Below are 57,671 nucleotides of genomic sequence, written 5' to 3'. Positions count from 1 at the left end.
TGTTCTTCGGTCCACCGTCAAACTCGACGTTCTCACTGGTCACCACATGGAGCGGCGACACGTAGCCGGACCATGGAGCTTTCGCAAAGGCGCGGTTCAATTCGTCGACGAGCTGCCAGCCCTGGAGGTTGAGCGGCTCGGCGACCGTGACGGCCTGGAATTGCTTGGCGCGGATACGCTGATAGGCGCTCTCCGAACCGTCGCCGGCTGCGACGTTCACCGGTTTTCCGTCGCCGGCAATGCCGGCCGAGGCGAGCGAAGGTCCCATGAAGTCGTAATAGAGGTCGTTGATCGCCAGCGAATGCGTCCACTTCGCGCCATACTTCTGCAGAAGCGATGTGGTCAGCTGCGGCATGCGCTGAGAGGTTTCGGCGATCGGCGTGTCGACATATTCGAGCACGGTGCCACCGAGATCCTCGATCTCCTTCTTCATGCGATCGGCCTTGGCAATCGCGATCGCATAGGTGGAATCGGTAAAGATGATGACGCCCGGCTTGCCGCCGGCATCGGCAAAGGCCCAGTCCGCCGCCGACTTCGACACTTCCATCGCATCGGTGGTCACGTTTGCGAAGACACCGACGTCGGGAACCGGACCGACCGCCGAGGCAGCGTGCCAGGAAACCATCGGAATGCCGGCAGCCTTGGCTGCTTCCATCGCGGGCTTCTGCTCGACCGCGTCAAAGCCGTTGATGATGATGCCATCTGGCTTCAGCGCCATGGCCTGGCCGAACGCCGCGGTGCGCCCGCCGATCGAACCGGCGCCGTCAAGCGCCTTCACCGTCCAGCCGAGCGCGCCTGCAGCCTCCTGAACGCCATTGACCACGCCGAGGATGCCGCCGTTCTTCATATCGGCGGCCAGAATGACGATGTTCTTTCCGGCAGCGCCCTTGGGGCCGCTCGTCGGGCCATCCCAGGCGCTCACCTTCGAAGCATATTTTTCGACCACGGCCTTGGCGTCAGCCATTGAATCGGCCAATGCCGGCATGCTCAGCATAACGGCGACGGTTGCGACCGTTGCCTGCAATAATGTTCTGCGCTTCATGTTCACTCCTCCATTTTGTTTGTTATGAAATGCCGGGATGAGCCGGCATCCTCATTTGGATGCGGGTGTGATCCTCCTCACAGCTCCGCGCTTGCGCTGGGCGTAACCTGCTATGCCGATGGCAATCAGCAGGGTCACGCCGTTGAACAGCGGTTCGACGAAGAACGACCCGCCGAATTGCTGAATTCCTGATATTCCGACCGCCAGGATGATGACGCCGATCAAGGTGCCCCAGACGTTCACCCGTCCCGGCTTGATCGTCGTCGATCCGAGGAACGCGCCGACAAGCGCCGGCAGGAGATATTCGAGGCCGACGCTCGCCTGGCCGATGCGCAGCTTCGAGGCGAGCAGGACCCCGGTCAGAGCCGCGAGCAGCCCCGAGGTGACGAATGCGCCGATCACGAATTTGCGGACTGGAATGCCATTGAGGGCTGCCGCCTTCGGATTGGCGCCGATGGCGTAGAGGTAACGGCCGATCGGCAGGTATTCGAGCACGATCCACATGCAGATCGCGATCAGCAGCACGTAGAAGCCGGTGATCGGAAGGCCGAACAGCATGGTGCCGTTCAGCGCATAGAATCCCTCCGGCAGGACGCCGACCACCTGTCGCCCGCCGGTGTGCCAGAGCGCAAGCGCATAGAGGACCGTTCCGGTGCCGAGCGTCGCAATGAAACTGTCGATTTTCGCGACCTCGACCAGCAGGCCGTTGATGAAGCCCGTCAGAACACCGAGCGCGAGCACGATGACGACCGCAACCGGCCAGGGCAGGCCGTAGGCCGTCTGCAGGCTGATGGCGAGAATGTGCCAAAGTACGATTCCATAGCCGACGGTCAGATCGATGCGGCCCGATGCCATCGGGATCATCGCAGCCAGCGACAGAAGCGCGATGATGGCCTTGTCGGACACGATCGAGCGGACATTCAACAGGGTCGGGAAAGTATCGGGCAGAAGGATCGAGAAGATCACGATCAGACCGACGGTCAGGATCACCAACCCGTAGACCGGGATCAGGCGTCCGATTTTCTGTCCCGTGGACAGACCGGCCATTTCGCTCTTGGTCGGCTCCAGCGCCGTGGATTCAATGGATTGCATGGCTGTTCTCCCGATGGCTCAAGCGGCTTCCGATGCGGATGCGGCCGTGATGACCGCCTCCGTCGTCAGAGCGCTTCCAGTCAGTTCGCTGACGATTTTGCCGCGCGAGAAAACCAGCGCGCGGTGGCAGATATGGGCGATTTCCTCGAAGTCCGTCGACACCACCACAACCGCGAGACCGGCCTCGAGCGCCTGGGTGATCAGACGGTAGATCTCCGCACGCGCTCCGATATCGACGCCGGCGGTCGGATCTTCTGCGACCAGCAGCTTGCGGCCGGTCGCCAGCCAGCGGCCGACGACGACTTTCTGCTGATTGCCGCCCGACAAGGCCTCCACCGGCAGATCCGGGTCGTTTGGCCGCAGGCCGACGGAATGACCGATCTTATGGGCAAGATCGGCTTCGCCGCGCGGCGACAGGAAGGACAAAAGCCCACGTCCGACGGCTCCCGGATTGAGGTAGGTATTTTCCCGAATGGACAGCGACAGCGCCACGGATTCCTCCGTCCGGTCACGGGCGATCAATCCGATGCCCGACGCCATGGCCCGCCGCGGGCTGGAAAGGTCGGGGGCCTCGTCATGCAGCAGAACCGAGCCGTGGAAGGGCTCGCAACCGAACAGCGCGCGGCCGATCCGTTCCTGACCGGCGCCGCGCAATCCAGCCAGGCCCAGAAGCTCGCCCTCGCGGATATGGAACGATATCGGGCTCGTGCCGGCGCAAACGAGATCACGAACCTTGACGATCGCCTTGCCGGGCGTAATCGCCGTCTTGGAAAAGAGGCTGTCGCCGCTGCGACCGATAATCATCGTCACCAGCTCATCGGGGGTGGTCTCGCTGACGGGTTTCTGTCCCACCATGCATCCGTCGCGCAGAACGGCGACCCGATCAGCAATCCGGAAAATCTCGTCCAGCCTGTGGGAGACGTAGATCATCCCGACGCCGCGATCCTTCAACGGACGGATTGCATTGAACAGCCGATCGACTTCATCGGCGGGAAGGCTCGCCGTCGGCTCGTCGAGCACCAGCACGTCGGCTTCGACGGCAAGTGCACGGGCGATGGCGACAAGCGACTTTTCGGTGCGCGACAATGCCGACACCCGCGTCGTGGGGTCAAAGTCGCAACCGACCAGTTTCAAGGCTTCGTTGGCGCGCGCCTGCGTCCTGTTCCAATCGATGAGGCCGCGACGCATCGAGAAGCCCTGCGACAGGCCCATGTTCTCGCCGACCGTCATCCACTCGATCAAACCGAGATCCTGGTGGATGAAGGCAACCGGCTGCCGCTCGTTCGGCTTCGGGGGACGATGATGGTAGCTCTGGCCGCGAAACAGGATGTCGCCGGTATCGGGCTTGTAGATGCCCGCAAGCGTCTTGATGAGCGTCGATTTGCCGGCGCCGTTTTCCCCCAGCAGCGCCAGAATTTCCCCCTCGCGCAGATCGATCGAGACGTCCCGCAGCGCCTGCGTGCCGCCGAAGCTCTTGGTGATCGACTGGAACTCCAGCAGTCTCTTGGCTTCCACTGTGGCTCCTCCCAAAGCTGCGGTTGTTATTGATCGTATGTTATCGATAACATTTGTGGATGGTCAAGTGGAAAGATGACGATCTCGAATTTCTCGGCGAGATTAATGTCAGCCGGCCTGAAATCCGTCGAGAAGACGCATCATCTCGGCAGAGTCCTTCGGCCCGAGGCCGGCGGCGCAGAGCAGGCGGTGAATCTCGACCACGGAGCCGGTCATCGGCAATGGCGTCTTAGTCTTCAGCGCGAAGGCCTGAAGCGAATCCAGGTCCTTCAACATGTTGTCGATTCTGCCTGTCGGCGAGAAATCCCGGGTAGCGAATTTTGCCATGAATTCCTGCATTATCCGGTTATCAGCCCTGCCGCCGGCAAGGGCAGCCGGAATGGCGGCCGGATCGACGCCGCCGGCTTCGGCGAGCTTGACCGCCTCCGCGACGGCCTGAAACAGCACGGCGCAAAACAGCTGATTGATCAGCTTCGTCGTCTGCCCCGCGCCGGATGCACCCATCAGCGTGTAATTGGCGGCAAGATGCCGCATCACCACGCGCGCCCGTTCGAAATCCCCAGCGCTGCCGCCCGCCATGATCGTCAGGCGTCCGCTGAGCGCACCTGGCACGCCACCGGAGAGCGGGCAATCCACCCATGCCATGCCGGTTTCCCGACGCAGCCGTATCGCCATGTCGGCCGTGTCGGCCGGGTCGATCGACGACATGTCGATCAGCACCTTGTCGGCATTTGCAGCCGCGGCAACACCTTTGTCGCCGAAGACGACAGCGCGGACGATATTTGCGTGATTGAGGCTCAGCACACAAAACGCCGACCGTGAGACCGCTTCCTCCACGGAGCCGGCCGCGCGCGCGCCCTTGGCCTCCAAAGCCGCAACTTTTTCGGTATCCAGGTCGAAGACCGATACCTTATGCCCGGTTTCGATCAATCGCGTGACGATCGCCGTTCCCATGATGCCGGCACCGATGACGGCGACATCTGCTCTGTAGTCATCCTGCATGTTAATCTCCTCCCTTGACGGCCATGCCGCTCAGTTCCTGGCAAGCCAGCGCCACAATATCATCCAACGCATTATCGATCGCCACCGTCACCACACCAGCTTCACCGGTCGGCGGCTCCAGTGTTTGCAGCTGGCTGTCGAGCAGCGACGCCGGCATGAAATGGCCCTGGCGAGCCTGCATCCGCGACAGCAACAGGTCGCGGGATGCTTCGAGGAAAACAAAGGCCAGGCGCCCGCCCGCTGCCTGTCTTAGCCTGTCGCGATAGCTTCTCTTCAGCGCCGAACAGGAAATCACCAATCCTTGCGACGTTTCTTGCGCGGCCCTTATTTCCTGACCAATCCGGTCGAGCCAGGGCAGGCGGTCGTCGTCAGTAAGCGGTATGCCCTGTGCCATCTTCTCGACATTTCCTGCGGGGTGGAGTTGGTCGCCCTCCAGAAACAGCATGCCGTTTCGAGCGGCGATATGCTCTCCAACCGAGGATTTGCCGCAGCCGCTGACGCCCATGACGACAATGGCCAGAGGCGATGTCTTTTGCTCGAAGCCCATGGTCTCGTCTCTATCAGAGGCTGGTCGTGATGCCGCCATCGACATAAAGCGTGTGCCCGTTGATAAACGACGAGCCGCGGCCCGACAGGAAAACGGCGGCGCCCACCAATTCCTCGACATTGCCCCAGCGTCCGGCCGGCGTCCGCTTCTCGAGCCAGGACGAGAACTCGGGATTGTCGACAAGCGCCTGGTTGAGCGGCGTCTTGAAATAGCCCGGCGCAATCGCGTTGATCTGCAGGCCGTACTTGGCCCAGTCGGCGCACATGCCGCGGGTCAGATTGCGCACCGCGCCCTTGGTCGCCGTGTAGGGAGCAATGCCGGGACGGGCGAGCTCGCTTTGCACGGAGGCGATGTTGATGATCTTGCCCTGTCCGCGGGCGATCATGGGTTTGGCCGCTGCCTGGCCGACGTAGAACACGCTCGAAATATTGGTGGTCAGCAGCAGCTCCCATTTGTCCGCCGGAAAATCTTCCAGCGGCGTGCGAAACTGCATGCCGGCATTGTTGATCAGGATGTCGAGCGGTCCGATATCAGCTTCGATCGCGTCGATGCCTTCTTTAGCGGCATCTTTGCTGGTCACGTCGAAGATCGCCGCATGGGCAGACAGGCCTTGATCCTTGAGGCTCTCGACCGCGCGTTTGACGCTTTCGGGCGTGCGGCCATTGATGATCACCTCGGCGCCATGCTGCGCCAGGCCTTCGGCCAGGGCATAGCCGATCCCCTGGCTCGAGCCGGTGATCAGGGCGCGCCGTCCGGTAAGATCAAACAAGTTCTTCATGCAAATCACTCCTCCGGTCTCTCCGCGGGCAACGGCTTGCGCTGCCGCTGACGGTGAAACTCACTTGACATCCCTTTTCCGAATTATATGTTATCGATAACATAATCAACTGTCAAAATGCGGGATGGAAACGGAATGCCTGAGGTAGAAATCTTGATGGCCGGAGCCTATCCGGAATGGGACATGGTGGATCTGGAGGCGACCTACCGAATCCATCGCCTATGGGAAGCGACCGACCGGCAGGAGCTGATCTCCAGGGTCGGCAAGGATATCCGCGCCATAGCGACCCGTGGCGAACTCGGAGCGTCCGCAGAGCTGATGGCGCAATTGCCGAAACTGGAAATCGTCTCCTGTTACGGCGTCGGCACCGACGCAATCGACTTGTCCTATGCCCGCGCCAACGGCGTTCGCGTCACGAATACCCCCGATGTGCTCACCGAAGATGTCGCCGATATCGCCATCGGACTGCTGCTTGCCACGGCAAGGCAGATCCCGCAGGCCGATGTTCTTGTGCGCTCCGGCCAGTGGGGCAGTGTCGCCATGCCGCTTGTGACGCGCGTCTCGGGCAAGAAGGTGGGGATCGTCGGCATGGGCCGGATCGGCAAGGCAATCGCCAAGAGGGCTGCCGCGTTCGGCTGCGACATCTCCTATTTCGCTCGCAATGACCACACGGATGTTGCCTACACCTACGAGCCCGACCTGATCGCGCTTGCGGATTGGGCCGACTTTCTGATCGTCATCGTCCCCGGCGGGGAGGCGACCATGAAGATCATCAATGCTGAGGTGCTTAAGGCGCTCGGCCCGAATGGCATCTTGATCAACGTCTCCCGCGGGACCACCGTCGACGAAGAAGCGCTGATCGCAGCCCTTCGAGACCGCACCATCCAGGCGGCCGGCCTTGATGTCTTCCTGAACGAACCCAAGATCGATGCCCGTTTCCTGACGTTGCAAAACGTCGTGTTGCAGCCCCATCACGGCTCTGGCACTGTCGAGACCCGAAAGGCCATGGGCCAATTGGTCAGAGACAATCTCGCTGCGCATTTTGCAGGTCGCCCGCTTCCAACTCCCGTCGTGTGAGGGTCCCGATATGAAAGCCATCGTCATTCATGCCGCCAAGGATCTGAGGATCGAAGATCGCGAGCCGGAGGTTGCGGGCGCCGGGCAGGTGGAGATTGCCATCGAAGCCGGCGGCATCTGCGGTTCGGACCTGCATTATTACAATCACGGCGGTTTCGGCACCGTTCGCCTGCGCGAACCGATGATCCTCGGCCATGAGATCGCCGGCACGGTCAAGGCGCTGGGTTCCGGCGTCGCCGATCTTGCCGTCGGAGACCGTGTTGCTGTTTCCCCGAGCCGGCCGTGCAACCATTGCCAATATTGCCTGAAAGGACAGCAAAACCACTGCCTCAACATGCGGTTTTACGGCAGCGCCATGCCGATGCCGCATATTCAGGGTGGCTTTCGCCAGCGGCTGGTGGCGGAGCGTTGGCAATGCCATAAGGTCGCAGACGGCATTTCCATTCACGAGGCCGCCTTTGCCGAACCCTTTGCGGTGACGCTGCATGCCGCAAACCGCGCCGGCTCGCTGCTCGGCAAACGGGTGCTGGTCACCGGTTGCGGCCCCATTGGGATGTTGGCGATCGTCGCGGCGCGCGTTCTCGGCGCCCGCGAAATCGTCGCGACCGACGTGACCGACAGCGTCCTGGCCATTGCCCGCACCAGCGGCGCCGATCGAACGATCAACGTTGCCACCCATGCTGCCGACCTTGCGGCTTACAGCGCTGACAAGGGATACTTCGATGTCATGTTCGAGGCGTCAGGCAATGAGCGGGCGGTGCGGGCGGGCCTGGAGACGCTTAAGCCCCGCGCCATTCTCGTGCAGCTCGGCCTTGGCGGCGATGTTTCCATTCCGCAGAACATGATCGTGGCGAAGGAAATCGAGATGCGCGGGACATTCCGTTTTCACGAAGAATTTGCGCTCGCCGTCGAACTGATCAACGCGCGTCGCGTCGATCTGAAGCCGCTGCTGACAGGTGTTTTCGGGATCGAAGAAGCCGTTGCCGCCTTCGAATTGGCAGGCGACCGCAGCAAGTCCATGAAAGTGCAGATCGCCTTCTGACCGAGTGCATCATCCCTGCAGCCATTCAAAGTGCTACAGCGCCGCGCATCTGAAAAGACGCGCGGCGCTGTAATCTCAAGCGGTTGGCGCGCCGTTGCGGTCCGTGCTTTCGCGCAAGACGACCTTGTAGCCCGTCAATGTGATCTCATCGCCGGTCGCCTCGCCTGTATGGAGGGTATCCAGCAGGCGGGCGGCGGCCTGGCGACCGATGCCATAACAATCCACATTGATGGTGGTAATGCGCGGATGACAGATGGACGAGATCTCGTAATCGCCGAAACCGGCAACGGCGATGTCCCGCGGAACCTTCATTCCCCGGCGCGTGCATTCCATGATGGCGCCGAAAGCGGAAAGGTCGGAAACGCAGAGAACCACTTCCGTGTCCGGCCAGCGCTCCAGCAGGCTGACGATTGCCTGGCCACCCTGTTCCATGGTGATGGGCGGCACGCCGAAGGAAATCATCCGTCCCGGTCCGAGGCCCAATTCTTCGACAGTCTTCTGGAAACCGCTTCGTCGCTGGCTGCCGCGCGTATCGCGCGCCGTCGTTCCACCGATATAACCGAATTTCCGATACCCTTGACCGGCAAGTGTCCGCACCAGCAGGGACATCGCCTCACTGTTGGAAAAGCCGACGACCTGATTGATCGGATCTTCCGGAAGTTCCCAGGTCTCGACAACGGGAATGCCGGCTTTTACGAGCATCCGCCGCGCGCGCGCCGTGTGCGAACCACCCGTCAGGATGATGCCTTCGGGGCGGCGGCGCAGCATCGCCTCGATCAGCTCTTCCTCTTTCTCCGCCGAATAGTCGGTATAGCCGAGAAGGAGTTGAAGGCCGGTATTCTGCAGCGCATCGGTCATGCCGCGTGCGGTGTCGGAGAAATTCGAATTATTGATCGAGGGCACCAGGGCGGCGATGAAGCCGCTCCGCCTTGACGAAAGGCTGCCGGCAGACAGATCGAGCACATAGCCGAGGGCGTCGACGGCTTCCATGATGCGCTTCCGGGTTTCCTCGGAAACGCTCGCATCCTGGCGAAAGGCACGTGAAACGGTCATGGCAGAGACGCCGACATATTTGGCGACCTCCGCCATCGTCAGCTTTTGCGCGTCTCCCGGCTTGAGACGCTTGTCTTTCGGCTCATCCTCGTTTTTCACTGGTCTCCGCTTTCACAAAGCTTCCGAGTTGGGCAATTCAAGACACGATAAAGTTATCGCTATCATCGTACAATCGTTATTATTGCACCAATGCACCATTCCAAAGTCCAAGAACCAAGATTCCTGGGGTATTTTCGCAAGGGTCGGCAAATCGCCATCTGTACGAAGCCCTCAAAACGCGACAAAATGATATCGATAACAATTTGAAGGAAACGGAGGAGCATCATGTTCGGGCAAATTGACGGTACGGGGTTCGAGGTCCTCGACCCGCGTTTTGAAAACTGCTTCGTCGGTCACGCCCGGATCGAACGGCTTTGGACGGGCGGCCGCTGGCTGGAGGGACCGGCCTGGTTTGCCGCCGGGCGCTATCTGGTTTTTTCGGATATCCCCAACAACCGCATGATGCGCTACGACGATACCAGCGGGCATACATCGGTCTTCCGCTCGCCCAGCAACAATTCGAATGGCAACACGGTCGACGATCAGGGCCGGCTGATCACCTGCGAACATCTGACGCGCCGTGTCACGCGCACGGACTTCAACGGCAAGATCACCGTTCTGGCCGATCAAATTGCAGGTAAACGGCTCAATTCTCCAAACGACGTCACCGTCAAGTCCGATGGGACCATCTGGTTCACCGACCCAAGCTACGGCATCCTCCACGACTACGAGGGCGACTACGGCGAGGCGGAAATCGGCGGATGCCACGTCTACCGGCATGATCCGGCAACAGGTACGACCGATCAGGTGACCTCCGATTTCGTCAAGCCGAATGGACTGGCTTTCTCCCCGGATGAGATGCTGCTCTACGTCGTCGACACCGGGGCAACGCATCTGCCCGGCGGTCCGCGCCACATCAGAAAGCTCGCGGTCTCGAATGAGGGAAGGTTGAGCGATCTCGGCGTTTTCGCAGAATGTACCTCAGGCCTGTTCGATGGTTTTCGCGTCGACCGGAAAGGCCGGATATGGACGAGCGCCGGCGACGGTGTGCATGCCTATGATCCGGATGGCACTTTGATCGGCAAGATCCAAATTCCCGAGGGCGTCTCCAACGTCACTTTCGGCGGCGAGAAACTGAACCGTCTCTTCATCACTGCAAGCACGTCTCTCTACGCTGTTTATCTCACCGCCAACGGATCGAGACCGGGATGATCACTCAGCAGAGGCCGCCCTTTTGGGACGGCCTCTCGTTTGGTGCGGTTTTGTGCCTCTTGCCTCATCGTTGACTGAGGCCGTCCGCCAGCCTGATGAGACCGAGGAAATCCGACCTGTAGCCGAAGGTGTCAGTCCCCCGCGATGCCGCCGCGAGATCGGCGATCGCCTGATAGGAATAGGTGTCGACGGCCGCGACATGGCTCAGTTTCTGGCCGAAGGCTGCGACGGCCACCGAGAAACGGACATCCTGCGGCGCGGCATCGACGGCGACGACCGCGTTGTTGTCGTCGACAGCCGTGGTGATGAGGGCGCTCTTGTCCTGACCCGGCCGCTTGTAGCGCATCTTGATGTAGGCAAGTTCGCCGTGATGGGCGCTCTCGGCGGTCGCGGCCGGCGCCTTATCGGCGGCACCATAGCGCAGATCGTCATTCATCACCGCCGGGCTTCCCTTCGGCGTAATCTCGTAAATCGCGGTGACGCTGTGGCCGGAACCGATATCGCCGGCATCGACGCGGTCATTGTTGAAATCCTCGCGGTTCAACGCCCGCGTCTCGTAACCGATCAGCCGGTATTCGGCGATCCGTTCCGGGTTGAATTCGACCTGGAACTTGACGTCGCTCGCGATCGGAAACAGCGTCGATCCGGCCTCTTCGACCAGCGTCTTCTGTGCCTCCGCCAAGGTGTCGATATAGGCAGCACTGCCATTGCCGTTCTGGGCCAGCGTCTGCATCAGGGAATCGTTGAGATTGCCCCGCCCGAAGCCGAGGACGGTGAGGAAGATGCCGTCCTTGCGCCTCTCTTCGATGATGCGCTTCAAGTCCTCGTCGCTCGACGGGCCGACATTGAAGTCGCCGTCCGTCGCCAGCATCACCCGGTTGACGCCGTCCTTGACGAAGCCCTGCTTGGCAAGGTCATAGGCTGCCTCGATGCCTTCGGCGCCGCCGGTCGAGCCTCCGGGCTCCAGTCCGTCGATTGCCGACAGGATCTTCGATTTCTCCGCCACACGTGTCGGCGCCAGAACCGTGCCGGCATTGCCGGCATAAGTGACGATCGAGACGGTATCGTCGGGTTTCAGCCTGTTGATCAGCAGCCTGAAGGCGCTTTTGAGAAGCGGCAGCTTGTCCGGCTCGTCCATCGAGCCCGACACGTCGATCAGGAAAACCAGATTGGCATGCGGCGTGGTCGCCGACGCGATGTCATAACCCTTGATCGCCACATGCATCAATTCCGTGTCGTGGTTCCACGGGGTCGGCATGACAGTCGCGGTCGCCTTGAAAGGCTGGTCGGCATTGTCAGGGCCCGGCCAGTCATAGGGGAAATAGTTGATCATCTCCTCGACGCGGACCGATTGCGGACCGGGCATCGCCCCGCCGGTCAACGACCGGCGGACGAAGGAATAGGACGCGCTGTCGACATCGGCAGAGAAGGTGGAAACCGGATCCGTCGCAACGCTCTTGATCGGATTGGCGGCCGCATTGGCAAACCGCTCACGATTGGGATCGAGCTGAATCTGGACGCGCCCCTCCGCAGGCGGCGCAGGCGAGGGGGCAATGGCGGCCATCGGTTCGGCCAACTGCTGCTGGGGAACGATGCCGGGAGCGGCCGGCGCCGAGCGCTTGGCCGCCCCGAGTGCCGTTGCAGAACCCTCCGGCTTGTTCGTGAGGGTGGCGACGTCGTTGGCAGCGAATTCGGATGTCTGCGACGAATCGGGTTTCGCGAGTGCCGATGCCTCCTTGTCCCGCGGGGCTTGCGCGACAGCGACAGATTGCTCAGCCGGGCTGTTGTTCCCGGCCGGTGCTTGTGGCGCGACCGTGACCGGCTTCTGACCGGTGGTTGCAGCCGGTTGCTTCGACGCGTCACTTTTCGAAAGGTTGCCGGCGATCTCTGTCTGATCGACGATCGGCAATCCGTTGCGGGTCAGCTCGATCGCGAGATAACCGGCGGCGGGAATGACCAGCAGCGTCGCAAGGGCTGAACCGGCGAGGAATTTCTTGTTCATGGCAGGGCTCCATATCCAGTTGATGATGGAGCTTTGACGCCAGCCTTTCGCATTTCCTTGGGGCACCGCTACATTGTTTTCCGCGGTGTCGAAGGCCTGCATCGCCGCAGCAAGCGCACGCGTGCGCGCCTCCGGGGTCGCTGCCAGCGGCGTCACGCGGGAGAGCTTTTCGAGTTCCTTGTCCACGGTCATACCTCTTCCTTCCCGAGCACGGCCTTCAGCCTCTTACGCGCCTCATGGACCTGCCAGGAAACGGTCGCCTCCGAGCAGCCCATGACATCGGCAGCAGCCGAATGGCTGAGACCTTCGCCGTAAACGAGCAGCACGGCGTCGCACTGCCTTTCCGGCAAGGCGCGCACGGCGGCCCATAATTCGCTCGATAACTCGTCGTCATTTCCATCAGGCGCATCGGGCTGCGGCTCGGCGGCGTAGGCGCGGAATGTCTGCTCCTCTCGTGCAAGTTTGCGTCTATGGTCGCGGGCGGCGTTGAGCGTCAGAGTATAGAGCCACGTCCTGAAGCGGCTGGCGCCGCGAAAGCTGCGGATCGCCGCACCGAGCTTGACGCAGACCTCCTGGGCGATGTCGTCGGCATCAGTGGAACTGCCCGACCAACGCCATGCCGTCGCATGGACGAATTCATAATGGCGCGAGACCAGTTGCCCAAAGGCCTCCCGGTCGCCGCCCTGCGCTCGTTCTATGAGCTCCGCGTCCAAATTCCGCACCTACCCCATGCTACCAAGCAAGACGCTATTTCGAGATTGAGACGTTTCTCGGATGGCTTTCCTTGGGTCGATGGCGAAAAATTATCGGAAATTTTGAGTGTCACGACATTTTTGGGTCGCGGCCAGACAGATCGTCCCCGTCACAAAGGCGCATGATGAGGACAGAGTCGGCCGGGGACGTGATCTACATCGTCCCAAATCGCGAAAGGACCTCCATGTCCGCTCAACCGTCTGTTCCTACCGAGAAGGGCATCCTGCAGTTTCTGGCGATTTGCGATGCCTTCTACCCAGCGGACGCCGTTGAAGCGTCGATCGAGCAGCAGCGAGATTGGTACGACGCTCTTTGCGCGCGCTTTGACCGCCCGCTGCCCCCGGAGATGATCTTTGCGGACGGCATGCTCCAGCGCATACCGATCCGGCGCTACCGTCCGCGGAAAATCAGCACGAGGTCCGTTCTACTCTATCTTCATGGCGGCGGCTTCGTTGTCGGTTCGCTCGAGAGCCATCACGCCATCTGCGCCGAGATTGCCGATTTTGCCGGTGCGGAACTCGTTTCGGTCGATTATCGGCTGGCCCCTGAATATCGCTGGCCGGCGCAGACGGATGACGGCTTTGCCGTGTTGAAGCATCTGCTTTCCGCCAATAGCAAGGTCGTGCTGATCGGCGACAGTGCTGGCGGCAATCTGGCGGCGGGCCTTGCGTTGCGCGCGCGCGACGAGGACCTGTCCGGCGTCGTCGGACAAGTCCTGATCTACCCGGCGCTCGGCGGGGATCTTACTGCCGGCTCCTATGTCGAAATGGCCGCGGCGCCGGGTCTGACAACGGCGGATGTCGCTTATTACCGCGAGATCCTGCAAGCACCGGCAGGCAATAAGATCGCCGAACCGCTGCAGGCAGCTTCGCTTGCCGGGCTGCCGCCGACCTTCATCACGGTTGCGCATTTCGATCCGCTCCGGGACGACGGCCGGCACTATGCCGCCCGGCTCACCGCGGAGGGCGTCGAAGTCTGGTTCCGGGAGGAACCGCAGATGGTGCATGCGTGGCTCCGCGCCCGGCACATGAGCGATGGTGCCCGCGACGGCTTCCACGCCGTCTGCGAGGCCATAAGGCGTTTCGCAGCGGCTTAGCTACCGATCACATCAGGTCGCGCGCGATCCGCTTTTCCGCAAAGACCTTTTCGAAGACCTGAACATCGTCCTCGAAGGCGGTGACGACAGCGCTGATGATCCAGTCGGTCCGGGTGCAGGCAATCCGCGCGGTCGCCACCGTCCGCACGGACCAGCCGGGGCGGCGCATATCGCAGGTCCAAGTCGACGTGCCCTTCATCGACAGCGGATTATCGGGCGAGATCAACCAGACCTCCTTCCGCAATTGCCGGGTCGAGAGACCTGTCTCAGGGTGTTCGGTCAGCCCGGTATCCTCGTGGATGTGATACTCCGTCCGGGCAGCCGAGAGATCGCGGACGACCTGCCGCTTCGTTACGGCGGCCGCATGCTCGATGTATTTCGGCAGCGGATCGGGATTGGCCGGTTCCCTGATTTCGATCCGCTGGTGCTCGCCGAGCATCGGCAGCCCCAGGCCGAGTGCCGCGATATCGATGTCGATGCCGTCGTCATCAGGCGGCGGTAGGATCATCGGCCAATAGGCGGTGGACAACGAAAGGCGGATGCGATGCCCCTTGCGGAAGCGGTAACCGCAGGCATCGAGCACGAGCCGGACCGGCACCGTCTTGCCTGACATCAGCGGCTTGGGATCGGCATTGCCGTCGCGGTGGGTAAGATTGACGACGCCGAAGGCGACACGTGTTGCCGTGCCATCCGGATGGATATCGATGAGCCGGGCGCAGAGATTTCCGCCCGCCGCCCGAGAGCGCAGCGCAAGCGTCAGCACGGGCCGGCCGAGATAGTCGTAATCGCCAGCAAGCGGCATCGTATCGAAGACCAGCGAGCCGGCATCGTCCGAGCGCTGATCGATCGCCATTTCGGCGTCGGGCTTCAGCGTAAAATACTCGCCGGATGCCGTCCCGGTATCGAGCGGAGATCTCACATAGACGGGATGTTCGGGCGCGTGCGGGATCGGCATGCCTTCCGTCAGCTTGCCGAATTGCTCGACGTAGAAGCACTGCATCTGCGGCGTCGACCAGACGTCCTTGGCGACCCAGAAGCCCGGATCGCTGTCGCGTCGCGGGGCAGGGCGGACGGCGTCGAGAATATAGGCGCGGGCCTGCGGCAGCCTGTCGATCCCATTGTCCTCGCCCCGCAGCCATCTGTTCCACCAGGCAATTGCCTCGCCATGAAAATCGGTGCGCGGTTTCGGCCAGGCGAAATGCGGATATTTGTGAACCCAGGGGCCGATCAGCGCCTTCGCCTTGTCGCCCAGGCCTTCGACCGCCATTAGCGGCGTATTGCGGTAGCCGTCAGCCCAGCCGGCGATGACAAGCGTCGGGATTTCCACGCTCGAAAAATCCTCCGAGATCGAGCCATGACGCCAGAAATCATCGCGCCGCTGATGGGCCAGCCACTCCTCCATGAAGAAGGGTTCACCTGCCAGGCGTTCCAGCCACATCTGCTTCCAGCGCTCCCCGACGAGCGCGGGATCAGGCGGGCGCGACTGGTAGCCGAGCATCGTTGCCGCCCATGAGAGCTGGGCGGAGAGATGGCAGCCGTTCTTGTAGTGGATGTCGTCATTGTAGCGGTCGACGGTCGAGGCGATCGAGATGACAGCCTTCAGCGCCGGCGGGCGCAATGCTGCGACCTGCAGGCTGTTGAAGCCGCCCCAGGAGATGCCCATCATGCCGACCGAGCCGTTCGACCATGGCTGCGCGGCAATCCAGGCGATCAGCTCGCAGGCATTGGCAAGCTCGCATTCGGTATATTCGCCGTCGATGACGCCGTCGGATTCGCCCGAACCTCTGATATCGATACGCACGCCGGCAATGCCTGCGGCCGCGAAGACCGGGTAGGTCGACTCATCCCTGAGGCTGGTTCCATCCCGCTTGCGATAGGGCAGGAATTCGAAGACGGCGGGAACGGGATCTTTTTCCGTGTCATTCGGCATCCAAATGCGCGCGGCAAGCCGCGTCCCATCCTTCAGCGTAATCCATTCATTCTCGATGGTGGTGAAGCCGCGCGAGGTCATGCTGATTCCTGCTGCACATTTCATGAGACGAGGGTTCGGCCCTCGTCAAGTCAGTTACCGGCGCTCTCCATGCGGCGCGTGGCAAGCACCCGTTCCAGCCAGCCGATTTCCATTTCCGGCACGGATTTCAACAGCAGATCGGTGTAGTCATCAAAGGGCGGCGACAGCGCCTTCGATTTTGGACCGAACCGCACCAGCTTGCCGCGATGCATCACCGCCACGCTGTCGGCAATCGCCCGGACGATCGCGATGTCGTGGGTGATGAAGACGTAGGAGAGCTGTTCTTCTTCCTGCAAGCGGAGAAGCAGCTTGAGGATCCCCTCCGCCACCAGCGGATCGAGCGCCGAGGTCGGCTCGTCGCAGAGGATGAGTTCGGGCTTGGCGGCAAGCGCCCTTGCGATCGCCACACGCTGCTTCTGGCCGCCGGATAGTTCGGCCGGGTAGCGATCGACGAAGCCCTTGCCCATTTCGATCTGGTCGAGCAACTCCTTCACCCGGGCGGTCTTCTCGGCACCTTTGAGGCCATAATAGAAGGTCAGCGGGCGGCCGATGATGTCGCGGACCGTCTGGCGCGGGTTCATCGCAGTATCGGCCATCTGGTAGATCAGCTGGATGCGCCTCAGATCGTCGTTCGGCCGGCTCTTCAGACCCGGCATCAGTGGCTTGCCATTAAAGACGATGCGCCCGCTGCTCGGCGGCAGCAGGCCGGTAATGACGCGCGCCAGCGTCGATTTGCCCGAACCGGATTCACCGACGACCGCAAGCGTCTGCCCCCTCGGCACATGCAACGTGACATCGTGCAGCACCTTGAAGCCGTTGGAATATTCGGCACTGACATTGTCGACCTTGAGAAGTGCTGCAGACTGGTCGGCGGCTTCCTCGCGATAGGCCTGCCTGACATTGACGAGGGCGCGCGTATAGTCCTCCCGCGGCGCCTCGATGATCTGCTGAACGCTGCCATATTCGACCTGCTTGCCATAACGCAGGACCATGATGTCGTCCGAGATCTGGGCGACGACGGCAAGGTCATGGGTGATGTAAAGGGCGGCCGTATGCGTTTCCTCGATAGCATGCTTGATCGCCGCCAGCACGTCGATCTGCGTGGTGACGTCAAGCGCCGTGGTGGGCTCGTCGAAAACGATGAGATCGGGGTTGGAGCAGAGCGCCATCGCCGTCATCGCCCGCTGCAGCTGGCCGCCGGAGACCTGGTGGGGAAAGCGCTCGCCGAAGGTTTCGGGATTGGGCAGGCCGAGAACCCCGAACAGATAAAGCGCTCGCTCACGCGCCTTGTCCTTGCTCATCAGTCCATGTTTGACCGACGCTTCGATCACCTGATCGCCGAGCCGATGCGCCGGATTGAAGGCGGCGGCGGCCGATTGCGCGACATAGCAAACCCGTGCGCCGCGAATTTTACGGATGCCGTTCTTGCCGAGCGCCAGGATATCGGCGCCGTCGAGCCGCACCTCACCGCCGGTGATTTCGGCGCCGCCCCGGCCATAGGCAAGTGCGGAAAGGCCGATTGTCGACTTGCCGGCGCCCGATTCGCCGATGAGGCCGAGGACCTTACCCTTCTGCAGGTCGAAGGAAACGCCGTCGACGATCGTGACCCGCTTGGGCGGTTCGCCCGGCGGATAGCTGGTTGCTTCGATCTTCAGATTGCGAACGGAAAGAAGCTCAGGCATCGCCGCGCCCTCCCTTGAGGCTGGATGTGCGTTTCAGGAGCCAATCGACGACGAGGTTGACGCAGACAGCCAGCACGGCAATCGCCGTGCCGGGCACCAGCGCTGCCGAAATGCCGAAGATGATGCCGTCCTTGTTGTCCTTGACCATGCCACCCCAATCGGCCGCCGGCGGCTGAATGCCGAGGCCGAGGAAGGAGAGCGTCGAGAGGAACAGGATCGAGAAGGCGAAGCGCAGCCCGAACTCTGCCAGCAGTGGCGACAGCGTGTTCGGCAGGATCTCGCGGAAGATGATCCAGAGCTTGCCTTCGCCGCGCAACGTCGCCGCCTCGACGAATTCCATCACGGCGACATCAAGCGCCACCGCACGGCCGAGACGATAGACGCGAGTAGAGTCGAGGATCGCCATGACAAGGATCAGCACGACGATGTTTTGCGGCAGCACCGCAAGAACGACGAGCGCGAAGATCAGCGTCGGGATCGACATCATCAGATCATTGAATCGTGACAGGACGGTATCGATGAGGCCGCGCGAGACGGCGGCGGTGAAGCTCAGGATAATGCCGAGCGAGAAGGAGATGATGGTGGCGGCGGATGCGACCGTCAGCGTCGTGCGCGCGCCGTAGATCAGGCGCGAGAAAATATCGCGACCAAGATTGTCGAGACCGAAGATATATTGACTATCGGGCAGCTGCCAGACGTCGCCGACGACCTGCGTCTCGCCATAGGGGGCGAGCCAGGGGGCGAAGATTGCGAAGATGAAGGCGATGGCGATACCGGCCATGCCGATCCAGGCGGTGATGGGGATGTCTCTCAATCTCATCGCGGATGCCTCAGCCTGGGATTGGCAATAATCGCGAGGATATCGGCCGTCATATTGAGGAAGATGTAGACAGCCGCGAAGATCAGGCCGCAGGCCTGCACGACGGGCATGTCGCGCACGGTGACCGCATCGACCATATATTGCCCCATGCCGGGATAGACGAAGACCACTTCGACAACGACGACGCCGACCACGAGATAGGCAAGGTTCAGCGCGATGACATTGATGATCGGCGCGAGCGCATTGGGGGCGGCATGCTTGACGATCGCGCGGAAGGCGCTGAGGCCCTTCAGCTCCGCCGTCTCCATGTAAGCGGAGGACATGACGGAGAGGATTGCCGCCCGCGTCATGCGCATCATGTGCGCGAGCACAACGAGCACGAGGGTCGCCGTCGGCAGCGCGATCGCCTTCAGCCGCTCGACGAAACCCATGCTGTCATAGACGGTCGCTGGAAAGGTCGCCATGCCGAGCTTCACCGCGAAGAACAGGATCAGCAGGTAGCCGATAAAGAATTCCGGCAGTGAGATCGCCGCAAGCGAGATCACGTTGATGATCTTGTCCGGCAGGCGGTTGCGGAAATGCACCGACAGCATGCCGAGGCCGACGGCGAGCGGCACGGATATCCCCGCTGCGAAACCCGCCAGGAACAGCGAGTTGCCGAGGCGCTTGCCGATCTGTTCGCTCACCGAATTCTTGCTGGCCCAGGAAGTGCCGAAGTCACCCTGGACGGCGTTGCCGAGCCACTCGACGTAGCGCGTCGTGATCGGGCGGTTCAGCCCGAGATCCTCTCGAATATTGGCGACGGCCTGCGGGGTCGCCGACTGGCCGAGATAGGTGGTGGCAAAATCGCCAGGCAGGGCTTCCAGGCCGCCGAAGATCAGGATCGAGACGGCAAAAAGCAGGACCAGGCTGAGCACGAAGCGCTCGAGGATAAGGGCAAGCAGCGGAAAACGCTGCCGGAACCGGAGGCCGGGCAAGATGCTTGGGGCAGGATTGGTCATGGCGAGGACCTCGCGCTAAAACGTCGGGAGGACCGCGGGGTTCATCCCACGGTCCCGGCTTCGTTAGAGATCGGAGGGGCATGCGCCCCTTGCCATCAGGCGTCCAGCCAGACGCGGGTCGCGACGTAGCCGTTCGACATGTCGTTGCCGATGTCGTGGACATAACCCTTCACCTGCTTGGTGGAGGCGTTCACGAAATCGTTGAACATCGGCAGGATCACCCCGCCCTCGTCGCGGACCGTCATCGCCATGGTGCGATACATGTCCTTGCGCTTGGCTTCATCAAGCTCGGAGCGGGCCTGTAGCAGCAGCTTGTCGAAGTCAGGACGCTTGAAACGGGTGTCGTTCCAGTCCGCCGTCGAGAGATAGGCGGTGGAATACATCTGGTCCTGCGTCGGGCGGCCACCCCAGTAGGAGGTCGAGAAGGGCTGGACATTCCAGACGTTGGTCCAGTAGCCGTCGCCCGGTTCGCGCTTGACCTCGATCTCGATGCCGGCCTTCTTGCAGCTTTCCTGATAGAGGACGGCCGCGTCGACGGCGCCGGGGAAGGCGACTTCGGAGGTGCGCAGAAGGACCGAGCCGCTATGGCCCGACTTCTTATAGTGGAACGCCGCCTTGTCGGGATCGTAGGCGCGCTGCTCGATGCCTTCGGGGAACAGCGCATAGGTGCTGTTGATCGGGAAGTCGTTGCCGACCTTGCCGTAACCGCCGAGGATCTTCTGCACCATGGTCTCGCGGTCCATGGCGTATTTGAGGGCCAGGCGCAGGTCGTTGTTGTCGAATGGCGCCTTGTCGCAATGCATGATGAAGACGTAGTGACCGCGGCCGGCGGTCGAGAGGATCTCGACGTTCGGGGCGCGTTTCAGCAGATTGACGGTCTTCGGGTCAACGCGGTTGATGTAGTGCACCTGGCCGGACGAAAGTGCGGCGATGCGGGCAGTCGCATCATTCATGCCGATGATTTCGATCGAATCGACATAACCTCGGTCGGTGCGCCAGTCGTCCTTGTTCCTTTCAAAGGTGGCGCGGACGCCGGGCTCGAAGCTCGTCATCTTGTAGGGGCCGGTGCCGATCGACGCCAGCGGATCATCAACGCCGCCGTTCGGCTGGATGACCAGATGGTAGTCCGACAGCAGCAGCGGCATGTCGGCATTGCCTTCGCTGAGCGTCAAGACGAGATTGCTGCCGTCGGCCTTGATCTCCTTGATCGAACCGAGAACACCGAGCGCGCCGGATTCCGACTTCGCGTCGGTATGACGCTTCAGCGTCGCAACAACGTCGTCGATCGTCAGTTCCTTGCCATTGTGGAACTTGACGCCCTTGCGGATCTTGAAGGTCCATGTCGCCGCGTCCTTTGACGGCTCCCAGGATTCGGCGAGCGCCGGCACGGCAGCACCCGTCAGCGGATCGGATTCGACCAGCATGTCCCCCCAGCAGCGGCCGATGCAGAACATCACCTGCGACAGGAATTTTGCCGGATCGTTGGAATCGGTGGCGGCACCACCTTCGAGGCCGAGCTTCAGATGGCCGCCGCGTTTCGGTTCGGCGGCTTGCGCACTTTCGGTGAAGAGCTTGTCGGCAGCGGCAAGCGTGATGCCCGCCGCCATGGCGCGTCCCATGAATTCGCGGCGGCTGAGCCCGCCGGCGGTGACGCGGCTTGTGAGATATTTCGTGTAGTCGGTCATTCCCCTGTTCCTTCTTTGTGGTGCGTTGACAGAACTTCCGGGCATGGTCCGCAGGCGGTTTCCTCTCCCCCTCCGGTGCCCGCATCATGCGGGAAAACAGTGCGGTTGCTGCCGCCTGGTTATTTTCCTTTCCAAATGGGGCTTCGCTTCTCGGCGAAGGCCCGCGCGCCTTCCAATTGGTCTTCGCTCGAATAGAGCCTGTCGACCGTCGCAAACTGCCGCTTGGTGACCTTGTTCATGGCAGTCTGGAACGTCGAACCCTCCGCTTCGCGCACGATTTCCTTGATCGCCGCATAGACGAGCGGCGGGCCGCTCTCGAGCAACCGGGCAAGCTCCCATGCTCTCTCCATCAGCCGCTCGGCCGGCAGAACCTCGTTGACGAAGCCCCAGCGATGCGCCTCGTGAACATCGAGCCAGCGCCCGGTGAAAAGCATGTCCATGGCGATGTGGTAGGGAATGCGTTTCGGCAGCTTGATGGAAGCCGCATCGGCAACCGTGCCGGAACGGATTTCCGGCAAGGCGAAGGTCGCATGCTCGGCGGCGAGGATCAGGTCGGTCGACAGCGCGATCTCCAGACCGCCGCCGCAACAGATGCCGTTGACCGCACAAATGACGGGCTTGTTGAGGTCGCGCAATTCCTGCAGCCCGCCGAAGCCGCCGACGCCGTAATCTCCGTCGACCGCATCGCCTGATGCCGCCGCCTTGAGGTCCCAGCCGGCACAGAAAAACTTCTCGCCGGCGCCCGACACGATGGCGACCCGCAGCGCCGGGTCGTCGCGGAAATCGCGGAAGATCAACCCCAGGGCACGGCTGGTCGCAAGATCGATGGCATTCGCCTTCGGCCGGTCGATGACGACTTCGAGCACTCCGCCGTCCTGTCGTGTGCGAATGGGATCGCTCAACCTGTGCTACTCCTCCGCCGTATCAGAGCATCGACCATGGCCACGCCACGCCCTTCGGGAAGAACCATCAATGGATTAATGTCCAGTTCCTCCAGCCGTGCCGCGTTCTTTACGACATAATCTGCCGTTGCTGAGACAGCGCCGACAGCGGCCTCGAGATCGCCTTTTGGCCGCCCTCGATAGCCATAGATCAATTTTGTAAGTTTGAGGCGCGAAATTGCCGCGTGAATGTCGGTTTTCGTCGCCGGAAGGGGCAGGATGATGGAATCGTCAAGCAATTCAACGAAGATTCCGCCCGCTCCAAGCGTAAGCGACAATCCGAAGACAGGGTCGCGGACGGCGCCGACAATGAGCTCGGCGACCGGCGGATCGATCATTTTCTCGACGAGATAGCCGGCATTCGGCGGCATGGCCGCCGCCGCATTCGACACGGCTTCAATATCCTCCAGGTTGAGTACGACGGCCCCAGCCTCGGTTTTGTGCGCAATGCCGAGCGCTTTCAGCACGACCGGAAAGCCGAGCCGCTCAGCCTGCTCGGCCGCCTGACCGGGAGAGGACGCCAACAGCCCCTTTGGAATCGGAAGGCCGAAGGCAGCAAGCTCAGCCTTCGCATCGGCCTCCGTCAGCGTCTCGATCTCGCCATTGATAGAGGACACATCGAGCAGCGGCAGGGGAGGCGGGCGATCCCACGCCTGGCCGATGCCGGCGGCAACTTCCACTGCCGTGATGGCTTCTTCGATACCGCAGAAGGCAATGATGCCATTTGCCATCAGCCGATCGGCGACAGGCTCCGGCATGTTTTCCGGAAGGGTTGCCAGAAGGCCGGCCAGCGCACCGGTTGCGGCGGCAGCCACAATGACCGCGTCTGCCGTCATCGCCCATTCGGACGCATCGCAGCGGTCGCCGCGGGGGAAGTCGAGGACGACGAGATTGAGGGCATAGCCGGCCTCGAACATGGCGCTGAAGGCTTCAGTCTGGCGTGCAAGATCACCCCAGACGAAGGTGTGGTAATCGAGCGGATTGGACAGCGTCACCATCTCGCCGAGGACCCGCCGCAGACGAGGCAATTGTTGTGGCTGCAGCGCGGGGAATTCCACGTTGCGACCGACGGCGGCATCCGCCATCAGCGAGGCTTCGCCACCGGAACAGCTCATCGACGAGATCGAATGGCTTGCGAGCGGTCCGGCGACATGCAGCAGTTTCAGGGTTTCGAGCAGCGCCGGCAAGGTCTGGACACGGCCAAGGCCGAGGCGGGCGAGCACGGCGTCTGCGACGGCATCGCTGCCGGCGAGTGAGGCGGTATGCGAAACCGCCGCGCGTTTTGCCTGCTCGGATCTGCCGACCTTCAGCACGACGACGGGCTTCCTCGACCGCCGGGCAAGGGCGGCCAGGCGTTCGAGTGCAGAGAGATCGCCGAAACCTTCGACATGAAGGCCGACCGCCGTGACGCGCGGGTCGTCGATCAGTGCGCAGGCGACATCGGCAAGCGATGTCTGCGCCTGGTTGCCGGCGGTGACCACATAGGCGATCGGCACGCCGCGGGTCTGCATGGTCAGGTTGATAGCGATATTGGAGGACTGCGTAAGGATCGCGACGCCACGTTCGATACGCTGCATGCCATGCTGATCGGGCCAGAGCAGCGCGCCATCGAGACCGTTGATCAGCCCGTAGCAGTTCGGCCCGAGGATCGGCATGTCGCCGGCTGCGTCGAGCAAGGCCTGCTGCAGCTCGGCGCCGTCGCTGAGTTCCGTCGTCGCCTCGCTGAAACCCGACGCATAACAAACCGCCCCGCCGGCACCGGCCTCAGAAAGGCTACGGACGATCTCGACGGTCAGCGTCCTGTTGACGCCGACGAAGGCAGCGTCCGGCGCCGAAGGCAGATCGGATACGGAGCGGTAGCAGGACCGCCCGAGCACCTCGTCGAGCTTGGGATGGACGGGCCAGATCTCGCCGGCAAAGCCCATGCGGTCGCACTGCTCGATCACCCTGCGCGCCTCACGGCCACCGAAGACGGCGATCGTTTGCGGTCTGAGCAGGCGGTCGAGCGGGCGGGGCATCATCGGCTCACGCTCCCAAAGGTCGAAGCAGGTCGCGGCTGATGATATGCCGCTGGATTTCGGAAGTGCCGTCCCAGATGCGTTCGACGCGCGCATCACGCCAGAAGCGGGCGAGCGGCAGGTCGTCCATCAATCCCATGCCGCCGAAGATCTGGATCGCCTCATCGGTGACGCGAGCCAGCATTTCGGAGGAGTAGAGTTTGGCCGAGGCGATCTGCCGGTCTGCGGAAAGGCCGGCATCGAGCCGCCAGGCGGCGGCGAGCGTCAGCCAATCGGCCGCGTCGATCTCGGTGATCATGTCGGCGAGCTTGAACGACACGCCCTGATTGGCACCGATCGGCCTGCCGAACTGTTTGCGCTCGGCGGCATAGGGCAGCGCCATATCGAAGACGCGCCGTGCCCGGCCGACGCAGGTGGCGGCCACCGTCAGCCGCGTGCCGTAGAGCCATTGATTGGCGATATCGAAGCCGCGATGCACCTCGCCCAGCACTTGGGCTTCGGGAATCCGGCAATCTTCGAAGCTGAGCGTTGAGTTGTGGTAGCCGCGATGCGAAACGGAATCATAGCCTTTGAGGATCTCGAAGCCCGGCGTGCCACGATCCACCAGGAAGGCTGTGATCTTCTTCTTGATGCCTTTCGGCGTTTCTTCCTCGCCCGTCGCGGCAAAGACGATGACGAAATCGGCGACATCGGCATGGGAGATGAAATGTTTCGTACCGTTGAGGACGAAATCGCTGCCGTCGCGGCGGGCGGCGCATTTCATGCCGCGCATGTCAGACCCGGCGCCCGGTTCAGTGATGGCAAGCGCGTCGATCTTCTCGCCGCGCACCGCAGGCAGGAGATAGCGCTCACGCTGCTCGCCCTCGCAGGCCATCAGGATGCCGGAGGGGCGGCCGAAGAAAACCGTCAGCCCGAGGGAACCGCGCCCGAGCTCCCGCTCGACCAGGGTGAAGGTGACATGGTCGAGGCCGGCGCCACCGACTTCTTCCGGGAAATTGCAGGCGTAGAAGCCGAGATCGATGCATTTGCGCCGGATCTCGTCTCCAAGCTCCGACGGGACCATACCTGTGCGCTCGACCTCATTCTCATGCGGATAGATTTCGGTCTCGACGAAGGCGCGGACCGTCTCGACGATCATTTCCTGTTCTTCGCTCAGTCCGAAATCCATGCCGATCCTCCTACCGCCTCTGGCCGACGTGACGGCCGACGCCTTCAGGCGCAGCCAACTCCGCATGCGCTCTAGCGATCGCCTTGACCTTGTCGAGAATGACGGCCGGCGCGGGTGTGGCCTTACCGGCCTTGCTGTCGACATGCAGCAACATGTGCTCGGCGGTGGCAATGGTCTCGCCCGTCGCCGTATCGTGAAGCGTGTGGAAGACGTGCAGCCGCTTGTCGTCGACATCAAGGATCCGGCAGGTCGAATGGATCGCCTGCCCGAGCTTCGCCTCGCCGAGATGGCGGATGTGGGTTTCCACTGTGTAGTAGCTCTGCCCCGCCTCGACATAGGCAACGTCGACGCCGATGAGGCGCAGCAGCGCATCTGAGGTATCGCCGAAAACCTGCAGGTAGCGGTGTTCGGTCATATGGCCGTTATAATCGACCCAGGCAGGGCTGACCTTGGTCTCGACGAGCCTCAGCGGCTTCGACGGATCGAAAGACGTCGTCGTCCCGCCGCCTTGTGCCCAGAGCGATTGCTCGAAGTCCTTCAGCAGCCTGCCGGCGCCCCAGCCCTTGCCGCCATCGCCACCCTTGAGGGCCTGCAGGATGCCAACGAGGTTTTCATCGCGGATGCGTTCGAGTTCACGGATCGACAGGCCAGCCGCCTGTTCGTCGGATTGCCGGCCGATCTTTTCGATCAGCGCATCGTCGAGATCGACGACATCGGTGAGCTTGGTCCAGGGCCAGGCAAGGCAAGGGCCGAACTGCGCGAGGAAGTGGCGCATGCCGGCCTCGCCGCCGGCGATGCGATAGGTCTGGAACAGGCCCATCTGCGCCCAGCGCAGGCCGAAGGAGTAGCGGATGACATCGTCGAGCGTCTCGACGGTGCAGATATCGTCGTGGATGAGCCACAAGGCCTCGCGCCAGAGCGCTTCGAGCAGCCGGTCACCGACAAAGGCCTCGATCTCCTTGGCAATGTGGACGCCCTTCATACCGAGCGGCGGCAGTCTTTCGATCGCCGTCTGGATGGTCGCCGCCGAAGTCTTTTCGCCGGCGACGATTTCGACGAGCGGCAGCAGATAGACGGGATTATAGGGGTGGGCGACGAAGAGGCGCTCAGGATATTTCATGTCGCGCTGCAGGTCGGTCGGCAGCAGGCCCGAGGTGGAAGAGCCGATCAGGGCGTCCGGTCGTGCCACGGCGTCGATCTCGTTTAGCACACCGCGCTTGAGGTCGAGCCTTTCGGGCACGCTTTCCTGAATCCAGTCGGCGCCGGCAACAGCCTCTTCCAGCGTCTTGCAGAAGATCAGCCTGCCGCGCGGCGGCAGGGGTGCGCCGGTCAGCATGGCATAGGCTTTTTCGGCATTGGCGACGACTTCGCCGACGATGCGGCTCGCCTCCGGATGCGGGTCGAACACATCAACGTCGATGCCGGCCAGCAGAAAACGCGCGATCCACCCGCCGCCAATAACGCCGCCGCCGATGCAAGCCGCCTTGTTGATCCCTGTCATGCCGTCCTCAGCGCTTGGTCAGTTTGAGTTTCTTGCGAACGTCTTCCGGACCGATGATCCGCGCACCCATGCCCTCGACCACCTGCACGGCCTTTTCAACGAGCTCAGCATTGGTGGCGAGCTGGCCTTTGCCAACAAAGAGGTTGTCCTCCAGGCCGACGCGCACGTTGCCGCCCGCCAGCACGGCTGCCGCTGGATAGGCCATGGCATTGCGGCCGATCGAAAAGGCCGAAAAAGTCCAGCTCTGAGGCACGTTGTTGACCATCGCCATGAATGTATTGAGATCGTCGGGCGCACCCCATGGAATGCCCATACAGAGCTGGATCAGCACCGGATCTTCGATCAGGCCTTCCTCGGCAAGCTGCTTGGCAAACCAGAGATGGCCGGTGTCGAAAGCCTCGATCTCCGGCCGCACGCCGAGATCCGTCATCTTCTTCGCCATCGCCCGCAGCATGGCCGGCGTGTTGGTCATGACATAGTCGCCGAGGTTGAAGTTCATCGTGCCGCAGTCGAGCGTGCAGATCTCAGGCAGGCATTCGGCCACATGGCTGACGCGCTCGGTAGCGCCCGCCATATCCGTGCCCTTCGGGTTGAGGGGAAGGGGGCTTTCGACATCTCCGAAGATCAGGTCCCCGCCCATGCCGGCGGTGAGATTGAGGACGACGTCGACATCGGCCGAGCGGATGCGGTCGGTAACTTCCCTGTAGAGGTCGTTGCGGCGGCTGGCGGCACCCGTTTCCGGGTCGCGAACATGGCAGTGAACGACCGCAGCACCAGCCTTTGCCGCGTCGATGGCGGAATCGGCGATTTGCTTGGGAGTGATCGGCACGTGGCTGGATCTGGAAACCGTATCGCCGGCGCCGGTGACGGCGCAGGTGATGAAGACATCGCGGTTCATCGCAAGAGGCATGTTTTTGTTCTCCCTCGTCTTGTGCCCATTACGCGACAGGATGGATGACGATGCGTTGCAATTTCGGAAGCGATCGATACATTATCGGAACTCCAGGGAGGTGGCCTTGCTACAGCGATCGACCGAACGGCTCGATATCGACCTTCTCGTCCTGCCGGACGCGAACCTGATCCTGATCGCCTCGGTCATCGAGCCGTTGCGCGGCGCCAACCGCATTTCCGGCAGCGAGCTCTATCGCTGGCGGCTGCTCACCCCGGACGGAGCACCGGTGCTGACCACCAGCGATATAGCCGTGCCCGCTCAAGGCGCTTTCAAAGCGACCACCGAGAATACGCCGCTGTTCGTGCTGGCCAGTTACAACTGGCGCCGAAGTGCGACGCCGGCACTCAAGATGCAGCTCTCCCAGGCCGCCCGCTATCGCACGGTGATTGCCGGCATCGAGTCCGGCACATGGCTGCTGGCTGAAGCCAGCCTGCTCGACGGGTTACCGGCGACCGTTCACTGGGAGGATTACGAGGATTTTGCGCTCGCCTATCCCGAGGTGCGGGCCGTCAAGGATCGTTTCGTCATCGACGGCAAGCGGCTGACGACCTCGGGTTCGCTTCCGACCGTCGACCTGATGCTGGAGGTGATCCGGCAACGGCAGGGCTATTCGCTGGCGCTCGAGGTCAGCCGGCTGTTCCGTTACGAGCAGCCGTCCTTCCATGCCGATGAATCACTTTCCGCAGCCTCGGCCGGACTGCGCATGCACGATCCCCGCGTGACGCAGGCAGTACGGCTAATGGAGGAGCATATCGAGCAGCCTCTGATCCTCACGCGTCTGGCAAGGCGGGTGGGCATCAGCGCTCGGCATCTGCAGGATCTCTTCCAGCAGAGCATCGGCGCGCCGCCGCACGTGCATTATCTCGCGCTGCGCCTGAATGCGGCGCGCCGCAAGGTAATCGAGACGACAGCCTCCTTTGCCGACATCGCAGCGGCGACCGGCTTCAACTCAGCCTCGGCCTTTGCGAGAAGCTACAGGGCGAGTTTTTCCGAGAGCCCGTCCGAGACCCGGCGCCGTCTGCGCCGCCGCGTCACACCATCGGAGATGCGGGCATAGGCTGAAACGCATCCCGTATCATTTCGGCAAGTTCCCGGACGGCCTCGCTGGAACGGTAGGTGCTCCGGCGGAGCACGACCTTGGAGGAATCGACCGGCGGGAAACCGTCTTCAGCGGTGAGTTCCCGGCAGCCAGGCGGAATGCTGCTGCGGGAAAGCGTGGTGACGGCAAGGCCTGCGGTCACGGCATTCTTCAGCCCCGAGCCGGTATCGGCAATAAATGCGATCCGATAATTGCGGCCGATCTGCTCCAGCGACCGGAGCGCAAAATCGCGCGACCAGCTGGAGTTGCGATAGGTCGCTATCGGCAGGGGATCGATGTCGTGCAGCCGGTGCACCATCGATGTGACCCAGACCGTGGGATCAATGCAGATGACCTCGCCTTTCGTTTCATCGCTCCAGTCGAAAACGACGGCGAGATCGAGCTCATCCCGTTCAAGGGCCGCCAAGTTGCGGACTGTGTAGTCGCAGGACACGGTGACCTCGACGGCCGGGTGACGCACGGCGAAAGCCGCGAGCGCCGCCGGCAGCACCGTCTGGCTGTATTCCTCGGGAATTCCGATGCGTACCGGCCCGTCCAGCGGTTTGCTACGGATCGTCGCGGCGGCCTCGTTCAGGAGATCAATGATCCTGCGGGCATAGGGCACGAGCTGTATGCCCTGGCGTGTGAGCAGCACACCGCGGGCGCCACGCTCGAACAGCGTTTCGCCGATCGTCTGCTCAAGCCTCTTGATCTGGGTGCTGACGGCCGACTGCGTCCGCCCGATGCGCTGGGCAGCGGCGGAGAAATTGGAGGTTTCGGCAACGACCAGGAAGGTTCTCAGCAGGTCGCTCTCAATCGGCTCATGCATGGAATAGCCATAGAAAAAATCGATGATAGTTATCACTACTATTCGTTTGTCTGATGTCAATTCTCAGCGCACAAAAGAGCCGCGTTCGACTTCCTTCTTTGAGATATCTGCGTGAACATTGAAAATCCGGCCAGACGCCTCGCAGGCAGCGAGCACGAGAAGGGTGTGCTTCTCATCATTGCCGCGACACTTGCCTGGAGCGCGAGCGGTGTTTATTCGCGACTCCTGACCACCGACGTATGGACGGCGATCGCCTGGCGGTCGTTGTTCGGAGGCCTGTTCCTGCTGATCCCCTGCCTTTTCCTCGAAGGGGGCATCTCGCGGCGAAAATGGGGTTCCGTCTTCCATCCGTCCAGTCTTGCGATGATCGCATGCCAGACCTTCAGTCAGGGATGCTTCATCGGCGCGCTTTACATGACCACCGTCGCCAATGTGACGATGATCTATGCGACCGCGCCGTTTATAGCAGCGTTGCTCGGCTGGCTTATCCTCGGGGAGAGAGTTGCCAGGCGGACGTTGATTGCCGGCGGCATCTCTTTCCTCGGCGTCGCCGTCATCGTCGCCTCGTCGATCGGCGGCGGGACTGGTCTCGGCGACCTGCTGGCGCTCGGCATGACCGTTTCCTTCGCTCTGGTCATCATCATCCCGCGCATCAGTCCCGACGTGCCGAGCCTGCCGCCGACCGTGGTCAGCGCCTTCTTGACGCTTGCCATCTTTGCCCCGTTCGGTTCGGTCGGCTCGCTCGACCTCCACAACTGGATCGTCCTTGCTGCCTTCGGTGCGACCAATTTCTCCCTCGCGCTGGTGCTTTTCCTCGCCGGTGCGAAGCGGATGCCGCCGGCGGAGGCGGCGCTGATCGGCACGATGGAAATCGTGCTCACGCCCTTCTGGGTCTGGCTGTTGTTTTCCGAAGAGCCGCCCGTCGCCACCTTTTTCGGCGGGGCAATCATCCTCGCCGCCGTGCTCTGGCACACGGCCCTCGACGTCAGCCGCAGCCGCCGGCCGCGTCGCGCCTCAAGTCTTTAGGCGACGATTAAATCTTTCGGGGCGAACCGGAAAACCGCCGTATTCGCGGGATCAATTATTTCTCCTGCGCAGCGATCTTTTGCGACTTTACCGACTGTCGTCTTTGAGTTGCGCCCATGTCGTTTTCTTGATCGCTGTTTTCCGTCAGGCATGGTTTGTTTGTTGTGCCCAAGGCGCTATCTCGCAAACTGGCGAAATGGACCATTGGCAGCCGGCCCGACGCCGGCGCTGCCCCGCAGCGGTAGAAGAACTGAAATCCTCAAGGAAATCGCCGGATAGACATCCGGAAAGATATCGAGATGGATCGGAAGGAGATTCTGGAGCCGGAAACCAGCTCTTGCGTAGCAAATCGACGGATTGCGGCAGACGGTCACGAGTGGAACGACAGGCGAAAACCGTGGCGTTCACTCCTCTACTGCATCCAATCTGTCCGTTTTGAAAATTCGAATATCGCCCGGTGCGGCGGTATCCGCGTGTTTTGGACACCGGGCTGCAGAGGAGGCAGGCCGGAGGGAAGTTGCCATCGACTGCATCGGTTGCAGATCGAGGCACTCAAACAAGTGGGAGGAATCCATGAGCAAAAATAGAGGCGTCGTCTATCTCCGGCCGGGCAAGGTCGAAGTTCGCGACATCGACGATCCGAAGCTGGAAGCGCCCGACGGCCGCCGCATCGAACACGGCGTCATTTTGAAGGTGATCTCGACCAATATCTGCGGCTCCGATCAGCACATGGTCCGCGGCCGCACGACAGCGATGCCGGGCCTGGTCCTCGGTCATGAAATCACCGGCGAGATCATCGAGAAAGGCATCGATGTCGAGATGCTCGACATCGGCGATATCGTCTCGGTGCCGTTCAATGTCGCCTGCGGCCGTTGCCGCTGCTGCAAGTCTCAGGACACCGGCGTCTGCCTGACAGTAAACCCGGCCCGAGCTGGCGGTGCTTACGGTTATGTCGACATGGGCGGCTGGATCGGCGGACAGGCACGCTACGTCACCATTCCCTACGCAGATTTCAACCTGCTGAAAATCCCCGATCGGGACAAGGCAATGGCGAAGATCCGGGATCTCACCATGCTTTCCGACATCCTGCCCACCGGTTTCCATGGTGCAGTGCGTGCAGGCGTCGGGGTCGGCTCGACCGTCTATGTCGCAGGCGCCGGCCCCGTCGGCCTTGCGGCTGCGGCTTCGGCTCGCATTCTCGGCGCTGCTGTCGTCATGATCGGCGATTTCAACAAGGACCGTCTGGCACACGCGGCGAAGGTCGGTTTCGAACCGATCGACCTGTCGAAGAGCGACCGTCTCGGCGACATGATCGCACAGGTCGTCGGCACCAACGAAGTGGACAGCGCCATCGATGCGGTCGGCTTCGAGGCACGCGGCCACTCGGGCGGGGAACAGCCTGCGATCGTCCTCAATCAGATGATGGAAATTACCCGCGCCGCGGGTTCGATCGGCATTCCCGGCCTCTACGTCACCGAGGATCCGGGCGCCGTCGACAATGCCGCCAAACACGGCAATCTTTCGCTCCGCTTCGGCCTCGGATGGGCCAAGGCGCAGTCCTTCCACACCGGCCAGACTCCGGTGATCAAATACAATCGTCAGCTCATGCAGGCGATCCTCCACGACCGACTGCCCATTGCCGATATCGTCAACGCCAAGGTCATCCCGCTCGACGATGCCGCCGCTGGATATGAGAGCTTCGATCATGGAGCGGCGACAAAATATGTCCTCGATCCGCACGGTGAGGTCGCGAAAGCCGCGTAGCGGTTACGACTGAGGACTTTACACAATAGGAATGGTCGGCGGTAAACCGGCCATTCCGCATTTGCCACATGACAATTTGATTGACGAATTACTGGATGCTGAACGGGAAATATTTTGCGTTGATCATATCGTAGGTCCCGTCCGCCTTAATACTCTTCAGGGCTTCGTTCAGGCGCGTTAGACGCTCCTTGTCGTCCAGGCGCAGCGCGATGCCGGCACCTTCGCCGAAGTACGTGACGTCGACCAGATCCGGCCCTTTGAACTCGCAGCAGGTTCCCGCCTTGGTGTTGGCGATCCAGTCGTAGATGGCGAGTTTGTCCTCCAGGATGATATCGACGCTGCCATCCGACAACCCCTTGTACAATTCTGGCGAAGACCGGAAGACCTTCTTTTTCATCTCCGGATAGAGATGGTTGGCGTAGGATTCCTGCGCCGTCGACGACGTCACCCCGAGGATCTTGCCGCTGAGGCCGGCGGGGCTGACATCATTGATCGACGAATCCTTCCGAGCGATGAACACCGACGGGCTGTTATAGTATTTTTCAGTGAAGGCAACCTTTTGACGCCGCTCAAGGCTCATCGACATGGATGAGATGATCGCGTCGTATTTGTCGGCAACGAGATCGGGGATAATGTCGTCCCACTTCTCGATGATGAATTGGCATTCGAACTTGCCAACCTCGCACAGCGCATTGGCAATATCGATGTCGAAGCCCTGAAGCTCGTTATTTGCATCGAGATAGTTGAAGGGCGGAAACGCACCTTCGACGGCAATTCTCATCGGTATGCGATCTTGCGCAGCCACCTCGAACGGCGAGGCGGCCAAAAAGATACCGATCCCGCCTGCCATCAGCGCTCCGCGCAATATAGTCCGTATGGATATGCGCAACATCGTCAGGAGCTCCTTGGGGCGTAGTCGATCTCGCCCTATAGTGGGCCGCAGCCTTTAATTCTACGTGAACGCTTCTTTGTTAGCTTCGACGAATACGCCCACGTCGTGGTGTTCAGGGGTCCAGGCTTGCACATCGTTCTTCCTTCCAGCTCCAACACGTTTCAGAAATCCTGGATCGCTTCGGGAAGAATTCTGTTTCTGATTGCCGTCAGCGGACTTGGCGCTATCGGTCTTGTCGTGCTTTCGGCACTGTGGGCGGGAACCGAGAGCGACGCTGCCGCTCTTGATCGACAGCGCCAGCTTGTAAATGCCCGCCTGCTGGAGCAGGTCGATCAAGTCGCGCATGTTATCGGCCAGTTCGGCAACGGCTATCTCACACGCGTTTATCCGGCCGCCCGGTCGACCGGAGGTTCCTCCAGCCTCGATGCCGTTCTGACGGCGGCGGCCGGAAGTGCGATCAGCCAAACCGCAATGTCCGCCTTCGGCTACGATCAGGCCTTTGTCGTCGACGAGAAGGCGCAACTGCTCATGCTGGCGGATGCCCAAACGGAAAAGCGTTATCGCTGGATGAAGCCTCTCTTCTTGCCCCTCCTTCGGGATGCCCGCCTTGGGGTAAGACAAGGCACGGTTTCCAACGAACGAACGCCGTCTTCAATGGAAAGCCGCCTTGCGAGTGCCGCCCGCTCCAACCGTGCGCTCGCCAATCTGATGCGGCTGGAAGGTCGGCCGACGATCGTCGGCATCGTCGCCATCAACGAGACCAATGAGAGGCAGAGCCAGCCGACGCGGCAATTCCTGATTGTCGTGCGCTTTATCGATGGTGCGGCGCTGGACGAACTGAGCCGGCAACAAGGCCTTAACGGCGCCCGCTTCGCGCGCACGGCCGATGCAGACGAAAACGAGGTTGCGTTCCAAATCGACGCCACGGCAAACGGCGAACCGATCGGCTTCATCGTCTGGCGGCCCGATCTTCCAGGTTCGAGGGTGATCGGCCGGTTGATGCCGGCGCTTTCGATTGCCGCCTTGGTGATCGCGATCCTGTTCTCGGTCTTGCTGGTGCGCCTGCGAAGCAGTCTCGGCGAGTTGAAGAAAAGCGAACTGCATGCAAGGCAGCTTGCCTTGCATGATGTGCTCACCAATCTTCCCAACCGCGCTTTGTTCGCGATCAGGTTTGACGAGTGCCTGGCCGAGACGCGGAACTCGGCCGAGCGCTCGGCAGTCGCACTTCTCGACCTCGACCGCTTCAAAGCCGTAAACGACACGTTCGGCCATGCCGCCGGCGATGAGCTCATCAGAATGGCTGCGGAGCGGATCCGCTCCGTGCTTCGTCCGGGGGACACGCTGGCCCGGCTCGGAGGCGATGAGTTCGCTCTGCTTCTCCGGGACATCAAAGATCATGACCACGTTTTACCGGCAATCTGCGAAGCGATCGTTGCCGAACTTGGCAAGCCCTTCCCGCTTTTGAGGGGCGAGGCCGTCGCGCGCGTCGGCGGCTCGATCGGCGTGACCGTCGTGCCGGACGCCGGACGGAATGCCGATGACATCATGCGCTACGCCGACGTTGCGCTGTACGAGGCAAAGATGGGCGGGAGAGGCCAGTGGCGTCTCTATTCACCGTCCATGGACGGCGGCCGGAATGCGCGCGACATTCTCAAGAACGAATTGCGGGACGTTCTGGCCAAAAGCATGGCCTCATCCACTGATGGTCCACACGTCGATCCGAGTGCGAACCGGCCCGACTTCGGATCGCTCGAGGTCTATTACCAAACGGTCCATTGCGCTGAGGCAGGATACGCGGCGTCGGGCGCGGAGGCTCTGGTGCGTTGGCGTCACAGTCAGCGCGGACTATTGACGCCTGCCAGCTTTATCCCTGTCGCCGAGGAGGGCGGTCTCATCGATGCTCTCGGTTTCTGGGTGTTGCGCGAAGCCTGCAGAGCCGCCTGCAAATGGCCGGAAGACACGTTTGTTGCGGTCAACGTGTCTCCCGCCCAGTTGAGAAGACCGAATTTCGCCGAGGAAGTCTTCACCGTGCTTGAGGAGAGCGGCCTGCAGCCGTCCCGGCTCGAGCTCGAGCTTACCGAATCTTCGCTGATCGAGGACGACTCAGACGTCTATACGGTGCTGAAGTCGCTGCGCAGCCGGGGTGTTCAGGTTTCGCTCGACGATTTCGGGACCGGCTTTTCATGCCTCAGCCATCTGCTGCGCTTCGATATCGACCGCATCAAGATCGATCGATCGTTCGTCTCACAACTCGGCACAAAAGCCAACGGGGCGGCAATCATCGGCGCCATCGTCGCGCTCAGCCGCAACCTCGGTATCTCGACGACGGCCGAAGGGGTCGAAACCGAATATCAACGCGACTTTCTGGCCGCCCTCGGCTGCACCGACCTCCAAGGCTACTTCTTCTCCAAACCGGTTCCTCTGTACGAGCTTGATAGTTTCCGGAATGCTGAGAGCACCGCCGGATTGCTGACGATTGCTCCAGGCGCCGTCGCGTAAGAGGCTTCTGATCTTCCGCTGGTCAGGGGAACTTTCGTCGCATGCAACAGTTGACGCCCCGAAGACCGGAAGGAGGATCTGATGGGCGAGGTCGGCGAGTGGCGGCACCTTTGCGTCGACATGCAGCGGATGTTTGCCGAAGACACGCCATGGCACGTTCCCTGGATGGCGCGGGTCTCTCCCCAGATCGAAGAACTGGCCGGCCGGCACCCGTCACGAACGATCTTTACCCGCTTCCTGCCGCCCGAGCGTGCGGATGACATGCCGGGGAAATGGCGGGATTATTACCGGAAGTGGTGGATGATGACGGGCGAACATCTTCCGCGCGACTTGATCGATCTCGTTTCATCGCTGGCGTCGCTGGTTCCGCCGGCAAGGCATTTCGACAAACGCACCTATTCCCCTTGGATCGACGGGCGCCTTCATACGGCCCTTCAGTCGGAGCGGGTCGATACCCTGGTGATCACCGGCGGTGAAACGGATGTCTGCGTGCTTGCCACGACGCTCGGCGCGATCGATCTCGCCTATCGTGTCATCGTGCTGAAGGACGCTGTCTGCAGTAGCGCCGACGACACCTATGATGCGTCGCTGGAACTTCTGCACGATCGGTTTTCCGTGCAGCTCGAACTCATCGAAACCGAGGAATTTTTGAGGGGCGTTGGCTAAAACGTCGCGCAAAACTGTGCGGCGGTTTTGCGCGCACGACATTGTCTCGGCCCATCCGGCCAATTGCCACAGGTGACTGCGCGGTCGGCCTCAGCGTTTGCCGATCGAGGGACTAAACACCATGAGGCTTAGAATCTCAAAGAGCACCTGTGCTGCGGCGTGCGCTGTATTGGTCGTTGCGTCATATTGCGGGGCAACTTCGACGACGTCACCGCCCACCAGGTTTATCCCTTTCAGCCCGCGTATCAATTCAATGACTTCACGCGTGGTCAATCCACCGACCTCGGGCGTGCCCGTGCCGGGCGCAAAGCTCGGATCGAGGCTGTCGACGTCGAAGGAAAGATAGGTCGGGCCATCGCCGACGATGGATTTTGCCTTGGCAATGACGGCAGCAATCCCCATCCCGCTGATATCCTCTGCATGGATCACGGTCATTCCCGACGCATAGGAGAACTCCCACAAATATTCCGCCGAACCACGGATGCCGATCTGGATTGTCCTCGTCGGATCGAGCACGCCGTCCAGCACCGCATTGCGGAATGGCCCGCCGTGATGAAACTTCGTCTGATCGAAGGCCCCGCTTGTATCGCAATGAGCATCGATATGAATGAGGCCGACCGGTTGCTGCCGACCGACGGCCTTCAAAATCGGGTGGCTGATGGAATGATCGCCGCCGACGGAAAGCGGGGCAACGCCGGCATCGACGATCTGGGCGATGCGCTTTTCGATGTCGTCGTGGCTGAGCTCCAACCGGTAGCGGCTTTGGAACGATACGTCGCCGATGTCGGCGACCCGAAGATCGAAGACCGGCGCCGTGCCGAGCACGTGATTGTACGGGCCGATCCTTTCGATGGCGCGAAGTGCTCTCGGTCCGAAACGCGAACCTGGACGATTGGTGACGCCGAGATCCATGGGGATGCCGGTGATTGCAACCTGGAGATTGCCGAAGTCAGGATCATCGGCAGCAACCTGCATGTAAGGGGCGCTGAGGAAGGTCGGTATTCCGGCGTAGGGTGCCAGTCTCGTACCTTTCTTGGAGATGATCTTCTCCGCCACTTTCCGAAACTTCTCGTCGAATATCTCGCCCCCATTGGCATCCGCAAATTCTGCGCGCAGCTGTTCGAGCCGCGTTTTATCCCACACCATGCGCATGCGTCTCCGCTTCAGCTCCATCTCACCCGACAAAGGGGTTGAGAAAGCAATTGGTATCGTTGTAGCAAGCGGGATCAAAGAGAAATCGATATGATCGCTGCAAAACCCAATTCGCTCGTTGCCCGCCTCTCAGCCCCACCCATTCCTTCCGTCGTCGCCTGGAGCGGCGAATACAAAGGGGAAAAAGGGCCGCTCATCGATCTGTCGCAAGCCGTGCCCGGCTATCCCGCGCATCCGGAAATGCTTCGGCTTCTTGCCGAGGCGGCCGGGCAACAGGCGATGACGGGATACGGGCCGATCGAGGGCGAACCTCGGTTGCGCAAGACCTACGTGGCTTACATTGCCGAACTTTACGGTGCCGCCCTTTCCGCCGACAATATTCATATTACCGCCGGCTGCAATCAGGCGTTCATGTGCACGGCGATTGCGCTGGCGAGAGCCGGCGATACGGTCGCGCTCACCAACCCCTTCTATTTCAATCACGACACGACGCTATCGATGCTGGGAATCGGGCGTCGATTGGTCGATTGCGACCCCGCCGGCGGCTTTCTTCCCGACCCGCGTTCGGCCGAGGCTGCCCTTGCGGCCGGCGCGAGGATGCTTGCCGTCGTCACACCCAATAATCCCACCGGAGCGGTGTATCCGCCGAGCCTGCTTCACGAGCTTTTCGTGCTCTGCCGGAAATATGGCGCCTGGCTGGTTCTCGATGAAACCTATCGCGATTTCCTAGCCGAGGGTTACGGGCGGCCGCACTCACTCCTCTCCGAGCCGGGTTGGGAGGACACGCTCGTTCTTCTCTACAGCTTCTCGAAATCCTTCTGCATTCCCGGTCATCGACTGGGTGCAATCACGGCTGGCCCCAAACTAGTCGCCGAGATCGCCAAGGTGATGGACAATATGCAGATCTGCGCGCCGCGTTCGGCTCAGATCGCCGTTGCATCGGCGATCCCGGCGCTCGCCGATTGGCGAGCCGCCAACCGGCTGGAGATTGCCCGCCGGGCGGAGGCTTTGAGGCAGGTCTTCTCCGGGCTGGCCGATTGGGAGATCGGAGCGATCGGCGCCTATTTCGCCTTTGTCCGCCATCCCCACGCCGATAAATCGTCTTTAGAGGTTGCCGAAAAACTCGCCAAGGAATCCGGCATCGTCTGTTTGCCCGGCGCCTATTTCGGCGAGGGCCAGGAGGGTTATCTCAGACTTGCCTTTGCCAATGCGGATGTCGCCTCGATCGGGCTATTATCCGAGCGCCTTCGTTAGGTTGCGGCGATCGACGTCCGCCGGAAGTTCATGATAGCCGCCGCGCCAATATAGCAGCGGCCCTATGCCCCGCCGGATTCCCATCGCGCAGACATGTCCAACCAAAATGGCATGGGAATTGTAGTGGAATGCGGTTTCGAGCTTGCAGTCCAGGACCGTCAGGGCATTTTCAAGCACCGCCGCGCCGGTCTTAAGACGATACCATCCTGCATTGCCGTAACGTTCGGCGCCCCTTCGTCCGTCTAGACCGGCAAAGGATTGCGCCACCTGTTGCTGGTCGGCGGCGAGCACGTTGACGCGGAAGCAGCCGTACCGCTGCAGCGCCGGCCATGAGGAAGACGCTCGGTTGACGCTGACGATAACGGACGGCAACTCCGCCGAAAGCGAGGAGACCGACGTTGCCGTGAAGCCGGTGCGGTCTTGCCCGTCGCCGAGCGTAATCACGCTGACGGCACCCGCCAGATGACGCATCGAAAGCTTGAAGTCCGCTTCGCTAATCAGAGCCTCGACACTCATCGGGCTGGCTCTTGTGTTCTGGCAAAGCGATTGACAGGCATTGAAAGACCGAGATTGTCGCGCAAGGTCTTGCCCTCGTATTCCTCACGGAACAGTCCGCGGCGGCGAAGCTCCGGTAGGACAAGCCGCACGAAGTCGTCGAGGCTGGACGGCAAGGTTGGAAACATCAGGATGAAGCCGTCGGCCGCACGCGTCTCGAACCATTCCTCCATGAAGTCGGCGATCTGGGCCGGCGTGCCCGTCATGCCGTTTCCGGTATGCTTCTCGGCATAGTGGCGGATGAGCTCGCCGACGGTGCGGCCGCTTCTGACGAAATCGACCAGTTCCTCAAACAAGGCGCGTGATCCCTTCGGCGCCGCCGGCAGCCGATCCATGGGGAAGGGCTTGTCGAGAGCGACATCGCGCAGGTCCGCCTCGAGGAATTCGGAAAGCATCAGCCGGCCGACATCCGGATGCATCCTGTCGATCAGATAATCCACCTTCGCCTTTGCCTCGGCTTCGGTTTCACCGACGTTGATCACGATGCCCGGCATGATTTTCAGGTCGTCGGGATCGCGCCCAAAGGCCGGCATCCGGCGCTTGACGTTTTCGTAGAAGGCCCGGTTGCGCTCGATATTCGATGCGAGGCTGAAGACGATCTCGGCCGTGCGTGCCGCCATCTCCATTCCGGGTTCCGAACCGCCCGCCTGGGCAATGACCGGGCGGCCCTGGGGCGTTCGCGCGATGTTAAGGGGTCCACGAACCTGGAAATGTTTACCTTGGTGATTGAGCGTGTGGTGTTTGTCCTTGTCGTAGTAGATGCCGTTTTCACGGTCGAGAAGCAGCGCGCCGTCCTCGAAGCTGTCCCACAGACCGAATACGACATCGACGAATTCGTTGCCGCGTTCGTAACGCAGCGCATGCGGATCGAGCCCCTCGCGATTGAAATTGTAGCCGGTTTCGTCGTGATCGGACGTGACGACATTCCAGCAGACGCGGCCCTTGCTCAGATGGTCGATCGAGGCGAACAGGCGCGCGACATTGTATGGTTCGTAATAACTCGTCGACACGGTCGCCACGAGGCCGAGATCGTTGGTGGTGACTGCCAGAGCTGAAAGCAGCGAGAGCGGTTCGAAGCGGTTCATCTTGGTCGGAATGCGGGCAAGCGCCTTCGGATCGCCAACGGCGGCGGCGGGAGAATCCGCCATGAACATGAAATCGAACTTGGCCGCTTCGGATCGTTTGGCGACATCGAGCAGATGAGCGAAGTCGTTGGCGCCATTGACATCGCTTGCCGGATGCAGCCAGGAGGCAGGGTGAAAGCCGAACGTATAGACGAAAGTCCCGAGTTTCATCTTGTCGGTTCGCGCCATCGAGCTCTCCTGCTATGTCGGCCACGCCGCCAACGGTGGAGGGCGACTGCGCAAATTATCGCCAGGCGCAAATTTTCATCAATATCGCGCAGCTGAGTTCCGTTTTAGTTTTTCTAAACTATTGGTTTCGGCGCCGACGCAACGGCCTGCTGGCGGGAAATAGCAATGAGCCAATCGCGGAATTCGCGCCCGTGGGGCTTCTGCAAGGCCGCGCGGTCCCAGGCGAGAAAATAGCTTTCGCGCAGTGCAATGCGCATGTCGACCGGGATGACGAGCGTTTGTGCCGCAAGCTCGTCTGATATCATCGACATCTGCGCGAGAACGATGCCGCGCTTGTTGACGGCTGCGTCAATCGCACTGCTCGACAGGGTGAAGGAGAGGCCGGGCGTCGACGCATCAAGGGAGACGCCGGCCTTGGCGGCAAACTCCGCCCAGCTGGGGTAGGGGGTGAAGTGCCGTTCCCACTCGACATGGAGGAGGGGCTGCTCGAAGAGATCGCAAGCCGCATACGCACGGTCCGGCATCAGCGCCGGCGAACAGGCGGGCACCACCCAATCGCGAAACAGCTCGGTATAATGTTCGTGTTGCAGCACGTCGGACCCGTAGCTCACGCGGAAATCGACATCGTCGAAGCCGATCCGAGGTTCCTTGTCGCGTCCGATAATCCTCACTGGAACTTCGGGATGAAGCGCCTGCCAGTCGAAGATCCGCCTGCCGATCCATTTGTTGACGACGGAGGAAAGCGCACTGAGCACCAGCGCCGTCTCGTTGCGCGCCTTTTCCAACAATTGCCCGGCGAGCGCAAATTGCTCAAACCCCTTCGATATCTCCTGGTGGTAGAGCCGGCCCCAGGCGGTCAGCTCGACGGTTCGCCCGCTGCGCTCCATAAGCGAAACGCCAAGAAAGCTCTCGATCTTGCGAATCTGCTGGCTGATGGCGCCCGGCGACACCTTGAGCTCCAGGGCTGCGGCCGTCACGCCGCCGCAGCGCCCCACCGCCTCGAACGCCTGCAAACTTTTCAGCGGGATCGCCTTAAGGCGCTCATCGGACACTTGCAGAACCTCCCGTGATTGGCGTCGAGCTCAATTTGTTGCCGGATGAAACGTGCCCGCAAACTGGAACCGGTCGCCCGGATGGGTAAACTCGACATAGGTCACCGTACGTCCGTTCTGCCAGGTCTGGCGAATGAGGCTGAGGCAGGCCTCGCCGCGTTCCGTCTGCAGGATCCGCGCCGTCGTGGTGTCGGCCGAGACGGCGCGAATGACATGTTTGGCCTTGGACCACGGAACCTCGTCAAGCAGCCATTTGCCGGGCGGAATTGAAGCAAAACTCTCCTCTCTCGCCCGTGGAACGGCATCGAGCATGATGATCCGCCGCTCGACGGCATTTGGTCTGCCGTCGACAATATGCAGGCATTGGAGCCTGAGGACTTCTGCATCGGCAGGCTCCGACAGCTGCTGGGCCTCCGCCTCTCCAAGGCGCTCGATCTTGCGGGCGAGGATTTCGAAGCGGTGTTCGTGCCCGGCCAGTTCCGCTTCGGTGCTGATATCCTGGATATCCATTACCGTGCGGTCGATCTGGGGCGAGGCGACAAACGAACCTGTCTTGCGCCGTCTGATGATCATGCCGCGCTCGGCGAGCGCCGACAGCGCCTTGCTGACGGTCATCCGCGAGCACCGATATTTCGCCGCGAGTTCGTGTTCGACGGGAATGCGGTCGCCGGGCCGCCAATCACCGCTGATGATCTTCGTCTCGATATCGGTGAAAATACGCTGATAAATCGACACCAAGCCCGCACCTCATCCGGCGTCAGCGACCATGAATACGGAACGGCCATGCCAGCGAGATCGACGCCATCCGGCACAAATTTTGCGTTCCTCGTCTTTTACATTTGACACTCTAGGCCAGCCTATATCTATTTGTATAGTCAAAAGCGGAGCATAGAAATCCGCGCAGAGGAAATCGAATTCGGGAACCAAAACTCCTCCGCCGGGGGAATAAAAACTGGAGAGATGATGATGAAGGCACATTCACTGCTGAAGGGTCTGGTCGGCGCTGCGTTCTTGTTCGGAGCAGCCGTTTCCGCCCATGCAGCCGACACGCTGGCAGCCGTCAAGGCAGCCGGCACCCTCAAGGTTGGCACTGAAACGGCTTTCGCACCGTTCGACTATATCGATGCCGGTGAACACACCGGTTTGAACGTCGACCTCTTTGCCGAGATCGGCAAGGAACTTGGCGTCAAGATCGAGTGGGTGGCGCTTCCCTGGGACGGTGTCTTCCCGGCGCTCGAGGCCGGCAAGTTCGATGTGGTGGCAGGTCCTGCAACGATCACTAAGAAGCGCATGGAGCGCTATCGCTTCACGCCGCCGATCGCCGAAGCGACGATTGCCATCCTCAAGAAGGCCGGCGACACGACGATCAGCAAGCCGGAGGATATTGCCGGCAAGACGATCGGTGTCGGCAAGGCAACCGCGCAGCTCGACCAGTTGAAGGAATTCTCCGGCACGCTGCCGACCAAGGTCGACGTGCGCGAATATCCGGCCTTTACCGAATCCTACGCCGATCTCGCCGCCGGCCGCATTGCCGGCGTTGCCAACTCGCTGCCGAATATCGCCTTCGTCGCCAGCCAGCGAAAAGGCACGTTCGAAGTCGTTCTGCCGCCATTCGGCAAGAAGTCCTATTTCGGCTTCATCGGTCTCAAGGATGCCGACCATGCGCCCCTGATGGATGCGATCGATGCCGCGATGCTCAAGATTAAGGCAGACGGGCGTATGGCAGAACTGCAGAAGAAGTGGTTTGGCGCATCTTTCGATACGCCGGACGCTGTCAAGGACCCGGCATTCTGATTAGCCGTCGGTGAAACGAACGCGCCCCGCCATTGGTCGGGGCGCAATCTGCCGTGGCATCAGAGTTTACGGCCGCAGCGCCCAGGCAAACACCGCTCATGTCCATCAAGCTTTTCGAACTGCTTCTGCAAGCCTCGATCTACACGGTGACGATCAGCGTGGTTTCTATCCTGATCGGTTTTGCGATCGCCATCGTTGTTTCCGCCATGCTGCTTTCGCAGCAACGGCTTATGGTGCTGCCGGCGAAGATTTTCATCAGTTTCTTTCGTGGCGTACCGCTGCTGGTGCAGCTGTTGCTGATCTATAACCTGCTGCCGGCGATCGACATCAACGTGCCGAGCATCGTTGCGGCGATCGTTGGTCTGTCGCTGTGTACTGCAGCCTACCAGGCTGAAAATCTGCGCGGCGGTTTTTCCAGCGTTCCCACGGGCCTTGTCGAGTCTGGCGAAATGGTCGGCATGACACCCGTCCAGATCTTCCGCCGCATCAAGGCGCCGATCGCCCTGCGGCTGACCTTTCCAGCACTCGTCAACGAAGCGATCCTTATCCTGAAGGCGTCTTCGCTGGTCTCGGTCGTTGGGGTCATCGAGTTGACGCGCATGGCCCAGGACCTTGCCGGCAGCACTTTCCTGCCGCTTGAGATTTTCGCTTCCGCCGGCCTGATCTATTTCGTCATCAATTGGATCGTTGCCCTTGCGGGCGGTCTGATCGAACGCTCCCTGCCGGGAGTGCCGCGATGACCTTCGACATCAATGTGATTGTCAGCAACTTGCCGGACATCCTCAGCGGCGCATGGCTCACCATCGTCATCTGGATCGTCACTACGCCGGCCGCTGCCGCGCTCGGATTCCTTGTCGCCGTTGCCAGGCGTTTTGGCGGCGTTGTCCCGGACAAGGCATTCGGCATGGTCATTGCGGTGCTGCGCGGCACCCCGTTCCTGATTCAGATATTCCTCGTCTACTATGGCGGGCCCTTCGTCGGATTGTCGCTCGATCCGATCCCGGCCGGCGTCATCGGCCTTTCCATCTACGGGGCGGCTTATTTCAGCGAGATCTTCCGCTCGGGCTTTGCCGCCGTCCCGAAGGGACATATCGAGGCCGGGATATGCGTTGGCCTGACACAAGGGCAGATCGTCCGGCGCATATTGCTGCCGGAGATGACCATGCTGGTGCTGCCGCCTTCGGTCAACATGACGGTCATCCTGATGAAGGAGACGGCCGTGCTGTCGATCATCACCGTGCCGGAATTGACGGCGACGCTGAGCGCCATAGGCTCGCAGCAATATGCTTTCGTGGAAGCGCTCTTCGTTCTTGCTTTATTTTATTGGGTGCTGGTGGAAATCACCGGCTGGCTCGGTCATCTCGCCGAAACGAAACTCACCAGATTCAGGTTTTTCAACATATGAGCATTCCTGCGATCGCAGTCAAAAATCTCGTCAAGACCTTCGGCGGCTCCACCGTGCTGCACGGCATCGACCTCGATATCGTGCAGGGACAGGTTTCCTGCGTGATCGGCCCGTCGGGTTCCGGCAAGAGTACGCTGCTGCGCTGCATGGCCTTTCTCGAGGAATCGACCAAGGGAACGATTGCCGTCAACGGCGAGGTGCTTGGTTTTGCGGAAAACGCCAAGGGCGTCCGCGAGCGGGTGCCGGCGGCGGCGAACAGGCGAATCCGATCGCAGATCGGCATGGTTTTTCAGCAGTTCAATCTCTGGCCGCATATGACGGCGCTCGGCAATGTCAGCGAAGCACTGAAGACGGTTCACAGGATGAGCCGCAAGGATGCCGAGGAGCGGGCAATGGCCCAACTCGTCAAGGTCGGCCTCGAGGCCAGGGCAGGGCATTATCCGTCGCAGCTCTCGGGAGGGCAGCAGCAGCGCGTTGCCATCGCCCGGGCGCTTGCCCTCAACCCGAAGATCATGCTGTTTGACGAGCCGACGTCGTCACTCGATCCCGAGCTGACCGGCGAAGTGCTGAACGTCATGCGCGATCTCGCCGCCGAGGGCATGACGATGGTCGTCGTCTCCCACGAGATCGGATTTGCCGCAACCGTCGGCCAGCAGATCGTCTTTCTCGATCACGGCAAGGTGCTGTTTACCGGCCCGCCGCAGGACGTCTTCAAACGGCCGAGAAATCCTCGCCTCGAACAATTTCTGGACACCTATATCGATCGTGGCGCCTCGATGCTGCTGTGACGTTCATTTCCTTCCGGATCATCGCGTCGGGTTCAGGAAATTTCGTCTTCGAATATTTTGACGGGCCGGTCCCATTGGATGAGCACGACACAGCCGGTATCGCTCCAGACCGAGTGTTCGCTGCCCGGCGCATTGACGATATAACTGCCGCTAGTGTAATCGCCCGTCTCGTCGGATTGAACGCCATCGAGCACCAGAATGGTCTCGAGCCCCTCGTGGCGATGGCGGGGAACGGAGGCGCCGGGCTCATATTTCAACAGCGCCACGCCCGGCTGATCGCCCTCGAAGGGGCGGATCCAGTGAATGGTGACGGCATCGCGGAAAGGGCCGAATTCCAACTCCTTCCAGCCGCCTGACGTCAGGCGTTCGCGGGTCGTTTCAGGCATGGGCGATGCTTTCCAGAATGTCGTCGACATGGGCGGTCCACCCGACGATCGCGCCCTGGGCGCGGATCATGGCGATGGCGGCGGCTTTGAATTCGGGGAAATAACTTTCCGTCGCCTCCTCGGCGAGCAGGCATTCATAGCCGCGGTCGTTTGCTTCGCGCATCGTCGTCTGCACGCAGACTTCGGTAGTGACACCGGCAAAGACGAGCTGTTTGATACCCTTCCGCTGCAACACGGTGCCGAGGTCGGTCGCGTAGAAGGCGCCCTTGCCGGGTTTTTCGATGACGGTTTCGCCCTTCACAGGAGCGAGTTCCGGAAGAATTGCCGTGCCGGGTTCGCCCGAGATCAGGATGCGGCCCATCGGGCCTTCGTCGCCGATCCTGAGCGACGGATTGCCGCGATCGCGTTTCGCCGGCGGCAGGTCGGAGAGATCAGGCCGGTGGCACTCCATCGTATGGATCACAGGCAGGCCGGCATTGCGGAAGCCCTGGATGAGGCGTTTGACATCGGGCACGATCCTGGTGATGCGGCTGACATCATTGCCGAGGCTTGCACCGAAGCCGCCGGGCTCGGCGAAATCGCGCTGCATGTCGATGACGATGAGGGCGAGCTCGGCGTGCTTCACCGGAAAGGCGAAAGGTTCGGCTTTGATCTCAGCCATCAGTGATGCCCCGCCATGTGGGCACCGATCACGCCGATATCGGCCGAGAGCGCCGGTGTCTCGTAAACCAGCTTGCCTTCCGAAATGACCATGATGCGGTCGGACATCTCGAGCAGTTCGTCGAGGTCTTCCGAGAGCAGCAGCACGGCGGCACCCAAATTGCGGGCCTTCATGATGCGGGCGCGGATTTCGGCAACGGCGGAGAAATCGAGGCCGAAACAGGGGTTCGAGACGATCAGCAGATCGACATCGCCGGTCAGTTCGCGGGCGAGCACTGCTCGCTGCACGTTGCCGCCCGAAAGCGCTGCGATCGGCGAGGAGGAAGAAGCCGTTTTGACCTTGAAGTCGGAGATCAGCGCCGAGGCACGCTTCTTCATGCTGCCCTTGTTCAGCCAGACCGCGTCCGTGCCGTCCGGCTTCAAGTCGAAGGTGCGGAACGCAAGGTTCTCGCTCACGGTCATCTTCGGCGCACAGGCATTCTGCAACGGCTCTTCCGGGATGAAACGCACCCTGTTCTTGCGGGTCTCGTCACGGGTGGCGCCGTAAGTCTCGCCATTGACCATGACCTGGCCGCTATCGGTCAGGCGCTGGCCGGCCAGAATTTCCGCCAGTTCCTTCTGGCCGTTACCCGATATGCCGGCGACGCCGACGATCTCGCCGGAGCGGACCGTAAGCGCGTCGATCTCGATCGTCTTCAAGCCGGAGCGATCCGGAGCTTTCACCTGGCTTACAGTGAGCACGGATTTGGCCGCTTCCGCCACCGGCAGACGGCTGTCGAGCTCGGCGAGCTTGACGTCGCCGATCATCATCGCCGCCATCTCGGCGGTGGAGAGCTCGCCGACCTTGCCGGTGCCGACCAGCTTGCCGCGCCGCAGGATCGAGACGGCATCGGCGAACTTCGTCACCTCGTGGAACTTGTGGGAGATCATCAGCACTGTGAGCTCGCCGCGCTCGGTCATCCCGCGGACGATGCCGAGCATCTCATCGGCTTCGGCTGGCGTCAGCACCGAGGTCGGCTCGTCGAGCACGAGGAAGGAGCGGCCGAGATAGAGCTGCTTGACGATTTCGAGCTTCTGCTTTTCGCCGGCGGCAAGCTCGCTCACCGGCCTGTCGAGCGGGATCTTGAACGGCATGCGTTCCATGAACCCCGCCAGATCCTTGCGTTCCCTGGCCCAGTTGATTACCGCGGGTACTTCGGTACGGCTGATGACCAGGTTTTCCGCACCTGTCAGCGAGGGAACCAGTGTGAAATGCTGGTAGACCATGCCGAGCCCATAGGCTGCGGCATCCTTGGGTGAGGCGACCGCCACCTCGCGGCCGTCGACCGACAACGAGCCTGACGTTGCGTGATAGAAGCCCATGATGCATTTGACGAGCGTCGACTTGCCGGCGCCGTTTTCGCCGAGAAGCGCGTGAAAAGACCCAGCCGGAACGGCGATCGAGACGTTGTCGAGCGCGGTGAAGCTGCCGAAACGCATGGTCATATCGAGCGTCTCGATGCCGACGGCCTTGCCGGCTTGCGGAAGGGGCGTGTCGCGGACTGTGCTCACTTCATTGCTCCTTTTCGACGATGATGGCGACGGGACCGCCGCCGGACGGACCCTGGTGTTCGGCGCCGCCGGACACATAGAGATCGGTAATGCCGAAGATGCCGGCGAGAACGCCGCCGACGAAGGCACGGGCATGGCGGGTGCCTGCAATATCCGAGTCATCGAGCATCGTGTGGCGCCTGCCGCCGATCCTGCCGGACGGGTCCGGCTCGGCCTTGGCGAGAACCGCTGCCAGCCGGCTGTTTTCCGGCAGGCGTTCGCGGGCTTGCCTGACGGAATGCGCGTCGATCGCATCCCGCATGACCGCGTGGTCGATCGACAGCGGACCGGACCATTTTGCGCTCATGCCGAGGACGATGACTTCGTGATCGGTGAGTTCGACCCCGGACGAGGTTGAGGCGCAGCGGGAAAAGAGATCGAAACGTGTGCAGATGTCGGCATCGCCGATCGACGCCGCATCGATTTCACCGAGTGCCACGGCGACGCCGAGAGCCGAAGCGCCGCGCGAGAGGCCCATGGATTTCAGCGTGTCGTGGGTTGCGACCGTCCTGCCAGCGGCCTCTGCTTCGGCAATCCGGCGCGAGGTGAGCAGCGGGCACTTGATCTGCACGAAATGGACATCGGTAGCATCATCGATGCCGGCATCCTTCATCGCGAACTTCACGCCTTCGGCAACGAGCAGGATCTGTTCCCGGCGCCCGAGATGTTCGGGGGGCAGCGCGGGGGTACGCGACACACCAATGGCCAGCGCCCGTTCGCCCGGGGTTTCTACGGTTTCACGCGCAAAAACCGTCCAATGCGGCGAGAGCGCACCCTCGGTGCCGCCGGACATGATGATCGAGACGCCGTCGACGCCATATCTACTGAACAATGCCTCGAAGCTGCGGGTGGCATAACCGCGGGTAAAATCATTGACGCAGCCGTTGCCTTCCGTCTTGCCGAGAACGGCGACGATGTTGTTCGCCTGAAGGCCGCTGGCAAAGAGCGCCTCGACGCCGGCAACGTCATCGGGGCCGTCGGCTGGCACGCGAAAGACATGGGCACGCAATGACGGCATCAGGGTAGCGCCTCGACTAGAGCCGCGGAATTGGAGACGGAGCCGAAGACGCCGCCCTGCATCTTCACCATCTTGATGGCGGCGAGGTGGTTTCCGTAGTCGGTCGCACCACAGCAGTCCTCCAGCAGCAGGCATTCGTAGCCGCGGTCGTTCGCCTCGCGCATCGTCGTCGAGACGCAGACATCGGTGGTGATGCCTGTGAGGATAATGTTTTCGATGCGCTTCTGGTTGAGGATGAGTTCGAGGTCGGTGGCGCAGAACGAACCCTTGCCGGGCTTGTCGATGATCGTCTCGCCTTCGATCGGATAGAGCTCGGGGATGATGTCCCAGCCGGGTTCGCCGCGCGTCAGGATGCGGCCGCAGGGGCCGGGATCGCCGATGCCGGCGCCGATCCGCTGCGAGCGCCAGCGTTTGTTGGCCGGCAGATCGGCGAGATCGGGGCGGTGGCCCTCGCGGGTGTGGATGATGTGGTAGCCCTTGGCCCGCATGGCGGACAGCACGCGCTTGATCGGTTCGATCGGCGCCTGCACCAGCGACAGGTCGTAGCCCATATGGTCGACATAGCCACCCTTGCCGCAAAAATCGGTCTGCATGTCGATGATGATGAGGGCGGTATTGTCCGGCCTCAGAGCGCCGTTATAGGGCCACGGATACGGATCGGCGTCGATAAAATGCCGTTTGGTTTTGACCATCGCGTCCATCATTCTCTCTCCTATTCCGCGGCAGGTTTGAGGTGTTCGCCGTAGCGGCGCATCGGCTTGTCAAATCCGCAGGACGTGCCGTCCTTGACCTTTACCTCGTCTTCCCATGGCAGGCGGTATTTGCCGGCGACAAGGTCGTGCATGTAGGTGTAGGGCGCATCCTTTGCGCCGCCGGCAACGGCGACATAGCCGCGATGGCCGAACTGGTAGATATTGTTCTCCACGCCCCAGCCGAGTCTGGCCTCGCGCACCAGGTCAGGACGCACCTCGGCGGTGATGATCTCGTTGACGCGGCCGGAGGTGCCGTGAGCGATGATCGTACCGTCGAAATTGCAGATCATGCCTTCGCCCATCGAATCGAACGTGCCGTCCGAGCCGCACATGCAGACATTGGCGGTAACCATCAGGTTGCAGAAGGCGTTGGCCTGGTTGGTGAAGCGCCAGGCGTCGCGGATCGGCGCGGCGTAGCCGGCGGTGCGGATCATGATCTCCGCGCCCTTATAGGCGCATTCGCGCGCCATCTCCGGGAACATGCCGTCATGGCAGATGATCAGCGCGAGCTTGGCGCCCCGCGGGCCCTCGATGACAGGGATGCCAAGATCGCCGGGCTCCCAAGGCTCGACGGGGATCCAGGGATGCATCTTGCGGTAATAGAGCTTCAGCTCGCCCTGGTCGTCGATGACGATGCCGGAATTGTAGGGCATGCCGCCGGGATTGAGCTCCATGATCGAGAAGCAGCCCCAGATCCGGTTGTCGCTGCAAGCCCGCTTGAAAGCCGCGACCTCCGGCCCGTCGAGCGTGCACATGATCTCCGGATTGATGTCCATGGAAAGGCCGTGCAGCGCGTATTCGGGAAAGACGACGAGGTCCATGCCCGGCTGATTGCGCCGCGCCTTGGCCACCAGATCGACGATCACCTGCGTCTGTTTTGCCAAGTCCGCTTTGGTGACGGTCACCGGCAGCTGGAGCTGAACGAGGCCGATGCCGACGCCGTGTTCGGATTTGTTGAGGCCGCCAAGTCCGTTCATCGCCAAGCTCCGTTATTTCGTGAGCGACAGCGCGCCCGGCGCACCGGCGAGCGAGCGGGTGGGCGAGGAGGTGGCGATCAGGATGACGAGGGTGAGCACGTAAGGTGCGGCATAAAAAAGGTAGTAGCCTTGTGTGACGCCGACCGATTGCAGCGCCGGGCCGAGCGCGCCGGCACCGCCGAAAAGCAGGGCAGCCAGGAAGCAGCCGATCGGGTTCCAGCGGGCGAAGATGACGAGGGCCACGGCCATCAGGCCCTGGCCCGACGAAATGCCTTCGTTCCATGAGCCCGGATAGTAGAGCGAGAGATAGGCGCCGCCGATTGCCGCCAGCGAACCGCCGGCGGCCGTCGCCAGCAGGCGAACCCGGTCCGGGTGAATGCCCATGGCCCGGGCCGCGTCGGTGCTGTCGCCGACAACGCGTAGGATCAGACCGATCCTCGTATTCTTGAAGGCCCAGAACAGGAAGAGGGCAAGGGCTGCGCCGATGAAGAACAGCACGTTGATATTCAGCGCCGCCTGGATCTGCGGCGTGCTCGACCAGCCGCCGAGCGCGATCGAGGGCAGCTTCGGCGCCACCGGCTGGATGAAGGATTTGCCGAGGAAGAACGCCATGCCGAGACCGAACTGCATCATGGCGATGCCGATGGCGATGTCGTTGACCTTCGGGAACTTGCAGATCCAGCCATGGATGACGCCGAAGATCGCGCCTGCCACCATTGCGGCCAGCACGCCGAGGGTCGGCGAGCCGGTCATGACAGCCACCGCATAGGCCGTCATGGCGCCGAAGACGAGCGTGCCCTCCAGGCCGAGATTGATGCGACCGGAACGTTCGGTGATGGTCTCGCCGAGGCTGACGAAGATGAAGGGGGTGGAAACGCGGATGGCGCCCGCGAAGATTGCCAGCGGCACGCCCCAGATGCCGATGCCTGTCTCTTCCATCAGAGGCTCCTTTTCCAGAGGTCGGGATTGAAGATCTTGAAGCGGCCGTAGAAGGTCTCGCAGAACAGAATGACGATGAAGAGCGTGCCCTGCAGCACCAGAACCGTCGCGTCCGGCAGGCCCATGCGCCGCTGGATGAGGCCGCCCGAGGCGTCGATGCCGCCGAGCAGGATGGCCACCGGAATGATCGCCAGCGGATTGTGCCTGGCGAGGAAGGCGACGAGGATGCCGGTATAACCGTAGCCGGCGGCAAGCGAGGCATTGGCACTTCCCTGCACCGCCGCCACTTCGATCATGCCCGCCAGACCGGCAAAACTGCCGGCAAGCGCGGTAAATCCGGCGATCAGCTTACCGACCGGCAGTCCCTGGATCTGGGCCGCGCGCACGTTGCCGCCGGCGATGCGGGCAGCAAAACCGTAGCTCGTGGCCTCTATCACGATCCAGGAGACCACGCAGGCGAGGATGCCGATGACCAGGCCCCAATGTACGTCCATGCCGGGAATATTGCCGAGCATGTATTCCGCCGGCAGTGGCCTGGTCGACGGCTTGTTGAGGCTTGCCGGATCGCGCAGCAGCCCTTCGACGAACTGGTTCATCAGGGCAATGGCTATATAGGAGAGCAGCAGCGACGAGATGGTTTCGTTGACGCCGCGATAGTGGCGCAGGAAACCGGCAAGGCCGATCCAGATGCCGCCGACCACCATGGCGGCGATCGCCATCAGAATGAGGGTGAGGAAGACAGGCGCAGTGCCGGCGAGCGGCAGAGCTATGGCCGCGGCAGCAACGCCGCCCAGCACGACCGCTCCTTCCCCACCGATGATGACGAGGCCGAGACGGGCGGGCAGGGCGACGCAGAGTGCCGTCAGGAGAAGGGGTGCGGCACGACTTAAGCTGTTCTGCACCGAAAACCAGCTGCCGAAGCCGCCGGTGTACATCAGTTGGAAGAGAGTTGCCGGCGACTTGCCGACCGCCAGGATGAAGAGGGAGAAGAGCGCAAGACCGATCAGAATGGCCGTGAGGCCGATGACAACAGGCTCGGCCCGCCGCGCGATCCATTCGAGGACGGGGCGCAGGGAAGCCGGCCTTTCTACGATGACTATTGCGGGATCATTGGCCTCGATGGTCATGGCGCTTCTCCCTTCGCGGTTTACGCTGTGGACCCGATAACGCCCTCGACCAGATAATTCATGCTTTCGAGCTCGATCGCGTCTTCGGCGTAGCTCTTGCCGGCAGCCACGACGGTGTCGCCCTTGTTGTCCTTCAACGGTCCCTTGAAGACCGAAAAGCCGCCCTTCATCATATCGGCCTGCGTGGCTTCGAAGGCCTTGCGGCCCTCAGCGGACACACCGGGGCCGAGCGCGCTCATCTTCACGAAGCCATCCTTCAGGCCACCACGCACGAAATTGCCGAGCTTTTCGCCGGCCTGCGCCTTCTTGACGAAGTCGCCGTAGACGTTGCCCCAGGCCCATTCGGCGCCGGTGAGGTATTTTTCGGGCGCAAGCGGGCTCTGGTTGGCGTGATAGCCGCAGACGAAGGCGCCGCGGCCGGCAGCCGTCTCGACGACCACTTTGGGGCTGTCGACGTGGCAGGTGATGACGTCGGCGCCTTGGTCGACCAGCGCATTGGTGGCTTCAGCTTCCTTGACGGCGAGCGACCATTCGCCGGTGAAGATCACCTGGCAGGTGATGCCAGGATCGACTGTGCGCGCGCCAAGCAGGAAGGCGTTGATATTCTGCAGAACCTGCGGGATCGGCTTGGCGGCGACGAAGCCGATCTTCTTGCTCTTCGTCGCATGGCCGGCGGCAATGCCGTTCAGATACTGGCCCTGGAAGATATAGCCGAAATAGGAGCCCGTGTTGGCCGGGTTCTTGCCTTCCTGCCAGAGGCCGCCGCAGTGGCGGAACTGGATGTCGGGATGTTTGCCGGCCACGGCCAGCATGTGCGGGTCGAAGTAGCCGAAGGAGGTCGGAAAGAGCAGGGTCGCGCCATCCAGGTTGATCATGGATTCCATCGTCTTCTGGACGTCGACGGTCTCCGGCACGTTCTCTTCTTCGACCAGCGTTACACCAGGCATCGCCTTGATGACGGCCGCACCTTCGGCATGCGCCTGGTTGTAGCCGTAGTCGTCCTTGGGGCCGACATAGATGAAGCCGACGGTCAGCGCGGTTTGGGCTGCGGCGGAGGAGGCGATCAGGCCCGGCATGGCGCCCGCAAGCGCACCGGCAGCGGAAGCCTGGAGGAAATTGCGGCGGTTCATGGAAAGGAGTTTGGTCATCGGAAATGCTCCTTGCGGCGCTGGGCCGGTTGTGAACGGGTACAGAAAAGTGCATGCAATGTATGTGCCAGAAACTAATCTATTGTTTTTTATAGTTTATCCGTTACCGCAAGATTTGCACGTTGCAAAGTGCATACAGATTGATCGAATTCTTGCGTAAAAAGTAATCAATAGATATTTCTTGTTCATTGTGACTGCGTAGTTGGCACAACGTCGAGTTACCCGAGGTATCTCCTGCATCAGAAAGTGAACATTTAACAATATCTTCGCCGCCCGATTTGACTTATCCAGTCTCGAACGTCATCTGTATGCAGAGTGTTGATGTGAGCAGATTCGTATCGTGAAGCAGCCTAGGCGCAGAGAAGTGATCCGTACCGGAACCACCGTCGAACAGATGGTGCGGGCGATTGCCGACATGATCGTCACAGGTGAAATGCTGCCGGGCGCGAAGTTGGACGAGGTATCGCTCGCGGTTCGTTTCGACGTTTCGCGCACGCCGGTGCGCGAGGCTCTGCGTGAACTGGGCGCCATGGGATTGGTCGCGCGCGAGCCGAACCGCAGTGCGGTCGTGACCAATGTCACCGAAGCCTATCTGCATTCGATGTTCGAAGCGATGGCGGAACTCGAAGCGATCTGCGCCAGGCTCTCGGCCGAGCGTATGACGGTCGACGAGCGGCGTGCGCTGGAGTTGGAGCATCGCGGATCGATGAGGCTCGTGCATGCCGGCGCCGAAGAAGAATATTCGGCTCACAACACCGAATTCCACACCCGGCTTTATCGTGGCGCGCATAATGACCATGTCTTCGAGATGGTGATGCAGACACGGGCGCGGCTAGCACCTTTTCGGCGGGCGCAGTTCCGCCTGCCCGGGCGTCTGGCAAAATCCTATGAGGAGCACGGCCGGATCGTCACCGCGATCATGCGCGCGGACGCCGCCGCCGCTGGGCAGGCGGCATATTCCCATGTGGAAATTGTCAGCGATGCCAGCGCGGTATTTGCAACGCCCGGGGAGTAAAGAGGGCGCGAAAACCACAGCCGGCAAACGCCGAAGTAATGTCCCGGTCTCTACTCCGCCGCTTCGATGAAACGGTGGCGTTCGTAGAGGAACTTCAGCACGGCTTCACGGCATTTGAGATATGTCCGGTCGGAGGCGAGTTCGATGCGATGGCGGGGACGGGGCATGGTCACATCGAGCACTTCGCCGATGCGGGCCGCCGGGCCGTTGGTCATCATCACGATGCGATCGGACAGCAGCACCGCCTCATCGACATCATGGGTGATCATCACCATCGTGTTGCCAAGCCGGGCGTGGATTTCCATCACCGCGTCCTGCAGATGGGCGCGGGTCAGCGCATCGAGCGCGCCGAAGGGTTCGTCGAGCAGCAGGATCTTCGGCTCCATTGCAAGCGCGCGGGCGATGCCGACGCGCTGTTTCATGCCGCCTGAAATTTCCGAAGGCCGCTTATCCCTCGCATGCGCCATCTGCACGAGGTCGAGGTTGGCCATCACCCACGCATGCCGCTCGGCCTTGGTCTTCGTTCGGCTGAAGAGTTTGGAGACGGCGAGATTGACGTTCTCGTAGACGGTCAGCCAGGGCAGCAGCGAGTGGTTCTGGAAGACGACGGCACGCTCCGGACCGGGTCCGTTGACCTCACGGTTTTCAAGCAGCACGGCGCCTGCCGAAACCGGGGTCAGGCCGGCGATGAGGTTGAGCAGGGTGGACTTGCCGCAGCCCGAATGGCCGATGATCGAGACGAATTCGCCCGCGGAAATCGTCAGGTTGATGTCCTTCAGGACCTCGGCGCGCACGCCGCCCCGATCGAAATGTTTGTCAATATGATCAAGCTTCAGATAGGCGTTCATAGGTGCGTTCCTCAGTTGGCCATGGCGCCGCGGGTGATCAGTTTGCCGAGTGCTGCCACCAGCTTGTCCAGGGCGAAGCCGACGATGCCGATGTAGGCGAGCGCGACGATGATGTCCGGAAGGCGCGACGAGTTCCATGCGTCCCAGATGAAAAAGCCGATGCCGACGCCACCGGTCAGCATTTCGGCCGCGACGATGGCGAGCCAGGAGAGGCCGACGCCGATCCTGAGGCCGGTGAAGATGTAAGGCGCTGCCGAAGGCAGCATGATCTTCCAGAAAAACTCGAACTGGTTGAGGCGCAGCACCTCGGCGACATTGCGGTAATCCTGCGGGATATTGCGGACGCCGACGGCGGTGTTGATGATCACCGGCCAGATCGACGTGATGAAGATCACGAAGATCGCCGAGGGGTTGGAATCCTGGAAGGCTGCGAGCGACAGCGGCAGCCAGGCGAGCGGCGGAACCGTGCGCAGCACCTGGAAGATCGGATCGAGGCCACGCATCGCCCAGACCGACTGGCCGATGATCGCACCGATGATGACACCAGTGACTGCTGCAAGCCCAAAGCCATAGAGAACGCGCTGCAGCGAAATGAGCACACGCCAGCCGAGCCCGATATCCTGGGAGCCGTAGTTGAAAAACGGATAGGCGATCAGGTCATAGCTATCCTGCCAGACCCGGTGCGGCGAGGGCAAAGACGCGTCCGCCGACGAACAGAGCACCTGCCAGACGAGCAGGATGAGCGCCAGCACGACGAGTGGCGGAACGACGTTGCGAAGTGCGGTCAGTGCCGCTCGACGAAAATCGATCCGCGATCCATGCTTGCCGGAAAATGGCAGAACCTTTGCCGCCAGCTTGGCAGAGGCGGCCGTGGAGGGGTTTTCTTTATTGGCCAGGGCGGACATCAACGCGCTCCTCACGTGCATGAAAGGCCGGCGCGCCGGAGCGCGCCGGAGCGGATCACGAGACAGCCTTGATCGAAAGGCTGTCGAGATAGGTGGAGGGATTTTCCGGATCGAAGACCTTGCCGTCGAAGAAAGTCTCCTTGCCGCGAGAAGACGATGCGGGAATATCGGCCGCCGCGACGCCGAGATCCTTGGCGGCCTCGCGCCAGA

Annotated in this window: 53 protein-coding genes and 1 riboswitch (2 of these 54 only partly in view); of the genes, 15 read left to right on the top strand and 38 right to left on the bottom strand. The window is 61.6% G+C overall.

Annotated features, from left to right (window positions below; translation table 11 throughout):
- From N2600_RS32580 to N2600_RS32555, 6 genes are all read right to left on the bottom strand, one after another.
- A protein-coding gene (locus tag N2600_RS32580) for an ABC transporter substrate-binding protein (RefSeq protein WP_222280596.1) crosses the window boundary here: on the bottom strand, positions 1-1,042 show its 5' portion. It extends 56 nt beyond the left edge of the window; the window shows 1,042 of its 1,098 coding nt (coding positions 1-1,042); the start codon lies at positions 1,040-1,042; the stop codon falls past the left edge of the window.
- A 51-nt stretch (positions 1,043-1,093) separates the two neighbouring features.
- On the bottom strand, positions 1,094-2,134 hold the full coding sequence (locus tag N2600_RS32575; protein ID WP_017968678.1) for an ABC transporter permease: 1,041 nt from the start codon (positions 2,132-2,134) through the stop codon (positions 1,094-1,096).
- Positions 2,135-2,152: 18 nt separating this feature from the next.
- Complete coding sequence (locus tag N2600_RS32570) at positions 2,153-3,649, bottom strand: sugar ABC transporter ATP-binding protein (protein ID WP_170281792.1); 1,497 nt, start codon at positions 3,647-3,649, stop codon at positions 2,153-2,155.
- Between the two features lie 108 nt (positions 3,650-3,757).
- On the bottom strand, positions 3,758-4,651 hold the full coding sequence (locus N2600_RS32565; RefSeq protein ID WP_222384865.1) for an NAD(P)-dependent oxidoreductase: 894 nt from the start codon (positions 4,649-4,651) through the stop codon (positions 3,758-3,760).
- A 1-nt stretch (position 4,652) separates the two neighbouring features.
- Entirely contained in the window at positions 4,653-5,198 is a 546-nt protein-coding gene (locus N2600_RS32560) for a gluconokinase (RefSeq protein ID WP_260299712.1), read from the bottom strand.
- A 13-nt stretch (positions 5,199-5,211) separates the two neighbouring features.
- On the bottom strand, positions 5,212-5,976 hold the full coding sequence (locus N2600_RS32555; protein ID WP_017968674.1) for an SDR family oxidoreductase: 765 nt from the start codon (positions 5,974-5,976) through the stop codon (positions 5,212-5,214).
- Positions 5,977-6,111: 135 nt separating this feature from the next.
- Between N2600_RS32555 and N2600_RS32550 the strand changes: the two genes are divergently transcribed.
- Entirely contained in the window at positions 6,112-7,053 is a 942-nt protein-coding gene (locus N2600_RS32550; protein WP_260299711.1) for a 2-hydroxyacid dehydrogenase, read from the top strand.
- 10 nt (positions 7,054-7,063) lie between these two features.
- A complete protein-coding gene (locus N2600_RS32545; protein WP_260299710.1) occupies positions 7,064-8,095 on the top strand; it encodes an L-idonate 5-dehydrogenase in 1,032 nt (343 codons plus the stop codon).
- Positions 8,096-8,170: 75 nt separating this feature from the next.
- On the opposite strand, the gene N2600_RS32540 is transcribed toward N2600_RS32545, so the two are convergent.
- On the bottom strand, positions 8,171-9,247 hold the full coding sequence (locus tag N2600_RS32540; RefSeq protein WP_018070702.1) for a LacI family DNA-binding transcriptional regulator: 1,077 nt from the start codon (positions 9,245-9,247) through the stop codon (positions 8,171-8,173).
- A 225-nt stretch (positions 9,248-9,472) separates the two neighbouring features.
- Between N2600_RS32540 and N2600_RS32535 the strand changes: the two genes are divergently transcribed.
- Positions 9,473-10,399 carry an SMP-30/gluconolactonase/LRE family protein gene (locus N2600_RS32535; protein ID WP_170281796.1) on the top strand — a complete coding sequence of 309 codons (927 nt, stop codon included), beginning with the start codon at positions 9,473-9,475 and terminating at the stop codon, positions 10,397-10,399.
- Between the two features lie 64 nt (positions 10,400-10,463).
- Here the strand turns inward: N2600_RS32535 and N2600_RS32530 are convergent, their stop codons facing one another.
- Together N2600_RS32530 and N2600_RS32525 are read right to left on the bottom strand one after the other, a co-directional pair.
- Complete coding sequence (locus N2600_RS32530) at positions 10,464-12,593, bottom strand: vWA domain-containing protein (protein WP_260299709.1); 2,130 nt, start codon at positions 12,591-12,593, stop codon at positions 10,464-10,466.
- A complete protein-coding gene (locus tag N2600_RS32525; RefSeq protein ID WP_026154620.1) occupies positions 12,590-13,114 on the bottom strand; it encodes an RNA polymerase sigma factor in 525 nt (174 codons plus the stop codon). Before N2600_RS32525 ends, N2600_RS32530 begins: the two co-directional genes overlap by 4 nt.
- Before the next feature lie 224 nt (positions 13,115-13,338).
- Between N2600_RS32525 and N2600_RS32520 the strand changes: the two genes are divergently transcribed.
- Complete coding sequence (locus tag N2600_RS32520; RefSeq protein ID WP_260299708.1) at positions 13,339-14,250, top strand: alpha/beta hydrolase; 912 nt, start codon at positions 13,339-13,341, stop codon at positions 14,248-14,250.
- Positions 14,251-14,257: 7 nt separating this feature from the next.
- On the opposite strand, the gene N2600_RS32515 is transcribed toward N2600_RS32520, so the two are convergent.
- The 10 genes from N2600_RS32515 to N2600_RS32470 all read right to left on the bottom strand — a co-directional run bounded on the left by N2600_RS32515 (position 14,258) and on the right by N2600_RS32470 (position 27,987).
- A complete protein-coding gene (locus tag N2600_RS32515; RefSeq protein WP_260299817.1) occupies positions 14,258-16,261 on the bottom strand; it encodes a CocE/NonD family hydrolase in 2,004 nt (667 codons plus the stop codon).
- 50 nt (positions 16,262-16,311) lie between these two features.
- On the bottom strand, positions 16,312-17,943 hold the full coding sequence (locus N2600_RS32510; RefSeq protein WP_260299815.1) for an ABC transporter ATP-binding protein: 1,632 nt from the start codon (positions 17,941-17,943) through the stop codon (positions 16,312-16,314).
- Positions 17,936-18,763 carry an ABC transporter permease gene (locus N2600_RS32505; protein WP_170281801.1) on the bottom strand — a complete coding sequence of 276 codons (828 nt, stop codon included), beginning with the start codon at positions 18,761-18,763 and terminating at the stop codon, positions 17,936-17,938. The genes N2600_RS32510 and N2600_RS32505 overlap by 8 nt, the downstream gene beginning before the upstream one ends.
- Positions 18,760-19,764 carry an ABC transporter permease gene (locus N2600_RS32500; protein WP_260299813.1) on the bottom strand — a complete coding sequence of 335 codons (1,005 nt, stop codon included), beginning with the start codon at positions 19,762-19,764 and terminating at the stop codon, positions 18,760-18,762. Before N2600_RS32500 ends, N2600_RS32505 begins: the two co-directional genes overlap by 4 nt.
- A gap of 95 nt (positions 19,765-19,859) precedes the next feature.
- The gene (locus N2600_RS32495) at positions 19,860-21,449 is read right to left on the bottom strand and encodes an ABC transporter substrate-binding protein (RefSeq protein ID WP_170260073.1); all 1,590 of its coding nucleotides are present in this window, start codon (positions 21,447-21,449) and stop codon (positions 19,860-19,862) included.
- Between the two features lie 119 nt (positions 21,450-21,568).
- Positions 21,569-22,351: a carnitinyl-CoA dehydratase gene (locus N2600_RS32490; RefSeq protein ID WP_170281803.1), complete on the bottom strand. Its 783-nt coding sequence runs from the start codon at positions 22,349-22,351 to the stop codon at positions 21,569-21,571.
- A complete protein-coding gene (locus N2600_RS32485) occupies positions 22,348-24,411 on the bottom strand; it encodes an acetate--CoA ligase family protein (RefSeq protein WP_260299812.1) in 2,064 nt (687 codons plus the stop codon). The genes N2600_RS32490 and N2600_RS32485 overlap by 4 nt, the downstream gene beginning before the upstream one ends.
- Before the next feature lie 4 nt (positions 24,412-24,415).
- Entirely contained in the window at positions 24,416-25,576 is a 1,161-nt protein-coding gene (locus tag N2600_RS32480; RefSeq protein ID WP_260299811.1) for an acyl-CoA dehydrogenase family protein, read from the bottom strand.
- A 10-nt stretch (positions 25,577-25,586) separates the two neighbouring features.
- On the bottom strand, positions 25,587-27,077 hold the full coding sequence (locus tag N2600_RS32475) for a carnitine 3-dehydrogenase (RefSeq protein ID WP_260112176.1): 1,491 nt from the start codon (positions 27,075-27,077) through the stop codon (positions 25,587-25,589).
- A 7-nt stretch (positions 27,078-27,084) separates the two neighbouring features.
- Complete coding sequence (locus N2600_RS32470; RefSeq protein ID WP_170281807.1) at positions 27,085-27,987, bottom strand: 3-keto-5-aminohexanoate cleavage protein; 903 nt, start codon at positions 27,985-27,987, stop codon at positions 27,085-27,087.
- Positions 27,988-28,027: 40 nt separating this feature from the next.
- Between N2600_RS32470 and N2600_RS32465 the strand changes: the two genes are divergently transcribed.
- Positions 28,028-29,086, top strand: coding sequence for a GlxA family transcriptional regulator (locus N2600_RS32465; protein WP_260299810.1), 1,059 nt, complete (start codon positions 28,028-28,030; stop codon positions 29,084-29,086).
- Here the strand turns inward: N2600_RS32465 and N2600_RS32460 are convergent.
- Entirely contained in the window at positions 29,061-29,936 is an 876-nt protein-coding gene (locus N2600_RS32460; RefSeq protein ID WP_170281809.1) for a LysR substrate-binding domain-containing protein, read from the bottom strand. The two genes, N2600_RS32465 and N2600_RS32460, sit on opposite strands and share 26 nt — an antisense overlap.
- Before the next feature lie 111 nt (positions 29,937-30,047).
- Here N2600_RS32460 and N2600_RS32455 point away from each other — a divergent pair, with 111 nt between their 5' ends.
- Entirely contained in the window at positions 30,048-30,962 is a 915-nt protein-coding gene (locus N2600_RS32455) for a DMT family transporter (protein WP_222384845.1), read from the top strand.
- Positions 30,963-31,116: 154 nt separating this feature from the next.
- Positions 31,117-31,316, top strand: a riboswitch (cobalamin riboswitch).
- Between the two features lie 219 nt (positions 31,317-31,535).
- On the top strand, positions 31,536-32,726 hold the full coding sequence (fdhA, locus tag N2600_RS32450; protein ID WP_011654396.1) for a formaldehyde dehydrogenase, glutathione-independent: 1,191 nt from the start codon (positions 31,536-31,538) through the stop codon (positions 32,724-32,726).
- 88 nt (positions 32,727-32,814) lie between these two features.
- Here the strand turns inward: fdhA and N2600_RS32445 are convergent, their stop codons facing one another.
- The gene (locus N2600_RS32445; protein ID WP_170281811.1) at positions 32,815-33,618 is read right to left on the bottom strand and encodes a transporter substrate-binding domain-containing protein; all 804 of its coding nucleotides are present in this window, start codon (positions 33,616-33,618) and stop codon (positions 32,815-32,817) included.
- Positions 33,619-33,723: 105 nt separating this feature from the next.
- Here N2600_RS32445 and N2600_RS32440 point away from each other — a divergent pair, with 105 nt between their 5' ends.
- The gene (locus N2600_RS32440; RefSeq protein WP_222384844.1) at positions 33,724-36,117 is read left to right on the top strand and encodes a putative bifunctional diguanylate cyclase/phosphodiesterase; all 2,394 of its coding nucleotides are present in this window, start codon (positions 33,724-33,726) and stop codon (positions 36,115-36,117) included.
- 81 nt (positions 36,118-36,198) lie between these two features.
- Entirely contained in the window at positions 36,199-36,783 is a 585-nt protein-coding gene (locus N2600_RS32435) for a cysteine hydrolase family protein (protein WP_170281813.1), read from the top strand.
- A 90-nt stretch (positions 36,784-36,873) separates the two neighbouring features.
- On the opposite strand, the gene speB is transcribed toward N2600_RS32435, so the two are convergent.
- Positions 36,874-37,929 carry an agmatinase gene (gene speB / locus N2600_RS32430; RefSeq protein WP_222384843.1) on the bottom strand — a complete coding sequence of 352 codons (1,056 nt, stop codon included), beginning with the start codon at positions 37,927-37,929 and terminating at the stop codon, positions 36,874-36,876.
- 96 nt (positions 37,930-38,025) lie between these two features.
- Here speB and N2600_RS32425 point away from each other — a divergent pair, with 96 nt between their 5' ends.
- A complete protein-coding gene (locus N2600_RS32425) occupies positions 38,026-39,189 on the top strand; it encodes an aminotransferase (protein WP_222384842.1) in 1,164 nt (387 codons plus the stop codon).
- Here N2600_RS32425 and N2600_RS32420 read toward each other — a convergent pair.
- The 4 genes from N2600_RS32420 to hutC form a co-directional block, all read right to left on the bottom strand.
- On the bottom strand, positions 39,169-39,705 hold the full coding sequence (locus tag N2600_RS32420) for a flavin reductase family protein (RefSeq protein ID WP_260299809.1): 537 nt from the start codon (positions 39,703-39,705) through the stop codon (positions 39,169-39,171). The genes N2600_RS32425 and N2600_RS32420 overlap by 21 nt on opposite strands.
- Entirely contained in the window at positions 39,702-41,057 is a 1,356-nt protein-coding gene (locus tag N2600_RS32415) for an LLM class flavin-dependent oxidoreductase (protein ID WP_170281817.1), read from the bottom strand. Before N2600_RS32415 ends, N2600_RS32420 begins: the two co-directional genes overlap by 4 nt.
- Before the next feature lie 113 nt (positions 41,058-41,170).
- Complete coding sequence (locus N2600_RS32410; RefSeq protein ID WP_222384839.1) at positions 41,171-42,109, bottom strand: LysR family transcriptional regulator; 939 nt, start codon at positions 42,107-42,109, stop codon at positions 41,171-41,173.
- Between the two features lie 30 nt (positions 42,110-42,139).
- Positions 42,140-42,847, bottom strand: coding sequence for a histidine utilization repressor (gene hutC / locus N2600_RS32405; protein ID WP_170281819.1), 708 nt, complete (start codon positions 42,845-42,847; stop codon positions 42,140-42,142).
- A gap of 228 nt (positions 42,848-43,075) precedes the next feature.
- Between hutC and N2600_RS32400 the strand changes: the two genes are divergently transcribed.
- From N2600_RS32400 to N2600_RS32385, 4 genes are all read left to right on the top strand, one after another.
- A complete protein-coding gene (locus N2600_RS32400) occupies positions 43,076-43,903 on the top strand; it encodes a transporter substrate-binding domain-containing protein (protein ID WP_162117566.1) in 828 nt (275 codons plus the stop codon).
- 98 nt (positions 43,904-44,001) lie between these two features.
- The gene (locus N2600_RS32395) at positions 44,002-44,643 is read left to right on the top strand and encodes an amino acid ABC transporter permease (protein WP_170281820.1); all 642 of its coding nucleotides are present in this window, start codon (positions 44,002-44,004) and stop codon (positions 44,641-44,643) included.
- A complete protein-coding gene (locus tag N2600_RS32390; protein WP_170255256.1) occupies positions 44,640-45,308 on the top strand; it encodes an amino acid ABC transporter permease in 669 nt (222 codons plus the stop codon). The genes N2600_RS32395 and N2600_RS32390 overlap by 4 nt, the downstream gene beginning before the upstream one ends.
- Complete coding sequence (locus tag N2600_RS32385; protein WP_170281821.1) at positions 45,305-46,096, top strand: amino acid ABC transporter ATP-binding protein; 792 nt, start codon at positions 45,305-45,307, stop codon at positions 46,094-46,096. The genes N2600_RS32390 and N2600_RS32385 overlap by 4 nt, the downstream gene beginning before the upstream one ends.
- A gap of 32 nt (positions 46,097-46,128) precedes the next feature.
- Here the strand turns inward: N2600_RS32385 and N2600_RS32380 are convergent, their stop codons facing one another.
- Genes N2600_RS32380 through N2600_RS32340 form a run of 9 tightly spaced genes read right to left on the bottom strand, consistent with a single transcriptional unit; the run spans position 46,129 to position 54,693 of the window.
- Positions 46,129-46,482: a cupin domain-containing protein gene (locus tag N2600_RS32380; protein WP_170255254.1), complete on the bottom strand. Its 354-nt coding sequence runs from the start codon at positions 46,480-46,482 to the stop codon at positions 46,129-46,131.
- Positions 46,475-47,143, bottom strand: a complete 669-nt coding sequence (locus N2600_RS32375) for a cysteine hydrolase family protein (protein WP_170255253.1) — start codon at positions 47,141-47,143, stop codon at positions 46,475-46,477. Before N2600_RS32375 ends, N2600_RS32380 begins: the two co-directional genes overlap by 8 nt.
- A complete protein-coding gene (locus N2600_RS32370) occupies positions 47,143-48,693 on the bottom strand; it encodes an ABC transporter ATP-binding protein (RefSeq protein WP_170281822.1) in 1,551 nt (516 codons plus the stop codon). The genes N2600_RS32375 and N2600_RS32370 overlap by 1 nt, the downstream gene beginning before the upstream one ends.
- 1 nt (position 48,694) lies before the next feature.
- Complete coding sequence (atzD, locus tag N2600_RS32365) at positions 48,695-49,750, bottom strand: cyanuric acid amidohydrolase (RefSeq protein ID WP_260299808.1); 1,056 nt, start codon at positions 49,748-49,750, stop codon at positions 48,695-48,697.
- Positions 49,750-50,451, bottom strand: coding sequence for a biuret amidohydrolase (gene biuH, locus N2600_RS32360; RefSeq protein ID WP_260299807.1), 702 nt, complete (start codon positions 50,449-50,451; stop codon positions 49,750-49,752). The genes atzD and biuH overlap by 1 nt, the downstream gene beginning before the upstream one ends.
- Positions 50,452-50,462: 11 nt before the next feature.
- Positions 50,463-51,479 (bottom strand): formamidase, encoded by a 1,017-nt coding sequence (locus N2600_RS32355; RefSeq protein ID WP_260299806.1) that lies wholly within the window; start codon positions 51,477-51,479, stop codon positions 50,463-50,465.
- A gap of 12 nt (positions 51,480-51,491) precedes the next feature.
- The gene (locus tag N2600_RS32350) at positions 51,492-52,418 is read right to left on the bottom strand and encodes an ABC transporter permease (RefSeq protein WP_170255250.1); all 927 of its coding nucleotides are present in this window, start codon (positions 52,416-52,418) and stop codon (positions 51,492-51,494) included.
- Entirely contained in the window at positions 52,418-53,545 is a 1,128-nt protein-coding gene (locus N2600_RS32345) for an ABC transporter permease (protein ID WP_260299805.1), read from the bottom strand. The genes N2600_RS32350 and N2600_RS32345 overlap by 1 nt, the downstream gene beginning before the upstream one ends.
- A gap of 20 nt (positions 53,546-53,565) precedes the next feature.
- A complete protein-coding gene (locus tag N2600_RS32340) occupies positions 53,566-54,693 on the bottom strand; it encodes a BMP family ABC transporter substrate-binding protein (RefSeq protein WP_260299804.1) in 1,128 nt (375 codons plus the stop codon).
- Positions 54,694-55,033: 340 nt separating this feature from the next.
- On the opposite strand from N2600_RS32340, the gene N2600_RS32335 reads away from it, so the two are divergent.
- Positions 55,034-55,708: a GntR family transcriptional regulator gene (locus N2600_RS32335; RefSeq protein ID WP_170255247.1), complete on the top strand. Its 675-nt coding sequence runs from the start codon at positions 55,034-55,036 to the stop codon at positions 55,706-55,708.
- Between the two features lie 50 nt (positions 55,709-55,758).
- Here the strand turns inward: N2600_RS32335 and N2600_RS32330 are convergent, their stop codons facing one another.
- The 3 genes in view from N2600_RS32330 to N2600_RS32320 are tightly spaced (at most 55 nt apart) and all read right to left on the bottom strand, a layout consistent with a single transcriptional unit that may run on beyond the window.
- On the bottom strand, positions 55,759-56,556 hold the full coding sequence (locus N2600_RS32330; RefSeq protein ID WP_017968631.1) for an ABC transporter ATP-binding protein: 798 nt from the start codon (positions 56,554-56,556) through the stop codon (positions 55,759-55,761).
- Positions 56,557-56,567: 11 nt separating this feature from the next.
- Positions 56,568-57,461 (bottom strand): nitrate ABC transporter permease, encoded by an 894-nt coding sequence (gene ntrB / locus N2600_RS32325; RefSeq protein WP_170255245.1) that lies wholly within the window; start codon positions 57,459-57,461, stop codon positions 56,568-56,570.
- Positions 57,462-57,516: 55 nt separating this feature from the next.
- Positions 57,517-57,671, bottom strand: the 3' portion of a protein-coding gene (locus N2600_RS32320) for a CmpA/NrtA family ABC transporter substrate-binding protein (RefSeq protein WP_260299803.1). 1,159 nt of this gene lie beyond the right edge of the window; 155 of the gene's 1,314 nt are visible here — the last part of the coding sequence; the start codon falls outside the window, past its right edge; it ends in the stop codon at positions 57,517-57,519.

It is taken from the genome of Rhizobium sp. WSM1274 (assembly GCF_025200775.1).
GTDB lineage: Bacteria > Pseudomonadota > Alphaproteobacteria > Rhizobiales > Rhizobiaceae > Rhizobium > Rhizobium leguminosarum_I.
The sequence above is the reverse complement of the archived record's forward strand: the minus strand, read 5'-3'. Positions and strand labels throughout refer to the sequence as shown.

Coding starts and splice junctions, on each gene's coding strand:
- N2600_RS32575 (WP_017968678.1), bottom strand. CDS start 2,134: ATGCAATCCATTGAATCCACGGCGCTGGAGCCGACCAAGAGCGAAATG.
- N2600_RS32565 (WP_222384865.1), bottom strand. CDS start 4,651: ATGCAGGATGACTACAGAGCAGATGTCGCCGTCATCGGTGCCGGCATC.
- N2600_RS32560 (WP_260299712.1), bottom strand. CDS start 5,198: ATGGGCTTCGAGCAAAAGACATCGCCTCTGGCCATTGTCGTCATGGGC.
- N2600_RS32555 (WP_017968674.1), bottom strand. CDS start 5,976: ATGAAGAACTTGTTTGATCTTACCGGACGGCGCGCCCTGATCACCGGC.
- N2600_RS32550 (WP_260299711.1), top strand. CDS start 6,112: ATGCCTGAGGTAGAAATCTTGATGGCCGGAGCCTATCCGGAATGGGAC.
- N2600_RS32545 (WP_260299710.1), top strand. CDS start 7,064: ATGAAAGCCATCGTCATTCATGCCGCCAAGGATCTGAGGATCGAAGAT.
- N2600_RS32535 (WP_170281796.1), top strand. CDS start 9,473: ATGTTCGGGCAAATTGACGGTACGGGGTTCGAGGTCCTCGACCCGCGT.
- N2600_RS32530 (WP_260299709.1), bottom strand. CDS start 12,593: ATGACCGTGGACAAGGAACTCGAAAAGCTCTCCCGCGTGACGCCGCTG.
- N2600_RS32520 (WP_260299708.1), top strand. CDS start 13,339: ATGTCCGCTCAACCGTCTGTTCCTACCGAGAAGGGCATCCTGCAGTTT.
- N2600_RS32515 (WP_260299817.1), bottom strand. CDS start 16,261: ATGACCTCGCGCGGCTTCACCACCATCGAGAATGAATGGATTACGCTG.
- N2600_RS32510 (WP_260299815.1), bottom strand. CDS start 17,943: ATGCCTGAGCTTCTTTCCGTTCGCAATCTGAAGATCGAAGCAACCAGC.
- N2600_RS32505 (WP_170281801.1), bottom strand. CDS start 18,763: ATGAGATTGAGAGACATCCCCATCACCGCCTGGATCGGCATGGCCGGT.
- N2600_RS32500 (WP_260299813.1), bottom strand. CDS start 19,764: ATGACCAATCCTGCCCCAAGCATCTTGCCCGGCCTCCGGTTCCGGCAG.
- N2600_RS32495 (WP_170260073.1), bottom strand. CDS start 21,449: ATGACCGACTACACGAAATATCTCACAAGCCGCGTCACCGCCGGCGGG.
- N2600_RS32485 (WP_260299812.1), bottom strand. CDS start 24,411: ATGATGCCCCGCCCGCTCGACCGCCTGCTCAGACCGCAAACGATCGCC.
- N2600_RS32480 (WP_260299811.1), bottom strand. CDS start 25,576: ATGGATTTCGGACTGAGCGAAGAACAGGAAATGATCGTCGAGACGGTC.
- N2600_RS32475 (WP_260112176.1), bottom strand. CDS start 27,077: ATGACAGGGATCAACAAGGCGGCTTGCATCGGCGGCGGCGTTATTGGC.
- N2600_RS32470 (WP_170281807.1), bottom strand. CDS start 27,987: ATGCCTCTTGCGATGAACCGCGATGTCTTCATCACCTGCGCCGTCACC.
- N2600_RS32465 (WP_260299810.1), top strand. CDS start 28,028: ATGGATGACGATGCGTTGCAATTTCGGAAGCGATCGATACATTATCGG.
- N2600_RS32460 (WP_170281809.1), bottom strand. CDS start 29,936: ATGCATGAGCCGATTGAGAGCGACCTGCTGAGAACCTTCCTGGTCGTT.
- fdhA (WP_011654396.1), top strand. CDS start 31,536: ATGAGCAAAAATAGAGGCGTCGTCTATCTCCGGCCGGGCAAGGTCGAA.
- N2600_RS32445 (WP_170281811.1), bottom strand. CDS start 33,618: ATGTTGCGCATATCCATACGGACTATATTGCGCGGAGCGCTGATGGCA.
- N2600_RS32435 (WP_170281813.1), top strand. CDS start 36,199: ATGGGCGAGGTCGGCGAGTGGCGGCACCTTTGCGTCGACATGCAGCGG.
- speB (WP_222384843.1), bottom strand. CDS start 37,929: ATGGTGTGGGATAAAACGCGGCTCGAACAGCTGCGCGCAGAATTTGCG.
- N2600_RS32425 (WP_222384842.1), top strand. CDS start 38,026: ATGATCGCTGCAAAACCCAATTCGCTCGTTGCCCGCCTCTCAGCCCCA.
- N2600_RS32420 (WP_260299809.1), bottom strand. CDS start 39,705: ATGAGTGTCGAGGCTCTGATTAGCGAAGCGGACTTCAAGCTTTCGATG.
- N2600_RS32415 (WP_170281817.1), bottom strand. CDS start 41,057: ATGGCGCGAACCGACAAGATGAAACTCGGGACTTTCGTCTATACGTTC.
- N2600_RS32400 (WP_162117566.1), top strand. CDS start 43,076: ATGAAGGCACATTCACTGCTGAAGGGTCTGGTCGGCGCTGCGTTCTTG.
- N2600_RS32395 (WP_170281820.1), top strand. CDS start 44,002: ATGTCCATCAAGCTTTTCGAACTGCTTCTGCAAGCCTCGATCTACACG.
- N2600_RS32390 (WP_170255256.1), top strand. CDS start 44,640: ATGACCTTCGACATCAATGTGATTGTCAGCAACTTGCCGGACATCCTC.
- N2600_RS32385 (WP_170281821.1), top strand. CDS start 45,305: ATGAGCATTCCTGCGATCGCAGTCAAAAATCTCGTCAAGACCTTCGGC.
- N2600_RS32380 (WP_170255254.1), bottom strand. CDS start 46,482: ATGCCTGAAACGACCCGCGAACGCCTGACGTCAGGCGGCTGGAAGGAG.
- N2600_RS32375 (WP_170255253.1), bottom strand. CDS start 47,143: ATGGCTGAGATCAAAGCCGAACCTTTCGCCTTTCCGGTGAAGCACGCC.
- atzD (WP_260299808.1), bottom strand. CDS start 49,750: ATGCCGTCATTGCGTGCCCATGTCTTTCGCGTGCCAGCCGACGGCCCC.
- biuH (WP_260299807.1), bottom strand. CDS start 50,451: ATGGACGCGATGGTCAAAACCAAACGGCATTTTATCGACGCCGATCCG.
- N2600_RS32355 (WP_260299806.1), bottom strand. CDS start 51,479: ATGAACGGACTTGGCGGCCTCAACAAATCCGAACACGGCGTCGGCATC.
- N2600_RS32350 (WP_170255250.1), bottom strand. CDS start 52,418: ATGGAAGAGACAGGCATCGGCATCTGGGGCGTGCCGCTGGCAATCTTC.
- N2600_RS32345 (WP_260299805.1), bottom strand. CDS start 53,545: ATGACCATCGAGGCCAATGATCCCGCAATAGTCATCGTAGAAAGGCCG.
- N2600_RS32340 (WP_260299804.1), bottom strand. CDS start 54,693: ATGACCAAACTCCTTTCCATGAACCGCCGCAATTTCCTCCAGGCTTCC.
- N2600_RS32330 (WP_017968631.1), bottom strand. CDS start 56,556: ATGAACGCCTATCTGAAGCTTGATCATATTGACAAACATTTCGATCGG.
- ntrB (WP_170255245.1), bottom strand. CDS start 57,461: ATGTCCGCCCTGGCCAATAAAGAAAACCCCTCCACGGCCGCCTCTGCC.